This window comes from Streptomyces sp. NPDC005878 (genome assembly GCF_040629815.1).
GTDB lineage: Bacteria > Actinomycetota > Actinomycetes > Streptomycetales > Streptomycetaceae > Streptomyces.
Genome location: NZ_JBEXWK010000030.1, coordinates 1 through 49,294 on the forward strand (window position 1 = coordinate 1; position 49,294 = coordinate 49,294).

The 49,294-nt window shown below is 73.5% G+C and carries 43 protein-coding genes, 1 rRNA gene and 1 pseudogene; 32 read left to right on the forward strand and 13 right to left on the reverse strand.

Annotated elements, in window-relative coordinates:
• Positions 1-105, forward strand: a 5S ribosomal RNA gene (gene rrf, locus ABZ404_RS31525); the annotation flags it as partial.
• Positions 106-133: 28 nt separating this feature from the next.
• Here rrf and ABZ404_RS31530 read toward each other — a convergent pair.
• The gene (locus tag ABZ404_RS31530; RefSeq protein ID WP_358835772.1) at positions 134-1,711 is read right to left on the reverse strand and encodes a hypothetical protein; all 1,578 of its coding nucleotides are present in this window, start codon (positions 1,709-1,711) and stop codon (positions 134-136) included.
• A gap of 15 nt (positions 1,712-1,726) precedes the next feature.
• Between ABZ404_RS31530 and ABZ404_RS31535 the strand changes: the two genes are divergently transcribed.
• The gene (locus ABZ404_RS31535; protein ID WP_358835771.1) at positions 1,727-2,608 is read left to right on the forward strand and encodes a tetratricopeptide repeat protein; all 882 of its coding nucleotides are present in this window, start codon (positions 1,727-1,729) and stop codon (positions 2,606-2,608) included.
• A gap of 130 nt (positions 2,609-2,738) precedes the next feature.
• On the opposite strand, the gene ABZ404_RS31540 is transcribed toward ABZ404_RS31535, so the two are convergent.
• On the reverse strand, positions 2,739-4,037 hold the full coding sequence (locus ABZ404_RS31540) for a DUF1015 domain-containing protein (protein ID WP_358835770.1): 1,299 nt from the start codon (positions 4,035-4,037) through the stop codon (positions 2,739-2,741).
• Positions 4,038-4,109: 72 nt separating this feature from the next.
• Here ABZ404_RS31540 and ABZ404_RS31545 point away from each other — a divergent pair, with 72 nt between their 5' ends.
• The 4 genes from ABZ404_RS31545 (at position 4,110) to ABZ404_RS31560 (ending at position 8,427) form a co-directional block, all read left to right on the forward strand.
• Positions 4,110-5,138: an HAD hydrolase-like protein gene (locus ABZ404_RS31545; protein ID WP_358835769.1), complete on the forward strand. Its 1,029-nt coding sequence runs from the start codon at positions 4,110-4,112 to the stop codon at positions 5,136-5,138.
• Positions 5,139-5,507: 369 nt separating this feature from the next.
• Positions 5,508-6,521, forward strand: a complete 1,014-nt coding sequence (locus ABZ404_RS31550) for an iron chelate uptake ABC transporter family permease subunit (protein WP_358835775.1) — start codon at positions 5,508-5,510, stop codon at positions 6,519-6,521.
• Positions 6,518-7,546: an iron chelate uptake ABC transporter family permease subunit gene (locus tag ABZ404_RS31555; RefSeq protein ID WP_358835768.1), complete on the forward strand. Its 1,029-nt coding sequence runs from the start codon at positions 6,518-6,520 to the stop codon at positions 7,544-7,546. Before ABZ404_RS31550 ends, ABZ404_RS31555 begins: the two co-directional genes overlap by 4 nt.
• Before the next feature lie 53 nt (positions 7,547-7,599).
• A complete protein-coding gene (locus ABZ404_RS31560; protein ID WP_358835767.1) occupies positions 7,600-8,427 on the forward strand; it encodes an ABC transporter ATP-binding protein in 828 nt (275 codons plus the stop codon).
• On the opposite strand, the gene ABZ404_RS31565 is transcribed toward ABZ404_RS31560, so the two are convergent.
• The gene (locus ABZ404_RS31565) at positions 8,424-8,771 is read right to left on the reverse strand and encodes an SCP2 sterol-binding domain-containing protein (RefSeq protein ID WP_358835766.1); all 348 of its coding nucleotides are present in this window, start codon (positions 8,769-8,771) and stop codon (positions 8,424-8,426) included. The two genes, ABZ404_RS31560 and ABZ404_RS31565, sit on opposite strands and share 4 nt — an antisense overlap.
• 42 nt (positions 8,772-8,813) lie before the next feature.
• On the opposite strand from ABZ404_RS31565, the gene ABZ404_RS31570 reads away from it, so the two are divergent.
• The 5 genes from ABZ404_RS31570 to ABZ404_RS31590 all read left to right on the forward strand — a co-directional run bounded on the left by ABZ404_RS31570 (position 8,814) and on the right by ABZ404_RS31590 (position 14,205).
• Entirely contained in the window at positions 8,814-9,092 is a 279-nt protein-coding gene (locus ABZ404_RS31570; protein ID WP_358835765.1) for a hypothetical protein, read from the forward strand.
• A gap of 7 nt (positions 9,093-9,099) precedes the next feature.
• Positions 9,100-9,915 carry a TlyA family RNA methyltransferase gene (locus ABZ404_RS31575; RefSeq protein WP_358835764.1) on the forward strand — a complete coding sequence of 272 codons (816 nt, stop codon included), beginning with the start codon at positions 9,100-9,102 and terminating at the stop codon, positions 9,913-9,915.
• A gap of 5 nt (positions 9,916-9,920) precedes the next feature.
• Positions 9,921-10,874, forward strand: coding sequence for an NAD kinase (locus ABZ404_RS31580; RefSeq protein WP_358835774.1), 954 nt, complete (start codon positions 9,921-9,923; stop codon positions 10,872-10,874).
• Positions 10,875-11,195: 321 nt separating this feature from the next.
• Positions 11,196-12,914 (forward strand): DNA repair protein RecN, encoded by a 1,719-nt coding sequence (gene recN / locus ABZ404_RS31585; RefSeq protein WP_358835773.1) that lies wholly within the window; start codon positions 11,196-11,198, stop codon positions 12,912-12,914.
• Between the two features lie 205 nt (positions 12,915-13,119).
• Positions 13,120-14,205: a glycosyltransferase family 4 protein gene (locus ABZ404_RS31590; protein ID WP_358991138.1), complete on the forward strand. Its 1,086-nt coding sequence runs from the start codon at positions 13,120-13,122 to the stop codon at positions 14,203-14,205.
• A gap of 142 nt (positions 14,206-14,347) precedes the next feature.
• Here ABZ404_RS31590 and ABZ404_RS31595 read toward each other — a convergent pair whose 3' ends face one another.
• The 3 genes from ABZ404_RS31595 to ABZ404_RS31605 form a co-directional block, all read right to left on the reverse strand.
• The gene (locus ABZ404_RS31595; RefSeq protein WP_358835644.1) at positions 14,348-15,982 is read right to left on the reverse strand and encodes a PucR family transcriptional regulator; all 1,635 of its coding nucleotides are present in this window, start codon (positions 15,980-15,982) and stop codon (positions 14,348-14,350) included.
• Positions 15,983-16,052: 70 nt separating this feature from the next.
• Entirely contained in the window at positions 16,053-17,432 is a 1,380-nt protein-coding gene (locus ABZ404_RS31600; RefSeq protein ID WP_358835643.1) for an FAD-binding oxidoreductase, read from the reverse strand.
• A gap of 72 nt (positions 17,433-17,504) precedes the next feature.
• Positions 17,505-19,307, reverse strand: a complete 1,803-nt coding sequence (locus ABZ404_RS31605) for a glycoside hydrolase family 15 protein (protein ID WP_358835642.1) — start codon at positions 19,305-19,307, stop codon at positions 17,505-17,507.
• Positions 19,308-19,735: 428 nt separating this feature from the next.
• Between ABZ404_RS31605 and ABZ404_RS31610 the strand changes: the two genes are divergently transcribed.
• The 12 genes and pseudogenes from ABZ404_RS31610 (at position 19,736) to ABZ404_RS31665 (ending at position 33,440) form a co-directional block, all read left to right on the forward strand.
• Positions 19,736-21,421 (forward strand): CTP synthase, encoded by a 1,686-nt coding sequence (locus ABZ404_RS31610; RefSeq protein ID WP_358835641.1) that lies wholly within the window; start codon positions 19,736-19,738, stop codon positions 21,419-21,421.
• A gap of 76 nt (positions 21,422-21,497) precedes the next feature.
• The gene (locus tag ABZ404_RS31615; protein WP_358835640.1) at positions 21,498-22,124 is read left to right on the forward strand and encodes an NUDIX hydrolase; all 627 of its coding nucleotides are present in this window, start codon (positions 21,498-21,500) and stop codon (positions 22,122-22,124) included.
• 362 nt (positions 22,125-22,486) lie between these two features.
• Positions 22,487-24,559 (forward strand): tetratricopeptide repeat protein, encoded by a 2,073-nt coding sequence (locus ABZ404_RS31620; RefSeq protein WP_358835647.1) that lies wholly within the window; start codon positions 22,487-22,489, stop codon positions 24,557-24,559.
• Between the two features lie 145 nt (positions 24,560-24,704).
• The gene (gene ald / locus ABZ404_RS31625) at positions 24,705-25,820 is read left to right on the forward strand and encodes an alanine dehydrogenase (protein ID WP_358835646.1); all 1,116 of its coding nucleotides are present in this window, start codon (positions 24,705-24,707) and stop codon (positions 25,818-25,820) included.
• 416 nt (positions 25,821-26,236) lie between these two features.
• Positions 26,237-27,358 (forward strand): ParA family protein, encoded by a 1,122-nt coding sequence (locus ABZ404_RS31630; protein WP_358835639.1) that lies wholly within the window; start codon positions 26,237-26,239, stop codon positions 27,356-27,358.
• Positions 27,343-27,903, forward strand: a complete 561-nt coding sequence (locus ABZ404_RS31635; protein WP_358991141.1) for a hypothetical protein — start codon at positions 27,343-27,345, stop codon at positions 27,901-27,903. Before ABZ404_RS31630 ends, ABZ404_RS31635 begins: the two co-directional genes overlap by 16 nt.
• A 72-nt stretch (positions 27,904-27,975) precedes the next feature.
• On the forward strand, positions 27,976-29,337 hold the full coding sequence (locus ABZ404_RS31640; protein ID WP_358991144.1) for a segregation/condensation protein A: 1,362 nt from the start codon (positions 27,976-27,978) through the stop codon (positions 29,335-29,337).
• Positions 29,334-29,978 (forward strand): SMC-Scp complex subunit ScpB, encoded by a 645-nt coding sequence (gene scpB, locus ABZ404_RS31645; protein ID WP_358837565.1) that lies wholly within the window; start codon positions 29,334-29,336, stop codon positions 29,976-29,978. The genes ABZ404_RS31640 and scpB overlap by 4 nt, the downstream gene beginning before the upstream one ends.
• The gene (locus tag ABZ404_RS31650) at positions 29,978-31,171 is read left to right on the forward strand and encodes a pseudouridine synthase (RefSeq protein WP_358991147.1); all 1,194 of its coding nucleotides are present in this window, start codon (positions 29,978-29,980) and stop codon (positions 31,169-31,171) included. Before scpB ends, ABZ404_RS31650 begins: the two co-directional genes overlap by 1 nt.
• A 246-nt stretch (positions 31,172-31,417) precedes the next feature.
• Positions 31,418-31,555 (forward strand): annotated as a pseudogene (locus tag ABZ404_RS31655) (adenylyltransferase/cytidyltransferase family protein); the annotation flags it as partial.
• 116 nt (positions 31,556-31,671) lie between these two features.
• Positions 31,672-32,418: an NUDIX domain-containing protein gene (locus ABZ404_RS31660; protein ID WP_358836640.1), complete on the forward strand. Its 747-nt coding sequence runs from the start codon at positions 31,672-31,674 to the stop codon at positions 32,416-32,418.
• Complete coding sequence (locus tag ABZ404_RS31665; protein WP_358836639.1) at positions 32,415-33,440, forward strand: ADP-ribosylglycohydrolase family protein; 1,026 nt, start codon at positions 32,415-32,417, stop codon at positions 33,438-33,440. Before ABZ404_RS31660 ends, ABZ404_RS31665 begins: the two co-directional genes overlap by 4 nt.
• Positions 33,441-33,460: 20 nt before the next feature.
• Here the strand turns inward: ABZ404_RS31665 and ABZ404_RS31670 are convergent, their stop codons facing one another.
• From ABZ404_RS31670 to ABZ404_RS31680, 3 genes are all read right to left on the reverse strand, one after another.
• Positions 33,461-34,204, reverse strand: a complete 744-nt coding sequence (locus tag ABZ404_RS31670; protein ID WP_358836638.1) for a nucleotidyltransferase domain-containing protein — start codon at positions 34,202-34,204, stop codon at positions 33,461-33,463.
• Between the two features lie 17 nt (positions 34,205-34,221).
• Positions 34,222-34,692 (reverse strand): Rieske (2Fe-2S) protein, encoded by a 471-nt coding sequence (locus ABZ404_RS31675; RefSeq protein WP_358836637.1) that lies wholly within the window; start codon positions 34,690-34,692, stop codon positions 34,222-34,224.
• An 84-nt stretch (positions 34,693-34,776) separates the two neighbouring features.
• Positions 34,777-35,100 carry a DUF952 domain-containing protein gene (locus ABZ404_RS31680; protein WP_358836636.1) on the reverse strand — a complete coding sequence of 108 codons (324 nt, stop codon included), beginning with the start codon at positions 35,098-35,100 and terminating at the stop codon, positions 34,777-34,779.
• Between the two features lie 121 nt (positions 35,101-35,221).
• Here ABZ404_RS31680 and ABZ404_RS31685 point away from each other — a divergent pair, with 121 nt between their 5' ends.
• The 4 genes from ABZ404_RS31685 (at position 35,222) to der (ending at position 39,346) form a co-directional block, all read left to right on the forward strand.
• Complete coding sequence (locus ABZ404_RS31685; protein WP_358836635.1) at positions 35,222-36,307, forward strand: prephenate dehydrogenase; 1,086 nt, start codon at positions 35,222-35,224, stop codon at positions 36,305-36,307.
• Positions 36,308-36,414: 107 nt separating this feature from the next.
• Positions 36,415-37,122, forward strand: a complete 708-nt coding sequence (gene cmk, locus ABZ404_RS31690) for a (d)CMP kinase (RefSeq protein ID WP_358836634.1) — start codon at positions 36,415-36,417, stop codon at positions 37,120-37,122.
• A gap of 53 nt (positions 37,123-37,175) precedes the next feature.
• On the forward strand, positions 37,176-37,817 hold the full coding sequence (locus tag ABZ404_RS31695; protein WP_358836633.1) for a lysophospholipid acyltransferase family protein: 642 nt from the start codon (positions 37,176-37,178) through the stop codon (positions 37,815-37,817).
• A gap of 71 nt (positions 37,818-37,888) precedes the next feature.
• Complete coding sequence (der, locus tag ABZ404_RS31700) at positions 37,889-39,346, forward strand: ribosome biogenesis GTPase Der (RefSeq protein ID WP_358836632.1); 1,458 nt, start codon at positions 37,889-37,891, stop codon at positions 39,344-39,346.
• Positions 39,347-39,400: 54 nt separating this feature from the next.
• On the opposite strand, the gene ABZ404_RS31705 is transcribed toward der, so the two are convergent.
• Both ABZ404_RS31705 and ABZ404_RS31710 read right to left on the reverse strand, forming a co-directional pair.
• Entirely contained in the window at positions 39,401-39,835 is a 435-nt protein-coding gene (locus ABZ404_RS31705; RefSeq protein WP_358836631.1) for a hypothetical protein, read from the reverse strand.
• 281 nt (positions 39,836-40,116) lie between these two features.
• Positions 40,117-40,890: a hypothetical protein gene (locus ABZ404_RS31710; protein WP_358833110.1), complete on the reverse strand. Its 774-nt coding sequence runs from the start codon at positions 40,888-40,890 to the stop codon at positions 40,117-40,119.
• Positions 40,891-41,417: 527 nt separating this feature from the next.
• Between ABZ404_RS31710 and ABZ404_RS31715 the strand changes: the two genes are divergently transcribed.
• Positions 41,418-42,161, forward strand: coding sequence for a transglycosylase family protein (locus ABZ404_RS31715; protein WP_358833111.1), 744 nt, complete (start codon positions 41,418-41,420; stop codon positions 42,159-42,161).
• 609 nt (positions 42,162-42,770) lie between these two features.
• Positions 42,771-42,986, forward strand: coding sequence for an I78 family peptidase inhibitor (locus ABZ404_RS31720; RefSeq protein WP_358833112.1), 216 nt, complete (start codon positions 42,771-42,773; stop codon positions 42,984-42,986).
• A gap of 108 nt (positions 42,987-43,094) precedes the next feature.
• Here ABZ404_RS31720 and ABZ404_RS31725 read toward each other — a convergent pair whose 3' ends face one another.
• Positions 43,095-44,087 carry a phosphatase PAP2 family protein gene (locus tag ABZ404_RS31725; protein ID WP_358833113.1) on the reverse strand — a complete coding sequence of 331 codons (993 nt, stop codon included), beginning with the start codon at positions 44,085-44,087 and terminating at the stop codon, positions 43,095-43,097.
• 522 nt (positions 44,088-44,609) lie between these two features.
• Here ABZ404_RS31725 and ABZ404_RS31730 point away from each other — a divergent pair.
• Both ABZ404_RS31730 and ABZ404_RS31735 read left to right on the forward strand, forming a co-directional pair.
• Positions 44,610-46,259 (forward strand): MFS transporter, encoded by a 1,650-nt coding sequence (locus ABZ404_RS31730; RefSeq protein WP_358833114.1) that lies wholly within the window; start codon positions 44,610-44,612, stop codon positions 46,257-46,259.
• Between the two features lie 134 nt (positions 46,260-46,393).
• Complete coding sequence (locus tag ABZ404_RS31735; protein ID WP_358833115.1) at positions 46,394-47,584, forward strand: acyl-CoA dehydrogenase family protein; 1,191 nt, start codon at positions 46,394-46,396, stop codon at positions 47,582-47,584.
• Between the two features lie 29 nt (positions 47,585-47,613).
• Here the strand turns inward: ABZ404_RS31735 and sepF are convergent, their stop codons facing one another.
• On the reverse strand, positions 47,614-48,048 hold the full coding sequence (gene sepF, locus ABZ404_RS31740; protein WP_358833116.1) for a cell division protein SepF: 435 nt from the start codon (positions 48,046-48,048) through the stop codon (positions 47,614-47,616).
• 312 nt (positions 48,049-48,360) lie between these two features.
• Here sepF and ABZ404_RS31745 point away from each other — a divergent pair.
• Positions 48,361-49,294, forward strand: a 934-nt coding sequence (locus tag ABZ404_RS31745) for a DUF5685 family protein (RefSeq protein WP_358991150.1), incomplete at its 3' end; no start/stop codon positions are given.

Consider the following 49,294-nt stretch of genomic DNA (forward strand, 5'->3'; position numbering starts at 1 on the left):
AGCGTTAGGGAAACGCCCGGTTACATTCCGAACCCGGAAGCTAAGCCTTTCAGCGCCGATGGTACTGCAGGGGGGACCCTGTGGGAGAGTAGGACACCGCCGAACAATCTTTCAGGACCCTTGGTCCCAGCGTTCAACGCTGGGACCAAGGGTCCTTTTTTATTTTCGCTTGAATTTTCCGAAGCGCGTCGGGCAGCCGACTGCGCGAGAATGACTGCAGTACCCGAAGACAGGAGTCGCACCGATGTCCACCAACTCTCCCGAGGACCGTCCGCAGCGCGAGGGGCGCAGCCGTGACGGCGGTGACAGGGGCGGCTACCGGGGCGGTCGTGACGACCGCGGCCCGCGCCGTGACGACGACCGAGGCGGCCGCCCGGCCGGCGGCGGCTACGGCCGTCGCGACGACAGCCGTGGCAGCACCGGTGGCGGCACCGGTGGTGGGTTCCGCCGTGACGACCGCCGCGATGACCGTGGCCCGCGCCGCGACGACGACCGCGGTGGCCGTCCGTCCGGTGGCGGCTACAGCGGCGGCGGCTACGGCCGTCGTGACGACCGTCCGTCCGGCCCGCGTCGTGATGACGACCGTGGTGGCCGTCCCTCCGGCGGCGGTGGTTACGGGCGTCGTGACGACAACCGTGGTGGCTCCGGTGCCAGCACCGGTGGCGGTTACGGGCGCCGCGATGACCGTCCGGCCCCGCGCCGGGATGACGACCGTGGTGGGTTCCGTCGCGATGACCGTCGTGACGAGCGTCCCTCTTTCCGCCGTGACGATGACCGTGGTGGCCGTCCCTCCGGCGGCGGTGGCTACGGCCGTCGCGATGACAACCGTGGTGGCTCCAGCACCGGTGGCAGCTACGGGCGTCGCGACGACCGTCCCGCTCCGCGTCGGGATGACGACCGTGGTGGCTTCCGTCGTGACGACCGTGCTCCCCGCCGTGACGACCGGCCCTCCTTCCGTCGCGATGACGACCGTGGTGGCCGTCCCTCCGGCGGCGGTGGCTACGGCCGTCGCGACGACAACCGCGGTGGCTCCGGTGCCAGCACCGGTGGCGGCTACGGGCGTCGCGATGACCGTCCGGCCCCGCGTCGGGACGATGACCGTGGTGGGTTTCGTCGCGATGACCGTCGTGACGAGCGTCCCTCCTTCCGCCGTGACGATGACCGTGGTGGCCGTCCCTCCGGTGGCGGTGGTTACGGGCGTCGTGACGACAATCGTGGTGGCTCCGGTGCCAGCACCGGTGGCGGTTACGGGCGTCGCGATGACCGTCCGGCCCCGCGTCGGGATGACGACCGTGGTGGCTTCCGTCGCGATGACCGTCGTGACGAGCGTCCCTCCTTCCGCCGTGATGACGACCGTGGTGGCCGTCCCTCCGGCGGCGGTGGCGGTGGCGGTGGCTTCGGGCGTCGTGACGACCGTCCGGCTCCCCGTCGTGATGACGACCGTGGTGGCTTCCGCCGCGACGACCGTCCGGCCCCGCGCCGCGACGACGACCGCGGTGGGTTCCGAGGCCGTGACAGCCGCGACGACCGTGGCGGCTTCCGCCGTGACGACCGCGGCCCGCGCCGCGACGACGACCGCGGCGGCTACCGCGGGCGCGACGACCGCCGTGACGACCGCGGTGGGTTCCGTGGCGGCGACGACCGCCGCGAGCGGGACCGCGACCGTGAGCCGATCAAGCGGCTGCCGATCGACGAGGACGTCACGGGCCACGAGATCGACGAGGACGTGCGTCAGGAGCTGCTGAGCCTGCCCAAGACCCTCGCCGAGGACGTCGCCCAGAACCTGGTCATGGTGGCCCGCCTGATCGACGAGGACCCGGAGCAGGCGTACGCGTACTCGCGTATCGCGCTGCGGCTCGCCTCCCGTGTGGCGGCGGTCCGCGAGGCGGCCGGGTTCGCGGCGTACGCGACGCAGAAGTACTCCGAGGCGCTGGCCGAGTTCCGGGCCGCGCGGCGGATGACCGGGCACGTCGAGCTGTGGCCCGTCATGGCCGACTGCGAGCGTGGCATGGGCCGCCCGGAGCGGGCGCTGGAGATGGCCGGCGCGCCCGAGGTGCAGAAGCTCGACAAGGCGAGCCAGGTCGAGATGCGCCTGGTCGCGGCCGGTGCGCGGCGGGACATGGGGCAGCTGGACGCCGCCATCGTGACCCTCCAGAGCCCGGAGCTGGCGTCGAACTCGGTACAGCCGTGGACCCCGCGTCTGCGGTACGCGTACGCGGACGCGCTGCTCGCCGCCGGGCGTGAGGACGAGGCGCGCGAGTGGTTCGCGAAGGCGCTGGAGTCCGACAAGGACGGCACCACCGACGCCTCCGACCGGCTGGCCGAGATGGACGGCGTGGACTTTGTGGACGCCCTCGGCGATGAGCAGGACGAGCAGGCCGACGCCGACCTCCTCGACAGCACCGACGCGTCGGACAGCGTGCCGGACGAGGACGAGGACGAGGACGAGGACGAGGACGACGACCGCGACGACCAGGACGACGACGAGCTGGACGAGCTCGACGTCGTGGAGGCGGACGCCGTCGCGGATGTCGACGCGGACGCTGACGCGGACTCCGTGGTCGCGGCCGACGCCGACGCCGACAAGGGTCCGGCCGACAAGGCCTGAGTCAGCGTCTCCCTGGGCCTAGGCCTAGGCCCAGGCGCCCCCGTGGGCGGCTGAGAGCAGTTGGGAAAGGGCGGCACCCCCACCGGGGTGCCGCCCTTTCGCGTTTCCGCCTCGCGCGGGCCCGCGCCGCTCAGTTCACCGTCAGGCTCCGCAGCACCAGACCGGTCGCCGGCTTGGGGCCGAAGGACGTCGACTTACGGGGCATCGTGACGCCCTGGCGGGCCAGGTCGCGGACGACGTCCTCGCGCACCGGGTGCATGAGCACCGCCGTGCCGCCGCGCCGCTCGGCCTGCTCGACCGCGGCCGTCGTGTCGTGGATGTACATGATGTGCTCGGGCGCGTCCGGGATGCGCCAGACGTGGTCCAGGAGCGTGGAGTGGAGGACAGCCGCGTCCAGTTCGCGCCAGGCCTGCGGGCGGTCGGCCCGGACGGTACGGGCCAACAGCTCCGGGTCGGGGCGGTCGAGGAGGTGGAAGTGCCCGTCGCCCGCCAGCAGGAAGGCGTTGCCCGCGGTGCTCGCCTCCGCGAGGAGGTCGAGCGCGTCGGGCAGCGGAACCGAGAACGTACGGATGCGGAAGGCGCCGGATTCGGCCACCGCGGCCAGGGCGTCGCTGACCGGAAGCCGGTGCAGCAGCCGGTGGATCGCGCGCACCCGCAGCGGATAGCGGGCCGTGTCCACGAGCAGGACCAGGCCGAAGTCCCAGGGGCCGGGCGCGGACTGCTCCGAGCGCAGCCGCAGATAGGTCGCCCAGCGGTGGTGGCCGTCGGCGATCACCGCCTGGTGGCGGGCGAGGTCGGTCTGGATCTCGGCGAGGTCGGCGGGGTCGGTGATCGCCCACAGCCGGTGGCTGTAGCCGTCCTCGGTCCTCGTCGAGAGCAACGGCTCGCGCCGTACGGTCCGTTCGATGACCGCGTCCGCGCCGGCCGGCCCGTTGCCGTTGGGGCCGGCGTCACCGTGGTACGTCAGGAGCAGCGGCTCGAAGTGGGCGGCCGTCGTGCGCATCAGGTCGGCGCGGTCCTCCACGACGTGCGGCATCACGTCCTCGTGCGGCAGCACCACGCCCTCGGAGGGGTCCGAGAGGGCGAGCGCCCCGATGAGGCCGCGCTGGAGCAGGGCGCCGTCGTGCTGCTCGTACACGTACAGCGCGGGCTCCGCGTCGGGGGCGAGGACGCCCTCCGCCAGCCAGTCGTCGAGGGTGAGCGCGGCCTGCTGGTGCCGGGCCGTGGGCGTGGCGGCCTGCGGCAGGATGAGGCGGACGATGTTGTACGGGTCCGCCGACTCCAGGTGCAGGAGGCCGTCGGGCCGCACCACCACGTCGTACGGCGGCGAGGTCACGGCGGCGAGGCTGCCGACGCGCTCGGGTACGTAGCGCAGCCCGCGGAAGGGGAGCAGGCGCAGCCCGTCGTCCGTACGCCCAGTTGTGGTCATTGGTGCATGGTAAGTGGGGTGCGGGCATGCGCGATGATCGGGGGGAGAGCATCGAGCGAGGAGTGGATGAGGATGAGCCAGCCCAGCAGGACGCGGCCGAGCGGGAGCGCGCGGGCGCTGAGTGAGGCGTACGACACGGCTCTGCTGGATCTCGACGGGGTGGTGTACGCGGGCGGTGAGGCGATCGAGCACGCCGTCGACTCGCTGGGTACGGCCCGGGAGGGCGGGATGCACCTCGCGTACGTCACCAACAACGCGCTGCGGACGCCGGACGCGGTGGCGGCGCACCTCACCGAGCTCGGGGTGCCGGCCGAGGCCGGCGATGTGATCACCTCGGCGCAGGCGGTGGCGCGGCTGATCTCCGAGCAGGTGCCGGAGGGTGCGCGGGTGCTGGTGATCGGCGGTGAGGGGCTGCGGGTGGCGCTGCGCGAGCGCGGCCTGGAGCCGGTCGAGTCGGCCGAGGACGACCCGGCGGCGGTGGTGCAGGGGTACGGCGGGCCCGACCTGGCGTGGGGCAGGTTCGCGGAGGCGTCGTACGCCGTCGCGGCCGGGGTGCCGTGGTTCGCGTCCAACACCGATCTGACGATCCCGAGCGGGCGCGGTATCGCGCCGGGCAACGGGGCGGCCGTGGAGGTGGTGCGGATCGCGACCGGCGCCGAGCCGCAGGTGGCGGGCAAGCCGCTGCCCCCGATGCACCGGGAGACGATCATCCGTACGGGTGCGCGCAAGCCGCTGGTGGTGGGGGACCGGCTGGACACGGACATCGAGGGGGCGTTCAACGGCGAGGTGGACTCGCTGCTCGTCCTCACCGGGGTGACGGACGCCGCCCAGCTGCTGGCCGCGCGCCCCGAGCACCGGCCGACCTTCGTGGACGCGGATCTGCGGGGGATGCTGACCGGCCAGCCGGAAGTGGCCGAAAACGACGGTGACTTCGTGTGCGGCGGGTGGACGGCGGCCGTCCGTGACGAGGCGTTCGTCCTCGACGGCGAGGGCGAGCCGCTGGACGCCCTGCGGGCGCTGTGCGCGGCGGCCTGGACACACGCGGGCGAGGGTGTGTGCGAGCTGGACGCGGGGAAGGTGCTGGAGCGGCTTGGGTGGTGAGCTTTGGGGCGGGTGCGGGTGCGGGGCTGGTCCGGGGTGCGGGGGTCGGTTCCGGGTCCGGGTCCGGAGGCGGGGGGTGCCGGCGGCCACGGGCAGAGGTGCCGGGGTATCGGGTTCCGAGTCCGGGTCCGGGAGGCTGAGGTACCAGGTCCGGGATCGGGTGCCGGGGCCGCGGGGAGGGAGACCGGAGGCCGGGTTTCGGGGCCAGGTGCCGGAAGCAGAAGTGCTGGCTCCGGGGCCCGGGGAAGCGCCCCTGATCGGTGGGTGTGGACCATGATCAAGGGCCCTGTCGAGGGCTTTGCAGGGTAGGCTAACCTAACTTGCGTGTTGGTAGACAGCCCCTCCCCGCCGAACGCGCAGACCGCTGCCGTGCCCCCGGCCCCGACCGCCCGGCGGCACGCCCTGCGGGCCGCCGGACTGCTCGCCGCCCTGGCGGTCCTGGTCCTCGTGGCGCTCGCGAGCATCGCCGTCGGCGCCAAACAGATTCCGCTCGCGGACGTCTGGCACGGGCTGTTCCACTACTCCGGCACCGCCGACGACGTCATCGTCCATGACACCCGGGTGCCCCGCACCCTGCTCGGACTGCTCGTCGGGGCCGCCCTCGGCGTCTCCGGCGCGGTCATGCAGGCCCTCACCCGCAACCCGCTGGCCGAACCCGGCATCCTCGGCGTCAGCGCGGGCGCCTCGGCCGCCGTGGTCTCCGCGATCAGCTTCTTCGGGGTCACCAGCCTGACGGGGTACGTCTGGTTCGCCTTCGCCGGCGCCGCGGTCGTCTCCGCGCTCGTCTACGTCCTGGGCGGCAGCCGGGAAGCCACCCCGGTCCGGCTGGCGCTCGCGGGCACCGCCGCCACGGCCGCGCTCTACGGCTACATCAACGCCGTGCAGCTGATGGACTCGGCCGCGCTCGACCGGCTGCGGTTCTGGTCGGTCGGCTCGCTGGCCTCCGCCAACGCGGACACGGTCACCGAGATCGCGCCGTTCGTGGCGGTCGGCCTCCTTCTCGCCGCGCTCATCGCCCGGCCCCTCAACGCGATGGCCCTGGGCGACGACACCGCCCGCGCGTTGGGCGCCCACCTGACCCGGACCCGCGTCCTGTCGATGGTCACCGTCACCCTGCTGTGCGGGGCCGCGACCGCCGCCTGCGGGCCGATCGTCTTCATCGGCCTGATGGTCCCGCACGTGGTGCGGGCCATCACCGGGCCCGACATGCGCTGGATCCTGCCGTACGCGGCCGTCCTGTCGCCCGTGCTGCTGCTCGGCTCCGACGTGGTCGGCCGGGTGATCACCCGGCCCTCCGAGCTCCAGGTCGGCATCGTCACCGCGCTCATCGGCGGGCCCGTGTTCATCTTTCTCGTCCGCCGCAAGAGGATGGCTCAGCTGTGAAGGCCGTACGCACGCCCGGGGGTTACTCCTTCCGGGCCGACACCCGTTCGCTGGCCGTCGTCGTGGCGCTGCTGGCCGCGGCCCTCACGGCGGGTGTGGTCCTCGTCGGCAGCGGCGACTTCGCCATCGCGCCGCTCGACGTCGTCCGTACGCTCTTCGGCTCCGGCACCGCCCAGCAGGACTTCATCGTCAACGAACTGCGGCTGCCCCGGGTCCTCGTGGGGCTCCTGGTGGGCGCCGCGCTCGGCATCTCGGGCGCGGTCTTCCAGTCCATCTCCCGCAACCCGCTGGGCAGTCCGGACATCATCGGCTTCGGCCAGGGGTCCTCGGTCGGCGCCCTCGTCGTCATCGTCTGGTTCGGCGGCGACGCCACCGACGTCGCCGTCGGCGCCCTGCTCGGCGGCCTCGCGACCGGCGTCGCGGTCTATCTGCTCGCCTGGAAGAAGGGCGTGCACGGCTACCGCCTGGTGCTCGTCGGCATCGGCGCCGCCGCGATGCTCACCGCCTGCATCCAGTACCTGCTCACCAAGGCCCAACTGGTCGACGCGACCCGGGCCATGGTGTGGCTCACCGGCTCGCTCGACGGGCGCGACTGGGAGCAGGTGTGGCCGCTGCTCGTGCTCTTCGGCGCCCTGCTGCCGGTGATCCTCGCGTACGGACGGCCGCTGCGGATGCTGGAGATGGGCGACGACGCGGCGTACGCGCTCGGCGTGCCCGTCCAGCGGACCCGTACCGTACTGATGCTCGCCGCGGTGCTCCTCAACGCCGCCGCGACCGCCGCGGCCGGCCCCATCTCCTTCGTCGCGCTGACCGCGCCGCAGCTCGCCCGCCGCCTCACCCGGGCCACCGGCCCCAACATCCTGGCCTCCGGCTGTATGGGCGCGACCCTGCTCGTCACCGCGGACTGGGCCTCGCAGCGGCTGTTCGGCGAGAGCAAGCTGCCGGTGGGCGTGGTCACCGGGGTGGTCGGCGGCCTCTATCTGCTGTGGCTGCTGGTCACCGAGCGCAAGGCGGGCCGGATATGAGCGGCCCGCACGTCCCCCGTCCCCGTACGGATCCCCGTTCCAGGAGTACGCACATGCAGCGCCTCAGCGCCGAATCGGTGACCCTCGGCTACGACCAGCGGGTGATCGCCGAGGATCTGTCGGTGGAGATCCCGGACCACTCCTTCACCGTCATCGTGGGCCCCAACGCCTGCGGCAAGTCCACGCTGCTGCGCGCCCTGTCGCGGATGCTGAAGCCGAGCGCGGGGCGGGTGCTGCTGGACGGGCAGGCCATCCACGCGATGCCCGCGAAGAAGGTCGCCAGGACCCTGGGGCTGCTGCCCCAGTCGTCGATCGCGCCGGACGGGATCACGGTCGCGGACCTGGTCGCCCGGGGCCGCTACCCGCACCAGGGGCTGCTGCGGCAGTGGTCGCCCGAGGACGAGCGGATCGTGCGGGAGTCGATGGAGGCGACCGGCGTGGGCGAGCTGGGGGAGCGGTACGTCGACGAGCTGTCCGGCGGGCAGCGCCAGCGGGTGTGGATCGCGATGGCGCTGGCCCAGCAGACACCGCTGCTGCTGCTCGACGAGCCGACCACCTTCCTGGACATCCAGCACCAGATCGAGGTCCTGGACCTCTGCGCCGAGCTGCACGAGTCCCAAGGGCGCACCCTCGTGGCGGTGCTGCACGACCTGAACCAGGCCGCCCGGTACGCCACGCATCTGATCGCGATGCGCGGCGGCGAGATCGTGGCCGAGGGCCCGCCCTCGCGGATCGTCACGGCGGAGCTGGTACGGGACGTGTTCGGGGTCCGCTGCCAGGTCATCGACGACCCGGAGACGGGCACACCGCTGGTGGTGCCCGCGGCACGGCAGCGGGACGCGGCGAAGGTCCCCACCGGGGCCCAGGGGGGCGTCGGCTAGAGCAGGGTCCGCAGCCGGAGCAGGTCGCGGAACCCGGCCTCCAGACGGACCCGGCCCGACGTCCACGCCCGGGCGAAGTTCAGCTCGCCCGCCACCATCGCCACCAGGTCGTCGCCCGTCATGGCGAGACGGATCTGGGCGCGTTCGACGGGCGGGCCCTGGAGCGTCCGCTCGACCTCGACGCGGCCGTCGCGCAGGCGCCCGGTGAAGGTGCGGTCCAGGTCCGTGAGGTGGCAGCTCAGGGAGCGGTCCAGGGCGGCGGCGGCGCGTATGTCACCGTTCGCGCCGGCCAGGGTGCCGGAAAGTGCGTCGAGTGCCGCGCGGCACTCCTCGATCGTCGCCATCGTGACCGACCGTACCGCAGGCCCACGCGGTAGCGTCGTGCCATGAGCGACTTGATGCCGGAGCCCGGGGCGGAGGCCGGCGCCCCCGGGGAACCCGCGGGACCGGCGTTCCCCGAAGCGCCCCGCGAACCCACCGGCGACCCCCGGGTGGACGCGCTGGTCGAGCGCCTCGCGGACGTCACCCACCTCGATACGGAGGGACACGTCGAGGTGTACGAGGATGTACACGGGGGGCTGCGCGAGACGCTGAGCGCGCTGGACGCCCGCCCGGGGCCGCCGGTCCCGTCCCCCGCGTCCCATACGTACGACAACAGGAGCTGAACCGAACGTGGCAGGAGTGGCACGCCGCCGCCTCGACGCCGAGCTGGTCCGCCGGAAGCTCGCCCGGTCCCGTGAGCACGCCGCGCAGCTGATCGCCGCCGGGCGGGTGACGGTCGGCAAGGCGGTCGCCACCAAGTCCGCCACCCAGGTCGAGACCGCCGCCGCGATCCTCGTCGCCGAGGACGACAGCGACCCGGACTACGTCTCGCGCGGCGGCCACAAGCTGGCCGGCGCGCTGGCGGCCTTCGTCCCGCGGGGGCTGAAGGTCGAGGGGCGCCGGGCGCTGGACGCGGGCGCCTCCACCGGCGGGTTCACCGATGTGCTGCTGCGCGCGGGCGCCGGGCACGTGGTGGCGGTGGACGTCGGGTACGGACAGCTCGCCTGGTCCCTCCAGAGCGACGACCGGGTCACCGTCAAGGACCGGACGAACGTACGGGAGCTGACGCTCGACGCCATCGACGGCGAGCCCGTCGACCTGGTGGTGGGGGACCTGTCCTTCATCGCGCTGGGTCTTGTGCTGCCCGCGCTGGTGCGGTGCTGCGCGCCCGGCGCCGACCTGGTGCTGATGGTCAAGCCGCAGTTCGAGATCGGCAAGGAGCGCCTGGGCAGCGGCGGTGTGGTGCGCAGCCCCGAACTGCGGGCCGAGACCGTGCGCACGGTGGCCGCGCAGGCCGCCGGGCTGGGGCTCGGTGTGCTCGGGGTCACGGCCAGCCCGCTGCCCGGACCCTCCGGCAATGTCGAATACTTTCTGTGGCTGCGGGCCGGTGCGCCCGCGCTGGATCCGGCTGATGTGGCCCGTGCAGTGGCGGAGGGACCTAGTTGAGCTCGTTGGGGAACGCGGAGGAGACGCGCGGGGGGGACGGTACGGGCGAGCGGGGTGCGACCGAGCGCACGGTGTTCCTGCTCGCGCACACCGGGCGGCCCGCCGCCATCCGCAGCGCGGAACTGGTGGTACGGGGACTGCTGCGCTGCGGCATCGGGGTGCGGATCCTGGAGGCGGAGGCGGTCGACATCCCGCTGCCGGACTCGCCGGCCGTGGGGACGGTCAAGGAGGCGACCCCGCAGTGCCTCGACGGGTGCGAGCTGCTGATCGTGCTCGGTGGGGACGGGACGCTGCTGCGCGGCGCGGAGTTCGCACGGGCGTCGGGGGTGCCGATGCTCGGCGTCAACCTCGGCCGGGTCGGGTTCCTCGCCGAGGCCGAGCGCGACGACCTGGACAAGGTCGTGGACCGGGTGGTCACCCGCTCCTACGAGGTCGAGGAGCGGATGACCCTCGACGTCGTGGTCCACAGCAACGGCGACGTGGTGCACACCGACTGGGCGCTCAACGAGGCGGCCGTGCAGAAGGTGTCGCCCGAGCGGATGCTGGAGGTCGTCCTGGAGATCGACGGGCGGCCGGTGACCGGGTTCGGCTGCGACGGGATCGTGTACGCGACGCCGACCGGCTCGACGGCGTACGCGTTCTCGGCGGGCGGGCCGGTGGTGTGGCCGGAGGTCGAGGCGCTGCTGATGGTCCCGATCAGCGCCCACGCGCTCTTCGCCAAGCCGCTGGTGACGTCGCCCAGTTCGGTGCTGGCGGTCGAGGTGCAGCCGCACACGCCGCACGGCGTGCTGTGGTGTGACGGGCGGCGGACGGTGGAGCTGCCGGCGGGGGCGCGGGTGGAGGTGCGGCGCGGGGCGGTGCCGGTCCGGCTGGCCCGGCTGCACCACGCGTCCTTCACGGACCGGCTGGTGGCGAAGTTCGCGCTGCCGGTGAGCGGGTGGAGGGGTGCGCCGCACTGAGGGGTACGGTCTGCTTCCCGGGGCCGCGGCCCCGGGTGCCCCCTTTTGGGCCGGGTCTTTGGCTGCGGGTGTGCGGGTGGCTGGTCGCGCAGTTCCCCGCGCCCCTGGGGGGTGCGGCTCCTTCGGGGTGCGAGGGCCGGGCCAGTCACGGTCCGCGGACAAAGTGCTCGGCGGGGGCAGGGGACGTAGCCCCGGCGCCTTCATCCCCACGGCCGGGGTGGGGGAAAAACCGGGCACGGGGGTCAGCCCTTGGGGTGAGGGTGTGGGGGGCGTCGCACACAGGGCCCGGGACCTCGTAAGGTCGGGGGCGTGTTGGAGGAGATGCGGATACGGTCGCTCGGGGTCATCGACGACGCTGTCGTCGAGCTGTCGCCCGGGTTCACCGCGGTGACCGGCGAGACCGGCGCGGGCAAGACCATGGTCGTCACCAGCCTCGGGCTGCTGCTCGGCGGACGGGCGGACCCCGCCCTGGTGCGGATCGGCGCCAAGGCGGCGGTCGTCGAGGGGCGGATCGCGCTGCGCGCGGGCGCCACCGCGGCGATCCGTGCGGAGGAGGCCGGGGCCGAGCTCGACGAGGGCGCGCTGCTGGTCAGCCGTACCATCTCGGCGGAGGGCCGCTCACGGGCGTACCTCGGCGGACGCTCGGTACCGAACGGCGTGCTCGCGGAGATCGCCGACGAGCTCGTCGCCGTCCACGGCCAGACCGACCAGCAGGGCCTGCTCAGGCCCGCCCGGCAGCGCGAGGCCCTCGACCGGTACGCCGGGGACGCCGTGGCCGGGCCGCTGACGAAATACGCGGAGGCGTACCGGCGGCTGCGGGCCGTCGCCGGGGAGCTGGAGGAGCTGACCACGCGGGCGCGCGAGCGGGCGCAGGAGGCCGATCTGCTGCGGTTCGGGCTCGACGAGATCGCGGCGGTCGAACCGCTGCCCGGCGAGGACGTCGAACTCGCGGCGGAGGCCGAGCGCCTAGGGCACGCCGAGGCGCTGGCGTCGGCCGCCGCCCTGGCCCACTCCGCGCTCGCGGGCAACCCGGAGGACCCGGAGAGCGTCGACGCGGCCACCCTGGTCGCGGGCGCGCACCGGGCCCTGGAGGCCGTACGGTCGCACGACCCCGCCCTGGCCGCCCTCGCCGAGCGCATCGGCGAGGTCGCCATCCTCCTCGGCGACGTGGCGGGCGAGCTCGCCGGATACGCGGACGACCTCGACGCCGACCCGCTGCGGCTGGCGGCCGTGGAGGAGCGGCGGGCCGCGCTGACGGGGCTGACCCGTAAATACGGTGAGGACATCCAGGCCGTCCTCGGCTGGGCGCAGCAGGGCGCGGCCCGGCTGACCGAGCTGGACGGCGACGACGACCGGATCGGTGAGCTGACCGCCGAGCGCGACGGGCTGCGCCGGGAGCTGTCCGTCCTGGCCCAGGAGCTGACGGATGCCCGCACGGAGGCCGCCGCCCGCTTCGCGGACGCGGTGACCGCCGAGCTGGCGTCGCTGGCGATGCCGCACGCCCGGGTGTCGTTCGCGGTGCGCCAGGTGGAGGACGCCGAGGGCGTCGAGGTGGGCGGGCGGACCGTGGCGTACGGGCCGACCGGCGCCGACGAGGTGGAGCTGCTGCTCGCCCCGCATCCCGGCGCCCCGGCGCGGCCGATCGCCAAGGGTGCGTCGGGCGGTGAGCTCTCCCGGGTGATGCTCGCGGTCGAGGTGGTCTTCGCCGGTACGGACCCCGTGCCCACGTACCTCTTCGACGAGGTCGACGCGGGCGTCGGCGGCCGGGCGGCGGTCGAGATCGGCCGGCGGCTGGCGAAGCTCGCCAAGTCGGCGCAGGTCGTCGTGGTCACCCATCTGCCCCAGGTGGCGGCCTTCGCGGACCGCCAGCTGCTGGTGGAGAAGACCCACGACGGTTCGGTCACCCGGTCCGGGGTCACCGTCCTGGAGGGCGAGGACCGGGTCCGGGAGCTCTCCCGGATGCTGGCGGGCCAGGAGGACTCCGAGACGGCCCGGGCCCACGCGGAGGAGCTGCTGGCGACGGCACGCGCGGAGGGCTGAGCCCACCGCGCCCCGGCCGGGTGAAGCGTCGCGCCCCGGCCGGGTGAAGCGGCGCGTGGCGGTTCACCCGTGTGGGTGGTTCCCGGGCGCGGCCCGCCGCGCGCCGACACGGGGAAACGCCCGGGCGGGGCCGGAACGCCCGTACGGGCTGGCATCCTTGGCCGGGGTCCACACCGGCCCACCGCCGACCCGGGAGCCTGTTCACGTGTCACAGCTGCGTACGGTCCAAGTGCTGGGCGGCGGCAGCGCGGGCAGCAGCGCGCATGTGCGCTCGCTGGCGGCGGGCCTCGCCGCGCGGGGCGTCCGGGTCACCGTCTGCGCTCCGGCCGCGCTGGAGCGGGAGTTCGACTTCCAGGGAGCGGGCGCCCACTTCGTCGCCGTGCCCCGGCGCGCCGACCCGGTGGCGGTCGGCGCCCTGCGGGCGGTCTGCGCGGGCGCGGACGTGGTGCACGCGCACGGACCGCACGCGGCGGTGCGCAGCTCCCTGGCCCTGGGTGGTCGGCGCGTCGCCGTCCCCCTCGTCGTCACCTGGCACACCGGCCCCCGCGCCGACGGCGCCCGGCACCGCGTGCTGGGGATGCTGGAGCGGCGGGCGGCCCGGGCCGCCTCGGTGGTGCTCGGCACCTCCTCCGACCTGGTCGACCGGGCCCGGCGGCACGGCGCCCGGGACGCCCGGCTCGCCGCGGTCGCGGTACCCGGCCCCCGTACGCCGGCCCCGGACGGCAAGGCCCGGGCCGAACTCGGCGCCGTGGACCGGCCGTTGCTGATGGCGGTCGGCAGCCTGGTCGAACACCGGGGCTACGACGTGCTGCTGGACGCGGTCCACCGGTGGAAGGCGCTCGATCCCGTACCACTGCTGGTGATCGCGGGGGAGGGGCGGCTGAGGGCCGCGCTCCGGCGGCGCATCGAGGCCGAGGCGCTGCCCGTGAAGCTGCTGGGGCGGCGCGACGACGTCAGCGAGCTGCTGGCCGCAGCCGACGCGGCCGTTCTCGCCAGCCGCTGGGAAGGGCGCTCCCTGCTCGCCCAGGAGGCGCTGCGGCTCGGCGTGCCGCTGGTGGCCACCGCCGTGGGCGGGGTGCCGGAACTGGTCGGGGACGCGGCCGAGCTGGTGCCGTACGGGGACGCGGTGGCGCTCGGGGACGCCGTGGCGCGGCTGCTCACCGACCCCGGACGACGCCGCGAGCTGGCCGCGGCCGGGCTCGTCCAGGCGGCGGGCTGGCCCACCGAGGACGAGACGGTGGCGCAGGTGCTCAGCGTGTACGACGAGCTGACGCAGCGACGGGGCCACTGAGGGCTGCTCACGGGGGCGCGTGGCTCGCCCAGGCGCGTGGGTCACCGGGGCGCGCGGCTCACCGAGGCACTTGGCGCACCGGGCCCGTACGTCACCGGGGCGCGTACGTCACCGAGGCGCGTGGCTCACCCAAGCATCCAGGTCACTGGGGCACATGGCGGCGGGCCCGTAGGGCCAGGGAGAGGGCCAGGACGGTCTGGGGGTCGTCCAGGTCCGTGCCGAGCAGTTCCGCGATCCGGGCGAGGCGGTTGTAGAGCGTCTGGCGGTTGAGGTGCAGCTCGCGGGCGGTCTCCGCCTTGCGGCCCGCGTGCGCCAGATACGTCTCCAGGGTCGGCAGCAGCGGCGGGCGCGAGGCCGCGTCGTGGGTGCGCAGCGGGCCGATGGCGCGCTCCACGAACGCCGCCAGGTCCGGATGCTCGCGCAGCCGCCACAGCAGCAGGTCGATGTCGAGGCGGCGGGCGTCGTACCAGGGGCGCTCGGACAGGCCCTGGGCCGCGGCCGCCGTCTCGGCCGCGTGGCGCAGCCCCGCCGAGGCCGCCGCCCAGCCGCCCGCCGCCGCGACCACCACCACCGGCTGCGCCCCGGCCCGGCTGAGCCCGGCGCGCTCCACACCCGCCCGCAGCGCCGCCGCCACCCGGTCGGCCACCGCGTGGCGCTCCGACTCCGAGCGCAGCCCGAGCAGCAGCGGCACCCGGCCCTCCACCGGCCGTACGCCCAGCAGCACCGGCACGCCCACCGAGGACAGCTCCTCCAGGACGGCCCGGGCCAGGACCGCCCAGGTGCCGGTGGGGGAGGAGCCCGACAGGTCGGCGGCCAGCCGCATCACCACCGGCAGCAGCGGGCCCTCGCCCGGCCGGAAGCCCAGCACCTTCGCCTGCGCGGGCGCGTCCTCAGCGGTGATACGCCCCTCGGCGAGGTCGGTCAGGAAGTCGCCGCGCCCGCGCGCGGCCAGCTCCTCCTCCTGGCGCGCCTGCATCAGCACCACCGCGAGGATGCCCGCGGCCCGCTCCGCCGCCATCCGGTGGACCGGCAGCAGCGGCGCGGAGACGGCGAGCAGGACGAGCCGGGCCCGGACCGCGCCGGCGCCGTGGCCGCCGCCCGGCACGTCCACCAGGGCCGCGCCCGCCGGCGGCCCCGACTCGCGCGACTCGCGCTGGCCGCGCAGCCCCTCCCACACCTGGAGCGGGTCGGCGCCCACCTCGCCGGGGCCCGCCGCGGCGTACAGCAGCTGGCCGTCCGGGGTCTCCAGGAACACCGGGTTGGCCGTGAAGTCCGCCAGGATCGACAGGACCTGGGGCACGCCGCCGCCCGAGAGCAGCGCGCCCGTACACCGCCGGTGCACCTCCTCGGCGCGCTGGAGCAGGGCGTAGTGGCCGTTGACGATCTCGGTGTGGATCTCCTCGGTCACCGTCACGAACGCCACCTCGCGGTGGAGCGCGACCAGGGGGAGTCCGGCCGCCCGCGCGGTCTCCACCAGGGTGGCGGGCAGCCTGCTGAAGCGCGGGCCGAGTTCGACGACGAGGGCGGCGATGCCCCGCTCGGCCAGCCGCCGGACGAAGGCGCGCTGCTCGGCCGGGCGGGTGCCCAGGCCCAGGCCCGTGGTCAGCAGCAGCTCGCCGCCCTTGAGCAGGGACGCCATGTTCGGGACCTCGCCCGCGTGCACCCAGCGCACGGTCCGGCCCAGCCGCTCCGCGCCCGCCACGACCTCGGGGAGCCCGCCGCGCAGCCCGGGCAGTTCGAGAGCGCGCCGCACGGTGATCCCACCCTGGCTGTCCACTGGGTTCACCTCGTGTTTTGTCGTACCGGACGTGATGCGGGTCACGGTACGACACGGTTCTCCTCTTCCGTCAGGCCGGGGCGATGTTGTGGTTGTAGCGGAAGACGTTGTCGGGGTCGTAGGCGCGCTTCACCTCGGCGAGGCGGCGCATGTTCTCCGCGCCCAGGCCCGCGACCACCCGGTCGGCGCCCTCGTCGCCGGTGAAGTTGAGGTAGACCGCGCCGGTCGACCAGGGCCGGACGTCGGCGCGGACGTCCTTGACCCACTGCCGGCAGCGCTCGTCGTCCGCCGGGTCCTCCCAGATCGCGAACGGGTGCACGGCCCACGGCGCGTCGCGGTAGGGGACCGGGTACTCGGTGGGGCCGGAGGCGATCGCGCCGCCCTGCGGGAACAGCACGTGCTGGACCATGGGCGCCGGGAGGCTGTCGGCCCGGCCGCAGAACACGTCGATCAGCTCGTCCGGCAGACCGGTCAGATACTCGGCCGACCAGTAGTTCCGCATGCCCGGCGGGTCGTCGAGCATGCACTGCATCTGCGGATACGGGATGTCGGTGAGCATCTCGACCTCGTGCTCCAGCGCGAGCAGCGGCTGGGCGAGCTTGGTGAGCTGCTCGGCGGGCCCGGCGTACGTCACGAGCGCGCCGGCCAGCACCTCGCCGACCAGGTGCTCGGGGATGAACTCCTCGGGCGGCGCGGTCAGATAGATGACCCCGCCTCCCGCCTCGGGCGGGGCGGTCTCGATCAGCTCCCGGTACACCCGGGCCACCTGCGGGCCGAGGTGCGGCCGGTAGAGCAGCAGCGCCATCGAGAAGGCCGGCAGCTCGTGCAGGCGCAGGGTGAGCGAGGTGGCGATGCCGAAGTTGCCGCCGCCGCCGTGCAGCGCCCAGAACAGCTCCGGGTTCTCCTCGGCGCTCGCCGTCACCGTACTGCCGTCGGCGGTGACCAGCTCGACGCCCAGGAGGTTGTCGACGGCCAGCCCGAACGCGCGGTCCAGCCACCCGGTGCCGCCGCCGAGGACGAAGCCGCCGACGCCGGTGGTGGAGGCCCGGCCGCCGGTGGTGGCGAGGCCATGGGGCTGGGTGGCGAGGTCGAGGTGGCTCATGGTGGCGCCGCCCTGGATCCGTACCGCGCGGGCGGCGGGGTGGACGGTCACCTCGTGCATCCGGCGCAGGTCCACGACGAGGTTGTTGTCGTTGAGGGACTGCCCCGCGACGCTGTGGCCGCCGCCCCGGACGGCGATCTTCAGATCGAGGTCGCGGCCGAAGCGGACGGCGGTCGCCACGTCCGCGTCCGAGGCGCACTGCGCGATCACGGCGGGGCGGCGGTCGATCATGGCGTTGAAGACCTGCCGGGCCTCGTCGTAGCCCGGGTCGCCGGGGACGAACACCTCGCCGGAGAGGTCTTCGCGGAGCTCGGCGAGGGCCGTGCCCGCTTTGGAGGGGGTGGTCATCAGGGCCCCCCTTTCGGAGGGAAGCAGGACAACTCCACTCTAAGCGGGCACGGCTCTCCCGGGCGCGGCGAACTATCCCCCGTACGCCCCCGACGCCGTGAGCCGCAGGGCCGTGTCGATCAGCGGAACGTGGCTGAAGGCCTGCGGGAAGTTCCCCACCTGCCGCTGCTCCCGCGGGTCCCACTCCTCGGCCAGCAGCCCGACGTCGTTGCGCAGCGACAGCAGCCGCTCGAAGAGCTTGCGGGCCTCGTCGACCCGGCCGATCATCGCCAGGTCGTCCGCCATCCAGAACGAGCAGGCGAGGAACGCGCCCTCGTCGCCCTCCAGGCCGTCGCAGCCCGCCTCCTCGCCCGCTGTCGGATAGCGCAGGATGAACCCGTCGGGCGTGGACAGCTCGCGCTGGATCGCCTCGATGGTGCCGATGACCCGCTTGTCGTCCGGCGGCAGGAAGCCCATCTGCGGGATGAGCAGCAGGGAGGCGTCCAGCTCCTTGGAGCCGTACGACTGGGTGAAGGTGTTGCGCTCCTTGTCGTACCCCTTCTCGCACACATCGCGGTGGATGTCGTCGCGCAGGTCGCGCCACTTCTCCAGCGGCCCGTCCGCGTCCCCCGACTCGATCAGCTTGATCGTGCGGTCGACCGCGACCCAGGCCATCACCTTGGAGTGCACGAAGTGGCGGCGCGGGCCGCGCACCTCCCAGATGCCCTCGTCCGGCTCGTCCCAGTGGTTCTCCAGGTAGCTGATGAGCTTGAGCTGGAGCAGCGAGGCGTAGTCGTTGCGGGCCAGGCCCGTCATGTGCGCCAGGTGCAGGGCCTCGGTGACCTCGCCGTACACGTCCAGCTGGAGCTGGTGGGCGGCGCCGTTGCCGACCCGGACCGGCGCCGAGCCCTCGTATCCGGGCAGCCAGTCCAGCTCGGCCTCGCCCAGCTCGCGCTCGCCCGCGATTCCGTACATGATCTGCAGGTTCTCGGGGTCGCCCGCGACCGCCCGCAGCAGCCACTCCCGCCAGGCGCGGGCCTCGTCGCGGTAGCCGGTGCGCAGTAGCGAGGACAGGGTGATCGCCGCGTCCCGGAGCCAGGTGTAGCGGTAGTCCCAGTTGCGCGAGCCGCCGATGTCCTCGGGCAGCGAGGTGGTGGGCGCGGCGACGATGCCGCCGGTGGGGGCGTAGGTCAGGGCCTTGAGCGTGATCAGCGAGCGGACCACGGCCTCGCGGTAGGGCCCGTGGTACGTGCAGTGCTCGACCCACTCCCGCCAGAAGTCCTCGGTCGCCTCCAGGGCGGCCTCCGGCTCGGGGAGGGCGGGCTGCTCCTTGTGGGAGGGCTGCCAGCTGATGGTGAAGGCGATCCGCTCACCGGGCGAGACGGTGAAGTCGGAGTACGTGGTCAGGTTCTTGCCGTAGGTGTCCACCGGCGTGTCCAGCCACACCGAGTCCGGTCCCGCCACGGCGACCGTACGGTTGTCGACCTTGTGCACCCAGGGCACGACACGCCCGTAACTGAAACGCATGCGCAGGGCGCTGCGCATCGGCACCCGGCCGCTGACGCCCTCCACGATCCGGATCAGCTGCGGCGCGCCGTCACGCGGCGGCATGAAATCCGTCACCCGGACCGTGCCGCGCGGGGTGTCCCACTCCGACTCCAGGATCAGCGAGTCGCCCCGGTAGCGGCGCCGGTCCGCCCGGGGTGGCGGCGCGTCGGCCGCGTGGGCCGGGCCGATCCGCCAGAAGCCGTGTTCATCGGTGCCGAGCAGTCCGGCGAAGACGGCGTGCGAGTCGAAGCGTGGCAGGCACAGCCAGTCCGTCGTGCCGTCCCGGCAGACCAGTGCGGCGGTCTGCATGTCTCCGATGAGTGCGTAATCCTCGATGCGCCCGGCCACGTGCAATCTCCAGTCGAACGGCCACGTCCGCCCCGCGGGGCGCTTACTGCTAATGCGATGCGGTCAAGGGAACGCCAACGAGCGCATGTTGTGGGTGACGGCCGGGGTGGTGCCGTGCTACCAGCGGCTCGGCGGCGAGTGTCCGAGCAGGATACGACGCACGTGGGTGATCCGCCGATGCCTTCCTGCAACGCCATTGCGCCATATGGGTGAGTGGAGCACGCAGGGTCGTCCGGCCGTGCGCGGAGCGTGGCCGGAAGCGGCGCGCCGCACTCGCTGATACCCTGGTAGCCCGTGGCCGGGTGGTGAGAAAACCCCCGAACCGCAGCGACGGCGCCCCCCGGAAACTCGTACCGCAGACGGACGGGATCCACAGAGGGTGACCGGCACGCACTCCAGACAGCGACCACGGGAGCCCCCTCTTGGCCATGCAGCCCACGGCTATGCGCACCAGCGCAGCCACGACGACCAAGCACATCTTCGTCACCGGGGGTGTCGCCTCCTCCCTCGGCAAGGGTCTGACTGCCTCCAGCCTGGGTGCGCTCCTCAAGGCGCGCGGGCTGCGCGTCACCATGCAGAAGCTCGACCCGTACCTCAACGTCGACCCGGGCACGATGAACCCGTTCCAGCACGGTGAGGTGTTCGTCACCAACGACGGCGCCGAGACGGACCTGGACATCGGCCACTACGAGCGCTTCCTCGACGTGGACCTCGACGGCTCGGCCAACGTCACCACCGGCCAGGTCTACTCGCAGGTGATCGCCAAGGAGCGGCGCGGCGAGTACCTGGGCGACACCGTGCAGGTCATCCCGCACATCACCAACGAGATCAAGCACCGCATCCGCCGGATGGCGACCGACGACGTCGACGTCGTCATCACCGAGGTCGGCGGCACGGTCGGGGACATCGAGTCGCTGCCGTTCCTGGAGACCGTCCGCCAGGTCCGCCACGAGGTCGGCCGCGACAACGTCTTCGTGGTGCACATCTCGCTGCTGCCCTACATCGGTCCCTCGGGCGAGCTGAAGACCAAGCCCACCCAGCACTCGGTCGCCGCCCTGCGCAACATCGGCATCCAGCCCGACGCGATCGTGCTGCGCGCCGACCGCGAGGTGCCGCTGTCCATCAAGCGCAAGATCTCGCTCATGTGCGACGTGGACGAGGCCGCCGTGGTCGCCGCCATCGACGCCAAGTCGATCTACGACATCCCCAAGGTGCTGCACACCGAGGGCCTGGACGCCTACGTCGTGCGCAAGCTCGACCTGCCCTTCCGCGACGTGGACTGGACGACCTGGGACGACCTGCTCGACCGCGTCCACAACCCCGACCACGAGGTCACCGTCGCGCTGGTCGGCAAGTACATCGACCTGCCCGACGCCTACCTCTCCATCACCGAGGCCATGCGCGCCGGCGGCTTCGCCAACAAGGCCCGCGTCAAGGTCAAGTGGGTCACCTCCGACGACTGCAAGACGCAGGCCGGCGCCCACAAGCACCTCGGCGACGTGGACGCGATCCTGGTCCCCGGCGGCTTCGGCGACCGCGGGGTCAACGGCAAGATCGGCGCGATCCAGTACGCCCGGGAGAACAAGGTGCCGCTCCTCGGCATCTGCCTGGGCCTGCAGTGCATCGTGATCGAGGCCGCCCGCAACCTGGCCGGCATCCCCGACGCCAACTCCACCGAGTTCGACGCCGCCACCGCGCACCCCGTCATCTCCACGATGGAGGAGCAGCTGGCGTACGTGGAGGGCGCGGGCGACCTCGGCGGCACCATGCGGCTCGGCATGTACCCGGCGAAGCTCGCCGAGGGCTCCATCGTGCGCGAGGTCTACGGCGACCAGCCGTACGTGGAGGAGCGCCACCGCCACCGCTACGAGGTCAACAACGCCTACCGCGCCGAGCTGGAGAAGAAGGCCGGCATCCTCTTCTCGGGCACGTCCCCCGACAACAAGCTCGTCGAGTACGTCGAGTACCCGCGCGAGGTGCACCCCTACCTGGTCGCCACCCAGGCGCACCCGGAGCTGCGCTCCCGCCCGACCCGCCCGCACCCGCTCTTCGCGGGCCTGGTCAAGGCGGCCGTCGAGCGCCAGCAGGAAGCGCGTGAGTCCGCCGGGAAGTAGTGGGGCGTTACGGTTGCCGGGGTAGGCGTCCCACTCGGACGCGTACCCCGGTTTCTGCTTTTGCGGGAGGACATCGATGCAGCTCAAGGACACCCCCGAGGAATGGCGGGTCGTCGCCAGCACCACTCCGTTCGAGGGCGGCAAGACCAGCGTCCGCACCGACGACGTGGTCATGCCCGACGGCACGGTCGCCCGCCGCGACTACCAGGTCCACCCGGGCTCGGTGGCCGTGCTCGCCCTCGACGAGGCGGGCCGCGTCCTGGTGCTGCGCCAGTACCGCCACCCCGTACGCCACAAGCTGTGGGAGATCCCGGCCGGACTGCTCGACGTGCCCGGCGAGAACCCGCTGCACGCCGCCCAGCGCGAGCTGTACGAGGAGGCGCACGTCAAGGCCGAGGACTGGCGGGTCCTCGCCGACGTCTACCCCACGCCCGGTGGCTGCGACGAGGCCGTCCGTATTTTCCTCGCCCGCGATCTGTCCGAGGCGCAGGGCGAGCGCTTCGAGGTCTCCGAGGAGGAGGCCGACATGGAGCTGGCCCGGGTGCCGGTGGACGAGCTCGTGCGCGGCGCGCTCGCCGGGGAGCTGCACAACAACTGCCTGGTGGTGGGCGCGCTGGCGGTCATGGCCGCGCAGGCGGGCCCGGGCCTGGAGTCGCTGCGCCCGGCCGAGGCGCCCTGGCCCGCCCGCCCCTTCGAGAAGTAGCCGCCGCAGGGGCGGCCGCCCGTCGGGATGTGGCCGTCTCGTCGTCGGGGCGGCCGCTTTCCCGGGGGAGCAGCCGCCCCGGACCGAGGTAGCCATTCCTCCGACGAAGTAGTCGTCCCCCTCGGGAGGCGCCCGCCTCCGCACGCACCCCCTCCGGGTCTCCGTGCGGGCGGTGCGCCGACCCGGACGGCCCAGTCGCGGTATGTCCGTCCGACGATCCGCTGATCCGATCGGGGGACCTGCCCGCCGCGCTCCACCGGGCCGCCCACCACGGGTGAACTACGCTCGGAACGCCCGTGCGGAGACCCGCCGGGCTCGGCTCGTGCGCAGCGGACGGAGCGTGGCCCGTGACGGATCAGGCGGTGGACGTGGGCGGCTCTGCCGCGCAGGGCGGGCCGGACGCGCCGGAGACGACCGGCCGTCAGTTCTTCGGCCGGCAGCGGGAGTTGAAGGAGCTGCGCGAGGACGTGGAGCGGGCGGGGCTCGACACCCTGTCCGGCCGCAAGTCGCCGCGCGCCCGGGTACTGCTGATCGCCGGACGCCCCGGCTCCGGGCGGACGGCACTGGCCGAGGAGCTGGCGCGGCAGCTCGCCTCCCGGTACCCCGACGGGGTACTGCGTGCCGCCCTGCGCGAACCGGACGGCACGCCCGTCCCGGCCGAGCGGGTGGCCCGCGACCTGCTCGACGCGCTCGACGTCCCGGTGCCGCCCGGGGGCGGCGCGGAGGAGCTGACCCAGCTGGTGCGCGAGGCGCTCGTCGATCGCCGGGCGCTGCTGCTGCTCGACGACGCGATCGACGCCGAACAGGTCGACCCGCTGCTGCCGCAGAACGCCGGCTGCCTGGTGGTGGCGACCGCCCGCGGCCCGCTCACCGGCATCCCGGACGTCCGGCCCTGCACCCTCGGCGGCCTCGACCCCAGGACCGCCGTCGCCCTTCTGCAGAGCTACACCGGGGCGGTGCGGATCACCGTGGACCCGCGCACCGCGGAGAACCTGGTCGAGGAGTGCGCGGGGGTGCCCGCGGCCGTCGCCCTGGTCGGCGGCTGGCTCGCGGTGCGGCCCCAGGCGGCCGTCTCCGACGTGGCCAAACGGCTCCACGCGCTGCCCGACGACGCCACCCTGACCGGGCAGCTGCCCGTCGCCGAGCGGCCGCTGGCGCGCGCCTTCCGGCTGGTCTACGAGTCGCTGCCCGGGCCCAACGCCCGGCTGCTGCGGCTGCTCTCGCTCGCCCCCGCCGGGATCGCGGACGCCCAGACCGCCTCCGCGCTCGCCGGGTGCTCGGTCTCGGCGGCCCAGAACACCCTGGAGGACTTCGTCGCGTACGGGCTGCTGACGGTCTACGGCGACCCGCGGGACCGGCCCGCGCAGTACGCGGTGCCCGGCTGGCTGGCTCCGCTGCTGCACCGGCTCGCCGAGGCCGCCGACCGGCCGGGCGAGCTCCAGCTGGCCCGGGCCCGGATGCTGGAGCGGACCGTACGGCTGCTCCAGTCCTGCCGGGCGGTCACCGAGCCCGACGGTTCCGCGGCCCGCAGGAAGCTCGCCGGGCTGCCCCGCGCCCTGCGCTTCCCCAGCGAGCGGCTGGCCGGCGCCTGGCTGGAGACCCGCCGGCCCGCGCTGCTCGCGGCGGCCCGGCTCGCGGTGGAGGACGGCGGGCTCGACACGCTCGCCCGGCGGCTGGTCGCGGCCCTGGTGCGGGCGCTGGCCGCGCACCGGGGGACCGAGGCCGCCGCCCCCGATCTCTATGGTCTGCACCAGCTGGTTCTCGACGTCGCCGAGCGGCACGGGCTGCACCGCGAGAAAGCCGCGGCTCTGCTCAATCTGGGCGATCTGGACGCGGAGGCCGGACGCACCGCCGACGCCCTCGTCCGCTACCGGGCGGCCCTGGACGAGGGCCGCGCGGCGAACGATCCGTACGCCACCGGCCGCGCGATGGAATCCGTGGGCGGCGCCCACCAGGAGCTCGGCGACTGGACGCGGGCCGCCGACTGGTACGGGCGGGCCCTCGCCCAGCGCCTCGCGCGGGGCGAGCGGGAGGACGAGGCGCGGCTGTACGGGCGCATCGGCGCGGTGCTCACCTACGCGGGCCGCTACGGCGAGGCACTCCGCAGTTGGCGCGCCGCGGTGGCCGGATACCGACGGCTGGGGGATCTGCCGAGCCAGGCGCGGGCGCTGAGCGAGGCGGCCCGGGTGCAGGAGTACGCCGGGCGGCCCGAGGAATCGCTGCGCACCTGCCGCGAGGCGGTGGAGTGGGCGCGCCGGGCCGGTGATCTGCGTCTCCAGGCCGCGCTCCAGCTGCGGCTCGCGGACACGCTCGACCGGCTGGGAGACCCCGCGGCGGCCAGGCTGCACCGGGGCGCGGCCGAGCGGCTGCTTGAGCCTGACAGGGAGGGAGCGGCTCCGGCCTACGAAATCCGCAGTGCTTCGGCCAAAGATTAGTTGTTTGTAAGGGTAGACAGCGCGAAGACCTTCATTAGACTGGCTCCGCCGCACCTTCTTGCGGTGTCTCCCGGTGCGCCTTGGTGCATCCGGGTATGTATGTATTGCACCCCCTTCGTCCCCTGAGCCAAGGACCGTGATCGACGTGAAGGTCGGTATCCCCCGCGAGGTCAAGAACAACGAGTTCCGGGTGGCCATCACCCCCGCCGGCGTGCACGAGCTGGTGCGCCACGGCCACCAGGTCGTCATCGAGCGCAACGCCGGTGTCGGCTCGTCGATCACGGACGCCGAGTACGTGGCCGCCGGCGCCGAGATCCTCGGCACCGCCGACGAGGTGTGGGCCGCCGCCGACCTGCTGCTGAAGGTCAAGGAGCCCATCGCGGAGGAGTACCACCGCCTCCGCAAGGACCAGACGCTCTTCACCTACCTGCACCTCGCCGCCTCCCGCGAGTGCACGGACGCCCTGCTGGAGTCCGGCACCACCGCCATCGCGTACGAGACGGTGGAGACCGCGAACCGCGCGCTGCCGCTGCTCGCCCCGATGTCCGAGGTCGCGGGCCGGCTGGCCCCGCAGGTCGGCGCCTACCACCTGATGGCCTCGGTCGGCGGACGCGGTGTGCTCCCCGGCGGTGTCCCCGGCACCCACGCCGGCCGTGCCGTCGTCATCGGCGGCGGTGTCTCCGGCTGGAACGCCACGCAGATCGCCGTCGGCATGGGCTTCCACGTGACCCTGCTCGACAAGGACATCAACAAGCTCCGCGAGGCCGACAAGGTCTTCGGCACCAAGGTGCAGACGATCGTCTCCAACGCCTACGAGCTGGAGAAGGCCGTCATCGAGGCCGACCTCGTCATCGGCGCCGTCCTCATCCCGGGCGCCAAGGCCCCGAAGCTGGTCACCAACGAGCTCGTCGCCAAGATGAAGCCCGGAAGTGTCCTTGTCGACATCGCGATCGACCAGGGCGGCTGCTTCGAGGACTCGCGTCCGACCACCCACGCCGAGCCGACGTTCATGGTCCACGACTCGGTCTTCTACTGCGTCGCCAACATGCCGGGCGCGGTGCCCAACACCTCCACCTACGCCCTCACCAACGCCACGCTGCCCTACATCGTGTCGCTGGCGAACAACGGCTGGGCCGAGGCGCTGCGCCGCGACCCGGCGCTCGCCCTGGGCCTCAACACCCATGACGGCCAGGTCGTTTACGGCCCGGTCGCCGAGGCCCACGGCCTGGAGACCGTCGAGCTGAGCACGCTCCTCGGCTGATCCGACACGCCGTGACGACGCCCTGACGAAACGGTTCGTCAATGCACGTCGTCAACCTGACGCACCCGGCCGGACCTTGTCGACCCAAGGTCCGGCCGGATGTGTATCGCGACACTTTCCCCGGAGTGCGGCAGGCTCGCTCAACTCGCCTCGAACGTAACTCTTTAACCTTTTCGCGCACCCCTGAAACCCGCGCTCTGATGCCCGTACGCCCTTGACAGAGCGGTGTTCGGTTGCCGACACATCCGGCCGGGTCCGGCGGATTGTGTTGCTGCGGACCGGTGACACGCCATAGAGTCGCCAACCGTCGGCATGGTGCCACGCTGACCTATCGATAAAGTTTCCTGGTCACTTCCAAGGAGGTAAGACGACTTGTGAATGAGTCGACATTTACTCCCGGAGGTGGTCAACCAGGGATGCCCGCACGGGGCCATGGCCCTTCGGGGCCTGCTGAGGCTGTCGGCTCCGTCGCGGTCCGCGCCTTCGCAACCACCCCGCACATGACGACAGCCCCACGGATGATGGACGGCCTACACGTGAACGCCATGGCCGGCAACGAGAGTGGCCGGGACACCGCTGCTCTCGCCGACTTTGAGGACGTGCCCCAGGGGCACTTCTACGACCCCGACGCCGAGTACGAGCCCGACCCCGAGTACGCGGCCACCCTCGCACCCGACGCCGCACGCCAGCGCCGCGAGCGGATCGGCCCGACCGGACGGCCGCTGCCGTACTTCCCGATCCCGGGTCCGCTGACCGACCACGGTCCCGCGAAGATCATCGCGATGTGCAACCAGAAGGGCGGCGTCGGCAAGACCACGTCGACCATCAACCTGGGTGCCGCGCTCGCGGAGTACGGGCGCCGCGTGCTGCTCGTCGACTTCGACCCGCAGGGCGCCCTCTCGGTGGGCCTCGGGGTGAACCCGATGGAGCTCGACCTCACGGTCTACAACCTGCTCATGGAGCGGGGCATGTCGGCCGACGAGGTGCTGCTCAAGACCGCGGTTCCCAACATGGACCTGCTGCCGAGCAACATCGACCTCTCCGCCGCCGAGGTGCAGCTGGTCAGCGAGGTCGCCCGGGAGTCCACGCTCCAGCGCGCCCTGAAGCCCCTGATGGCCGACTACGACTACATCGTGATCGACTGTCAGCCCTCGCTCGGTCTGCTCACCGTCAACGCCCTGACGGCCGCTCACAAGGTGATCGTGCCGCTGGAGTGCGAGTTCTTCGCGCTGCGCGGTGTCGCCCTGCTGACCGAGACGATCGAGAAGGTCCAGGAGCGGCTCAACCCCGACCTGGAGCTCGACGGCATCCTGGCGACCATGTACGACTCGCGCACGGTGCACAGCCGCGAGGTCCTGGCCCGCGTGGTCGAGGCCTTCGACGACCACGTCTACCACACGGTGATCGGCCGGACCGTGCGCTTCCCGGAGACCACGGTCGCCGGTGAGCCGATCACGACGTACGCGTCCAACTCCGTCGGCGCCGCCGCCTACCGCCAGCTCGCCAGGGAGGTGCTCGCCCGGTGTCACGCCGAGTGAGTCTGCCCGGGGCCGACGAACTGTTCCGTACGACCGGAGGAATGGCACTCCAGTCCTCCACCCCGAGGCGGACCAACGGCGAGGCGAAGGTGCCCGGACCCGCGGGCGAGAGCGACCCCGCCGCGGAGGAGTCCGCGGGGCGGGCCGAGCACTCGGCCGCGGAGGAGGAGCCGGCGTCCGGCGAGCCGCGCAGCCGGGGCGCCGCGGCGTCCGAGGCGGCGAAGGCCGTCGGCGGCCGCCCGGGTGCTCCGGCGGCGGGCGGGGCCGGTTCCGGTACCGGCTCGGGAACCGCCCAGCAGCGGCGGCGGGCCCGGGCGGCCAACCGGCGGCCCAGCGGGCGCGAGCGGCACGACGAGAAGATCACGGTGTACGTGTCCGCCGAGGAGCTGATGGACCTGGAGCACGCGCGTCTGGTCCTGCGCGGGGAGCACGGGCTCGCCGTGGACCGGGGCCGTATCGTGCGCGAGGCCGTCGCCGTCGTCCTCGCGGATCTGGAGTCCCGGGGCGACGCGAGCATTCTCGTACGGCGTCTGCGGGGGCGGTAGCGGCTAGCCTGCGGCGTGCGGCCTTCACCGCGCGCCCTGTACCGCCCGCTCCGCACTCCCCTGGAACGACTCTTGCCCACCGCCGACCGTGAACCGGACGCTCCCGCCGCGCGGGGGGGTCGGCGTGCGCTCGGGCGGGGGCCGGGGGTTTTCTCCCCCACCCCGCCCCTTCCCGAAAGCCCTGGGCGGGCGGCCGGGGGAGTGGAGGAGGAGATTCTCCCGGGGGCTCCGCCCCCGGACCCCGTGGCGGGGCTGCGCCCCTGCACCCCCTCGGAGGCTGCGCCCCCGGACCCCGTGGCGGGGCTGCGTCGGCGCACCTCTTCGGAGGCTGCGCCCCCGGACCCCCCGGCGGGGCTGCACCCCCGCACCTCTTCGGAGGCTGCGCCCCCGGACCCCCCGGCGGGGCTGCACCCCCGCACCCCCTCGGAGGCTGCGCCCCCGGACCCCGCCCCTGCCTCCGTCGAGGCGCCGGACCTCTCGTCGGCGGCTGCGGGCCGCCCCGGGCCGGTCGCGCAGTTCCCCGCGCCCCTGGGGGTGCGGGCGGAGGCTGGTGGTCCCGCGCCCCTGGGGGTGCGGGCGGAGGTCGATGGTTCCGCGCCCCCAGGGGTGCGGGCGGAGGCTGGTCGTCCTGGGGGCGGTGACGGGCGGTTCACCGTTCGGCTCGTCAACTTCGAGGGGCCCTTCGATCTGCTCCTCCAGCTCATCTCCAAGCACAAGATGGACGTGACCGAGGTCGCGCTCTCCCAGGTGACCGATGAGTTCATGGCCCACATCCGGGCCATGGGCGCGGACTGGGACCTCGACCAGACCACCGAGTTCCTCGTCGTCGCCGCCACCCTGCTCGACCTCAAGGCGGCCCGGCTGCTGCCCGCCGCCGAGGTCGAGGACGAGGCGGACCTCGCGCTCCTGGAAGCGCGTGACCTGCTCTTCGCGCGGCTGCTCCAGTACCGCGCGTACAAGCGGATCGCGGACATCTTCAGCGAGCGGCTCGACAGCGAGGCGCGCCGGTACCCCCGTACCGTGGGCCTTGAGGCGCACCACGCCGAGCTGCTGCCCGAGGTCGTCATCAGCATCGGCCCCGACGGGTTCGCCAAGCTGGCGGTCAAGGCCATGCAGCCGAAGGCCAGGCCCCAGGTGTACGTGGACCACATCCACGCGCCGCTCGTCTCCGTGCAGGAGCAGGCGGCCGTCGTGGTGGCGATGCTGCGGGAGGCCGGGGACGCCAGTTTCCAGCAGCTGACCCAGGACGCGCCGGACACCCTCACCGTCGTCGCCCGCTTCCTCGCCCTGCTGGAGCTCTACCGGGAGAAGGCCGTCGTCCTGGACCAGGACGAGGCGCTGGGCGAGCTGATGGTGCGCTGGAGCGGCGGGGACGGGGCGGGGGCCGCCGTCACGGACGAGTTCGACCGAGTGGTGGAGGTGGAGACGGCGTGATCCGGGAAGCCCCCGAAGGCGCGGCGGTGGAGCTCGCGCTCAAGCCCGCCCTGGAGGCCGTCCTCATGGTCGTGGACGAGCCGGCGACCGAGGAGCACCTGGCCAAGGTGCTGGAACGGCCCCGGCGGGCCGTGGCGGACGCCCTGCGCGAGCTGGCGGACGAGTACACCGTCCAGGGCCGCGGTTTCGAGCTGCGGCTGGTGGCGGGCGGCTGGCGGTTCTACAGCCGGGCCGAGTACGCCCCGGCCGTCGAGGGCTTCGTCCTGGACGGGCAGCAGGCGCGGCTCACCCAGGCGGCCCTGGAGACCCTGGCCGTCGTCGCGTACCGCCAGCCGGTGAGCCGGTCGCGGGTCTCGGCGGTGCGCGGAGTGAACTGCGACGGGGTCATGCGGACCCTGCTCCAGCGCGGTCTGGTCGACGAGGCGGGCACGGAACCCGAAACAGGTGCGATCCTGTACAGGACGACGAACTACTTTCTGGAGCGGATGGGCCTGCGCGGTCTGGACGAACTCCCGGAGCTCGCGCCCTTCCTTCCGGAGGCGGACGCGATCGAGGCCGAGACCCTGGAGGGTGTGCCGTCGTTCGATCCGGACGCGCCCGACGCCCCGGAAACCCACGCAGACGACAAGACGGAAATTTGATGCGAAGCAGCGGCAGTAACAGCAGCGGAAACAACGGCGGGAGCCGTGGTGGCAACAGCGGCGGCCGCGGAAGCAGCGGCGGTGGCGCCCGGAGCGGCGGCGGCCGCGGCGGCGCGGGCGGCGGCCGGGACGGCCAGCGCCAGGGCGGCGGAGGCCAGCGCCAGGGTGGCGGCCCGCGCCAGAGCGGCAGCGGCAAGCCGCGTCCGCTGCGCCCCGAGGAGCGCACCTACGAGGTGGGCGGCTCCGACAAGGGTGGCGCCCCCCGCGGCCGGGGCGCGGCGGCGCGCGGCGGCGCCAAGGGCGGCCCCAAGGCACCCCAGGGCGGCACCCCGGTGCGCCGCGGCCCGCACGGGCAGCGGATGGGCCAGTCCCGCCCGCGCGAGCTCGACGCGAAGATCGAGCAGCGCAACCGCGACCGGTACGCGGACAAGCCCGAGATCAAGACCCCGAAGACCTTCCCGGGCGCCGAGCAGGAGGGTGAGCGGCTGCAGAAGGTGCTCGCCCGCGCCGGCATGGGCTCGCGCCGCGCCTGCGAGGAGCTGATCGAGCAGGCCCGCGTCGAGGTCAACGGCGAGATCGTCCTGGAGCAGGGCAAGCGCGTCGACCCCGAGCACGACGAGATCAAGGTGGACGGCCTCACCGTCGCCACCCAGTCGTACCTGTTCTTCGCGCTGAACAAGCCCGCCGGCGTCGTCTCCACCATGGAGGACCCGGACGGCCGCCAGTGCCTGGGCGACTACGTGACCAACCGCGAGACCCGCCTCTTCCACGTCGGCCGGCTCGACACCGAGACCGAGGGCATCATCCTGCTCACCAACCACGGCGAGCTGGCCCACCGTCTCACCCACCCCAAGTACGGCGTGAAGAAGACCTATCTGGCCGCCATCACGGGCCCGCTGCCGCGCGAGATCGGCAAGCGGCTCAAGGAGGGCATCCAGCTGGAGGACGGCTACGCGCGCGCGGACGCCTTCCGGGTCGTCCAGCAGACCGGCAAGAACTACCTGGTGGAGATCGAGCTCCACGAGGGCCGCAAGCACATCGTGCGCCGCATGATGGCCGAGGCCGGCTTCCCGGTCGAGAAGCTGGTCCGGGTCTCCTTCGGCCCGATCGCGCTCGGCGACCAGAAGTCCGGCTGGCTGCGCCGCCTCACCAACACCGAGGTGGGCATGCTGATGCGCGAGGTCGGCCTGTAGCCGCCCTCCGCACCCCGGTACCGAGCCCGGCCCCTGACCGACGGGGGCCGGGCTCGCCGCTGTCCGCAGGCTCGTCCGTCCGCCGTGCGGGGCTCGCCGGCTGCGGGCGGCTGGGTACGCGCGCCCGCGTGGGCGCCGTGCGCCCCCACGGTTGCCTGCGCACGCCTGTTGTGCGCGCCCCCCGCGCGCCTTTATAGTCATCCTGACTATTAAAGAGCGACGGTGCGACGGGAGGGGGTGGCGGTGGTGGAGCGGTACGGGCACGGTCCGGTGATCGGCACGTTCCGCCCGCCGCACGCGGGCCACCACCACCTCGTACGGACCGCCGAGGACCGCTGCGAGGCGCTGACCGTGATGGTGTGCACGGCGGCCGGGGAACTCGTGGCGGCCCGGACGCGGGCGCGCCGGATGGCCGAGACCCATCCGCGCGCCCGTGTCGTCCGGCCGGTCCGCCCCGCGCGCGCCCGGGGCCGCGTGGACGCGCCGCCCGGGGGCCGGTGGTGAGCGCGGCGGGCCCGGCCAGAGCGCCGGAGGGCTACGACCCGTACGCCTTCGAGCCGTTCGCGGTCACCGTCGACCTCGCCGTCTACACGGTCCGCGACGGCGGTCTGCACCTCCTGCTGATCCGGCGCGGCGAGGAGCCCTACAAGGGTGAGTGGGCGCTGCCGGGCGGTTTCGTGCTGCCCCGCGAGAGCGCCGGGCAGGCGGCGCGGCGCGAGCTGGCCGAGGAGACCGGGCTGCCGGACGAGGTGGTCGCGGGCCTGCACCTGGAGCAGTTGCGCACCTACAGCGAACCCGACCGCGACCCCCGGATGCGGGTGGTCTCCGTCGCCTACACCGCGCTCGTACCGGACCTGCCGGAGCCGCACGGCGGCGGCGACGCGGCGCACGCGCAGTGGGTGTCGTTCGGGGCATACGAGGGCCTCGCCTTCGACCACGAGCGGATCGTCGCCGACGCGCGCGAGCGGATCGGCGCCAAGCTGGAGTACACCTGCCTGGCCACCGCCTTCTGTCCGCCGGAGTTCACCCTCGGCGAGCTCCGGAAGGTCTACGAGACGGTCTGGGGCACCGCCCTGGACCGCCCCAACTTCCGACGCAAGGTCCTCGCCACACCGGGCTTCGTCGAACCGGTGGCGGGAGCCGCGCGTCTGACCGGCGGCCGGGGCAAGCCGGCCGCGCTGTACCGGGCGGGCGCGGCGACCGCGCTGCACCCCCCGCTCCTGCGGCCGGAAGGACGACCCTCATGACCACTCGCGTGAACAGCCGGGCGAAGCAGGCGGCGACGGGCTCGCTGATCGGGCTCGCCCTCGGGGACGCGCTGGGCTTCCCGACCGAGTTCATCGGCGTGCCCGCGATCCTCGCCAAGTGCGGCCCCTGGCGGGAGATGAGGCTGCCGACTCCGGCAATCGTCACCGACGACACCCAGATGACGCTCGCGGTCGGCCAGGGCATCCAGGCCGCCATGGACCGCGGCCTGCTCGGCCCGCGCCGCCTGGAGCGGCCGGTGCGCGAGGGGTTCGTCCGCTGGTACCACTCCCCGGAGAACAACCGGGCCCCCGGCCGCACCTGCATGGTCGCCTGCGGACTGCTCGACAGCGAACTGCCCTGGCAGCAGGCGAGCCAGCTCGGCTCCAAGGGGTGCGGCGCGAACATGCGGGTGGCCCCGGTCGGCCTGGCGCCCGGTCTGAGCGAGGAGCAGCGGGCGGGCGCGGCCCAGCTCCAGTCGGCCCTCACCCACGGCCACCCCACGGCCCTGGCGGCCAGCGACCTCACCGCCCGCGCGGTCTTCCTGCTGGCCCAGGGCGCCGACCCGGTGGGCCTGGTCGGCCAGCTGCGCTCGTACGCGTACGAGAACCGCACCCGCTACCACGACCGCTGGCTGGGTGACCTGTGGACCCGCGCCCACGACGAGTCGCCCGCGGCCTTCATCGCCCGCGGCTGGGACGAGTGCCTGGACGCCCTGGACCGGGTCCTGAAGGCCCTGCGCAACCCGTCGCCGGAGACGGACCCGTGCCTGGAGACGGGCGACGGCTGGGTGGCCGAGGAGGCCCTGGCCACGGCGCTGGTCTGCTTCCTGCTCTTCCCCGACGCCCCGCTCACCGCCCTGCGCCGGGCGGCCTGCACCAAGGGCGACTCGGACTCCATAGCCTGCCTGACCGGCGCTTTCGCGGGCGCCCACCGAGGAGCCGAGGCCTGGCCGAAGGAGTGGGCGGAGCGCATCGAGTACCGGAGCGAACTGCTGACGCTGGGAGCGCTCTGGGACTCCTGACCCGGGACCGGGAGCGTGCGCTACCGCCCCGGGACACCGCCGGGCGCGACGCGACGCGCGGTTTCGTCGTGCGGGTGCGGCCGGAGGGCTGAGGCGCGGCGTACCCGGAACAGGAAGTCCGCCACGCGGGCCTCGTCCGGGGTTTCCGGGAGGGGGGTGCGGGACGTGGCCCGGGTCGTCTCCTCGTCGAGGCGGGTCATCCAGGACTCGATCTCGGCCCAGGGGACCTCGCCGCGTCTGACGGCCAGGAGGCGGTCGCGCTCGGGGCCCACCTCGATCGTGAGGACGCCGGTGCGCAGCAGGTCGCGGCAGCTCGTCAGGAGGCGCACCAGGTGCATCGCGTGCTTCCAGCGCGGGGCGCCGTGGCGGCGGACGTCCGCCGCCAGCTTCTTGCGCTGGGCCAGCGCGTAGGCGGTGAAGGTGGTGTGGGTGCGACGGGAGAGGAACGCCTCGCGCAGTGACAGGAGCTCGCGGCCGGTGGCGTCGATCCGTTCGACCAGCGGTGAGTGCAGGCACTCCAGGATGCCGGGATTGGCGCGCAGGGCCAGTGCGCAGAAGCGTTCCAGCTCCCAGCTGAACTGCTCCTCGGCCGGGCCCTCCACATGCGTCGGCGGCTTCTCGAAGCGCCAGAAGAGCGGGGTCGGGGCCACGAAGACGCCCCGGCGGTCCGTGTCGCTCGCCGACGTGGCCAGGCCGAAGGCGCGCGACCCCATCACACAGGAGTACACGGTGTGGTCGCGGACCAACTGCTCGGGCGGTGTCATCCGCCGATTGTGGCCGGTCAGGCCAGGTGGATCGAACCCTTTTCGACCGTGATCCGCTCCGCCGCCAGCGGCCGGGGCGCCGGTCCCGCCGCCACCGAGGCGTCGGCCACGCGGTACTTGCTGCCGTGGCAGGGGCAGTTGATCGTCCCGCCGGAGACGTCCTTGACCGTGCACCCCTGGTGGGTGCAGATCGCCGAGAACGCCTTGAAGGTGCCCGCCTCGGGCTGGGTGACCACGACCTTGCGGTCCGCGAAGACCTTGCCGCCGCCCACCGGGATGTCCGACGTCTTCGCCAGGACCGCGCCGCCGGGCGACGCGGAGGACGGGCGGGGCGTGTCCGGGGCGAACGCGACCGGGGGAGAGGTCGCCGTGCCGGTGGGCGTCGCGTCCGTCCCGCTGTCCTTGTCGTCGCTGCTGCCGCAGCCGGCCAGCGCGGCCGTGCCCGCGGCCACCGCGAGCACCGCGCGGCGGGAGGTTGGCGTCGTCATGGGCAGCATCCTGGTGCAACGCGGCGGAGAATTCCGTGACGCGCGCGTGCCGTACGCCCTATGGCGCAACCCACCGGTCCCGGTCTAGGGCGCAACCCACCGGCCCCCGTCCCGGCGCAGCTCCGCCGCCTCCACCACGGCCTCCCGCCCGACCGGCCCGTACACATGGGGGAACGCCCCCTCCCAGCGGACCTCGGCGTCCAGCCGCGCCTCGTCGATCCCCAGCAGCAGGAGCGGACCCGGCGCGTCGGCGCACCGGGGGTAGTGGGCGTAGTGGGCGTTCGCCACCTCCAGCGCGGACGCGCGGTCGGCCGAGCAGTGGACGAAGCCCTCGGACGCCAGGGACGCGGGGGCGTACGGGCCCGGCCCGGCGCCCCACTCCGGCGCGGGCACCACATGGAAGATCATGGGCCCGTTCTACCGCACGGCCCTTCCGGCGGCGGCCACCGCCCGGCGGCTTGACTAGGCTGAACGGGCAAGCCCGCCCGTCCGCCCCGGCGCAGCCGCCGCACTTCGCAAGGAACTCTCCGTGAGGACCGCACTCGTCATCGGTACCGGCCTGATCGGTACGTCCGCCGCGCTGGCCCTCGCCGCACGCGGCGTCACCGTCCACCTCGCCGACCACGACCCGGCCCAGGCCCGGACCGCGGCCGCGCTCGGCGCCGGGACCGACGAGGCGCCCGCGGACCGGGTGGACCTGGTGATCGTGGCCGTGCCGCCCGCCCACGTCGCCCCCACCCTGGAGCAGGCGATCCGCTCGGACGCGGCCCGCGCGTACATCGACGTCGCCAGCGTCAAGGGCGGCCCGCGCCGCGAGCTGGAGGCGCTCGGCTGCGACCTCACCGCCTACCTCGGCACGCACCCGATGTCCGGCAAGGAGCGCTCCGGCCCGCTCGCCGCCACCGCCGACCTCTTCGAGGGCCGCCCCTGGGTGCTCACCCCGACCCGGGACACCGACACCGAGGTGCTCAACCTCGCCCTCGAGCTGGTCGCGCTCTGCCGCGCGGTGCCCGTGGTGATGGACGCCGACGCCCACGACCGCGCGGTGGCGCTCGTCTCGCACACCCCCCAGCTGGTGTCGTCCATGGTCGCCGCCCGGCTGCGGGAGGCCGACGAGACGGCGGTACGGCTGTGCGGGCAGGGCATCCGTGACGTCACCCGGATCGCCGCCTCCGACCCCCGGATGTGGGTGGAGATCCTCTCCGCCAACCCGGGCCCGGTCGCGGACGTCCTGGCCGGCATCGCCACCGACCTGGACGAGACCGTACGGGCGCTGCGCTCCCTGGAGTCCTCCGACGAGCAGAAGCGGCGCGGCGGCGCGGCCGACGTCGAGGACGTGCTGCGGCGCGGCAACGCCGGCCGCGAGCGCGTCCCCGGCAAGCACGGCACCGCCCCCACCGCCTACGAGGTCGTCGCGGTGTTCATCAGCGACCGGCCCGGCGAGCTGGCCCGGATCTTCGCCGACGCGGGCCGCGCCGGCGTCAACGTCGAGGACGTGCGCATCGAACACGCCACCGGCCAGCAGGCGGGACTGGTCCAGCTGATGGTCGAGCCGGCCGCGGCCCCGGGCCTGACGGCGTCGCTGCGGGAGCGGGGCTGGGCGATCCGCCAGTGACCCCGGCCCGGGGCGCCGGGCGGGCGGGGATCTGGGCGCACGTATGAGCCAGTAACCTTGTGTGGGGGCGGATGCCTGCCCGCCCACCCCGTCCCCGTACCAGGAAGGTGTCCGTCACCGTGGAAAGCGCCGCCCGGACCGCCCCGGCAGCTGTGATCGTCGCCATCGACGGCCCGTCCGGCACCGGCAAGTCCAGCACCTCCCGGGCGGTCGCCGCCAAGCTGGGGCTGAGCTATCTGGACACCGGCGCCCAGTACCGGGCGATCACCTGGTGGATGCTCACCAACGACATCGACACCGACGACCCGGCGGCGATCGCGACCGCGGCCGCCAAGCCGGTCATCGTCTCGGGCACCGACCCGAACGCGCCGACCATCACCGTCGACGGCCTCGACGCCTCCGGCCCGATCCGTACGCAGGAGGTCACCGCCAAGGTCAGCGCGGTCAGCGCCGTCCCCGAGGTGCGGGCGCTCGTCACCCAGCTCCAGCGGGACACGGCGGCCGCCGCCGCGGCCGGGATCGTGGTCGAGGGCCGGGACATCGGCACGACCGTGCTGCCCGACGCCGACCTGAAGGTGTTCCTCACCGCTTCCCCGGAGGCGCGCGCCGCCCGCCGCAGCGGCGAGCTGAAGGGGGTGGACGTCGCCTCCACCCGCGAGGCCCTGCTGAAGCGGGACGCGGCCGACTCCGGCCGCAAGACGTCCCCGCTGGCCAAGGCGGCCGACGCCGTCGAGGTGGACACCACCGAGCTCACCCTCGACCAGGTCATCGAGTGCGTGGTCACGCTCGTCGAGGAGAAGCGAGCCGCCAAGTGACCGTCCTCCCGTCGCCCGGCCACCGCCCCTCACCGAGACGCTCCGCGCCCCCCGTGCCCGTCACGGAGCGCGGCGCCGAGGTCGGGCGCCGGATCGGTGTCGGCCTGATGTACGGGCTGTTCAGGCCCCGGGTGCTCGGGGCCTGGCGGGTGCCCGCGAGCGGCCCGGTCATCCTGGCCGTCAACCACGCGCACAACATCGACGGACCGATGCTGATGGGGACCGCCCCCAGGCCGGTGCACTTCCTCATCAAGAAGGAAGCCTTCATCGGCCCGCTGGACCCGTTCCTGCGCGGCATCGGGCAGGTGAAGGTGGACCGGTCGACCGTCGACCGGACCGCGATCGACCAGGCCGTCGGGGTGCTGGAGAGCGGCGGTGTGCTCGGGATCTTCCCCGAGGGCACCCGCGGCGAGGGGAACTTCGCCTCGCTGCGCGCCGGGCTCGCCTACTTCGCCCTGCGGTCGGCGGCGCCGATCGTCCCGGTGGCGGTCCTGGGAAGCACCGAGCGCGAGGGACGGTTGATAAAGGCGCTGCCGCCGCTGCGCAGCCGGGTGGACGTCGTCTTCGGCGACGCCTTCGAAGCGGGCGACGGCAGCGGCCGGCGCACGCGTACGGCGCTGGACGAGGCGACCGTACGCATCCAGGAGCGGCTCACCCGCCACCTGGAGAACGCCAGGCGCCTCACCGGGCGCTGAGCGAGACTTGGGACTTGAGTAGTGGACCGGACGCCCGGTCCATCGATGACGCAGAACGAGGAACGGACTTCATGAACGACCAGCACGACCACGGAGCGCTCGGCGACACCGAGTACGCGGAGTTCATGGAGCTCGCCGCGGAAGAGGGCTTCGACATCGAGGACGTCGAGGGCGCGATCGAGGAGGCGGGCCACGGCCCGCTGCCCGTCCTCGCCGTCGTCGGCCGACCGAACGTCGGCAAGTCGACCCTGGTGAACCGCATCATCGGCCGCCGCGAGGCGGTCGTCGAGGACAAGCCGGGCGTCACCCGCGACCGCGTGACCTACGAGGCGGAGTGGGCCGGCCGCCGCTTCAAGGTCGTCGACACCGGCGGCTGGGAGCAGGACGTCCTCGGCATCGACGCCTCCGTGGCCGCCCAGGCGGAGTACGCGATCGAGGCCGCCGACGCGTGCGTCTTCGTCGTGGACGCCAAGGTCGGCGCCACCGACACCGACGAGGCCGTCGTCAGGCTGCTGCGCCGGGCCGGCAAGCCCGTCGTGCTGTGCGCCAACAAGGTGGACGGCCAGTCGGGCGAGGCGGACGCCGCCGCCCTGTGGTCGCTGGGCCTGGGGATGCCGCACCCCGTCTCCTCGCTGCACGGCCGCGGCACCGGCGACATGCTGGACGCCGTCCTGGAGGCCCTGCCGGAGGCGCCCGCGCAGTCCTTCGGCACCGCCGCCCCCGGCGGCCCGCGCCGTATCGCGCTCATCGGCCGCCCGAACGTCGGCAAGTCCTCGCTCCTGAACAAGGTGGCGAAGGAGGACCGCGTCGTCGTCAACGAGCTGGCCGGCACCACCCGCGATCCGGTCGACGAGCTGATCGAGCTCGGCGGGGTGACCTGGAAGTTCATCGACACCGCGGGCATCCGCAAGCGGGTCCACCTCCAGCAGGGCGCCGACTACTACGCCTCGCTGCGCACGGCCGCCGCCGTCGAGAAGGCCGAGGTGGCGGTCATCCTGATCGACGCGACGGAGAACATCAGCGTCCAGGACCAGCGCATCATCACCATGGCCGTGGAGTCGGGCCGCGCCATCGTCATCGCGTACAACAAGTGGGACGACCTCGACGAGGAGCGCCGCTACTACCTGGAGCGCGAGATCGAGACCGAGATGCAGCAGGTGGCCTGGGCACCGCGCGTCAACGTCTCCGCGCTGACCGGCCGCCACATGGAGAAGCTGGTCCCGGCGATCGAGACGGCCCTGGCGGGCTGGGAGACGCGGGTCCCGACCGGACGGCTCAACGCCTTCCTCGGCGAGATCGTCGCCGCCCACCCGCACCCGATCCGCGGCGGCAAGCAGCCGCGCATCCTCTTCGGCACCCAGGCCGGGACCAAGCCGCCGCGCTTCGTCCTCTTCGCCTCCGGCTTCCTGGAGCACGGCTACCGCCGCTTCGTCGAGCGCCGGCTGCGCGAGGAGTTCGGCTTCGAGGGCACCCCGATCCACATCTCGGTGCGGGTGCGCGAGAAGCGCGGCAGCAACAGGAAGAAGTAGCCCCGGCGCGGGGGCCGCTCGGGGGCCACGGCCTCGCGGCCCCCGCCCTGGGTCTCACAGCCCCCGGCGGGGGGCGGGCGGCAGTGCCGCCGGGAGCGGTTGGAGCCCGGTGTGCTGCCGCCCTTGCGTGTGCCCGGTGCCGCTGTTCGCCGCCCCGCTCAGCTGCCAGGGGGCGCCGCTGTGCGCGGGATACGGGTGGAAGCCCGGGACGGTCTGGGGGTGCGGCGCCTGGGCGTGGGCCGGCTGGTGGTGCTGGTGGGCGCCCCGGAAGCCGAGGGACCCCGAGTGCCCCACGGCCGCGAAGCCCCGGAAGCCGAGGTCGTCCTCGCCGCTGCGGTCGCCCGGCAGGGCCCGGAAGGACCGGCGGTACTCCGAGTACAGCGCGTCGTAGATCGGGGTGGCCGAGTGGCCGCTGATGAGGTCCTGGGCGGGGCGCATGGAGGGGATCTGCGACTGGTACGGCTGGCGGGAGGGCTCGTATGCGTGCACGTATGTGCCAACGACCCCGGCGGCCGTCGGATGCGGGCTGACGGAAGATATCGCGCATCCCCGGATGCAGGGGGTGAACCGGGCGCGCGGGGGCTCGGGCGCGCGGGGGCTCGGGCGGGGCCGGCGTCCGGTCGGGGGGCGTTCGCGCAACGCGGCCGGGGCCCGGACCGGTTGAGCGGTCCGGGCCCCGAGGGGCTGGGTGGTAGTGCGGTCCGGCCCTGGGCGGGCAGGGGCGGTTGAGGGGCCGGGCCCCGGGGGGCTGGGTGGTGGTGCGGGGTGGCTCAGGTGCCTGCCAGGGGCATCGCCGCCGACACCAGCGTGCCGTCCGAGGCCGCCTTCTCCAGGGCGTCGCGCAGCAGGTCCTCGCGGGGCTGCTGGCCGATGGAGCCGACCGGGGCCGCGAAGACCAGGACGCGCTGGGTGCGGTTGGCGGCCGCGCGCCAGCCGTCGGTGACCTGGAGCGGCTGGTGGGCCTGCCACCACGACACCGGGCTGCCGCCGCCTCCCGTACCGGGCTGGAGGATCGCGTGGAGCTGGCCCATGGCGAGCAGCACCGACCAGCCGGAGAGCACCGAGGGCATCCGGCCGACGTCGGTGACCGGCACGAAGCCCTGCTCGATCAGGAGCGGAAGGAACTCATCCGTGGTGCCGCCCGAGCCCGGCCTGGCGATCGGGGCGGTGGGCTCCACGACGAGCGCCGGGTGCAGCGCGCCCTCGATCAGGATCAGGCCACTGGTGATGCCGAGGACGGCCTGCTGGGGCGCCCTTCCCCCGAACTCGTCGCCGGTGATGGACCGGACGGCGCCCTGCAACTGCTCCTCGGAGACCTGGACGACCTGGGAGGGGATGCAGGAGGCGTGGGCGAAGGCGAGGACCGCGGTCTCCTCACCGACGAAGAGCACGGTGCTGGTGGCCTCGTGCTCGGAGTCGCCCGGGGTGCGGCAGGAGGTGCAGTCGTAGCTGCCCGGGGCGTTCTCGCCGGCGAGCAGCCGGTCGGCTTCTTCGTCGCCGATCTCGGCGCGGACGTCCTCGCTGACGTCGAGCATGCGCGGCACGGGTGGCTCCTACTGGATGCGTGCGCCGGGTGGTTCCCGGCTCCTGAAAGGACAACGGCGGATCTGTGGCAGGGGTCACGCCCCAGGGCGAACGGAATCGAACCACCGCACGCGGAGGGTGAACCTGCCCCCGGAACTCCTCACTCCATGTCAACCTCTGGGCGATGCAAGGGAGTTGGCAGGGTGAACTGAGTCACAGGTCGACGGGGGGACTGGTCGACAAATCCTGAAATCCCTGCATCAAGTGGCTGTCCGGAAATCGCTGTTACCCATGGTAATAGGCAACTGGCCTGGAGGGACAGGGCATTGGTTGATACCAGCCCGATCCGGTCCCTACATTCCAACGCCGTGTGCACCGAGCACCGCCCGGGCAGCCCGCCCCGTACGGCCGCACGACGCTACGACGCGTACGACCGCACCACAGGCACCAGCACGACCCCGGCGGGCGGGGCGGCACGGAACGGGACGCCGGACGCGTCACGGACCCTGCCGCCCGGGAGTCCCGGGTCCTTCGGAAGAGGGACTTCATGTCTGTTGGTACCAGTCGTTCCGGCTCCAGGCGCGGGCGCGGCACGGTGGCGGCGATCGGCGCCGTCGTGATGGCGGCGCCGCTGGCGCTGCTCACCGTCTCGGCCGGCCCGGCCGGCGCGGCGGACGGTGCGGTGTGGAACCGCATCGCGCAGTGCGAGAGCGGAGGAAACTGGCACATCAACACCGGCAACGGCTACTACGGTGGACTCCAGTTCTCCGCCGGCTCCTGGCGGGCCTACGGCGGCGGGGCGTACGCCTCCACCGCCGACCGGGCGTCCCGGGCGCAGCAGATCGCCGTCGCCACCCGGCTCCAGCGGGCCCAGGGCTGGGGCGCGTGGCCCGTGTGCTCCAGGAAGGCGGGGGCTTACGGGGAGGCGCCCGCGGCGCCCGAGCCGTCGGGCCACAAGTCGTCGGGCCACAAGGCCAAGACCAAGCCCAAGGCCGAGCCCAGGACGGCGCAGGCGGCGCAGCCCCGGCGCGAGGCCGCCGCGGCCGGCACGCGTCAGGCCGCCTCCGGCCGGACCGAGGCGAAGGCCGCCCCGGCGAAGACGCCCGAGCGCCCGCCCGTCCGGACGGGCCGCGGCTCGCGCGGCGGCGACTACACCGTCCGCGAGGGGGACACCCTGTCCGCCATCGCCGAGGCGCACGGCACGACGTGGGAAAGGGTGTACGCGGCCAACAGGACCGTCATCGGCGGCGACCCGGACCTGATCCTGCCCGGCGAGCGGCTCGCCCTGTAGGCCGGAGCACCACCGCACGAGAAGCACCACCGCACGAGAAGCACCACCGCCCCGCCCGGCCGCGCGACCGGGCGGGGTTCGCGCGTGTTCGGGCCCGGGGCCCTCCACTCCCGTGGCCGTGCGGCGGGGCCGGGAGCCGGTCGCCACGGGAGGACATGCCCCGGGCGCCGGGCATCCGGCCAGCAGGCGTGAGGCGCGTGCGGCAGCCCGTGCGACAGGGCGTGTGTGCGGCCGGATAGGCGCATACGAGCCACCGCGCCGGGCGGGCCGAGGGGCGAACGACATCCTCCCGTCGGTGCGGATCGTGTAAGGATGCCGTGAATTCCCTATGGCCCGTCAATTTCCCGCGGTCGGGGCCGCGAGGGAAATTCCGCGCGGTGTTCCGGGACCGTCGGCGGGGAAATTGCGTAAGGGGCTCGAACGGCCTGCCGGGGGCTTGGAGATTTCCCGGCCGCCTGACCGAAACTCCCCGTACGAGTGACCCAGTTCGAGGTAAACCCGGCCAAGATCCTGTGACACAAGTGTGACCGGCGGGGGACGTGGTGCGGACAGCGGCAGGGCAGGGGGCCCCGCTTCCGCCTCCGCCGCGGGGCGCCTACGGTGGCTGGCATGGCACCAGTACCGACTCCCTCCGGACACCCCGACGACGCTCCCGAGGCCTATGTGGGCCTGACCGGCGAGGCCGCCGCGCGGCTGGCACGCGCGCGTGGCTGGACCACCGTCAGATCGCTTCCCCCCGGCTCGGTCATCACCATGGAGTACCTGGAAGGGCGGCTGAACTTCGAGGTGGCCGACGGCACGGTGATCCGCTGCTGGCGCGGCTGAGCCGCTCCTCCTACGGACGGCGAAGGCCCCGGCGCTCCGAGTGGAGTGCCGGGGCCTTCGCCTGCGCGGGGGTGGTGGTGCGTACCGCTCCCCGCTTCGCCGGGGCCGTCAGCCGCCCAGCGGCCGGGCCGGGGCCGGGCGCGGGGCGCGCTCGGTGTGCTGCGGGCGCCGGCCGGCCGCCGGGGGCGCCGCCGGGCGCTCGGGGCGGGGGCCGTTGTGCGGCGGCCGGGCGGGGCCGCGGGCCGGGCGGGCGCCGCTGGCCGCGCCCACCGGCTCGCGTACGGGCGTGTCGTCCTCGCTCGCGGTGCGCTGGGCGAACACCCCGGGCAGTGTGGCGGCCGGAACGGGCCTTACGGGCGCGGTCGTTCCCCGTGCGCGCCACTTGGCCCGCAGGGCGAAGACCAGCGCCTCGGCGCGCGCGATCACCGGCTCGCACCAGGGCAGGGCCAGCAGGATGAGCAGCCCGGCGGCCCAGCCGAGGAGCACGTCGCTGACCCAGTGCGTACCGAGGTAGACGGTGGTGGCGCCGACGCCGAGGGCGACCACGGCCGAGAGGACCGACAGCCAGCGCCGGGCCCTCGGGGTGGTGGCCAGATAGGCGAGGATGCCCCAGGTCACGACCGCGTTGGCGGTGTGGCCGGAGGGGAATATATCGCCGCCCGCGAACAGTTCGGCCGAGCCGATCCGCGTCGCGTAGTGCGGTCCCAGGCGGCCCAGGCCGAGCTTGACCGCGCCGACCGTGATGTTCAGCAGGAGCAGCGAGGCGCCGAGTGCGAGGAGCGGGCGCAGGGTGTGCTGCCGCCAGGACCTCCAGCCCAGCCACGCCGCGACCATCACCGCCGTGGGGCCGCGCTGGCCCAGGACCACGAAGTAGTCCAGGAAGGCGTGCATCTGCGGCCACTGCTCGTACGGCCGGAACAGCATGACCTTCCAGTCCAGCTCGACGAGCCAGGACGAGGCGAGCACGGCGACGACGATGGCGAGGTAGAACGCCATCGTCGCGCTGAAGAGGATCACGCGGTGACGGCTCATCCGCGGGATCGCTATCTTCGGCGGCTCGGGCTCCCGGTCCAGACGGGCGAAGATTCGGTCGGTACGCACTCAATCGACGTTACAGCGAGTGAGTGAGGGCCCAGGCCGATCCGGCGGCTTTGTGATGACGATGTGATGTGGAGTATGTCTCACGTCACGGTTTATTCCCGGGCCCGCGAAAAGGGCGGACGGCCGGGAATGAATTTCGCCGGGGACCGCTCCGGAAACGCTCCGGGATTGAGGCGGACGATTTTCCGGGAAGCGGGACGGAATTCATCGTCCGTCCATCACGCCTGACACCGGGTGCCAGGATCCGCCGACACGGCGTGCCAAGATCATTAATGGTGTCCGGCCCCGGCGGGCCCCCTCCCTCCTCTGTGGCGCACACCACAGGGTGTGCCGAAAGGGGTGAGAGGTGTACCACGTGCCGATGGCTGGAACTCGCGTACGCTGACGAATCACTCGCTCGTCGATGCCGGACCCGCCCGAGACCGCACCGGTCCAGGGTCCGCCGAGAGCGGGGACGACGGGCCACCGCGAGGACGGCGCGTCCCGGGACCCCCGCGGGGCCGCCGTACAGGAGGTACACACATGGCAGGAACGACGACGGACGCCGCACGCGCGCGTGCGAACGCCGGCGCCGCCAACCGCTGGGTCGTCCTCGTCGTCCTGTGTGTGAGCCTGCTGCTCGTCGCGCTGGACGCGACCGTGCTGCACGTCGCCGTCCCCTCGGTCACCGAGGACCTGCGCCCCAGCGCCACCGCGCTGCTGTGGATCGTCGACGCCTACCCGCTGGTCTGCGCCGCCCTCCTCATCCTCTTCGGCACCCTGGGCGACCGCGTCGGCCGCCGCCGGGTGCTGCTGCTCGGTTACGGCATCTTCGGCCTGGCGTCCGCCGTGGCGGCCCTGGCCGGGTCCGCCGAGCTCCTGATCGCGGCCCGCGCGCTGCTCGGCGTCGGCGGCGCGATGATCATGCCCGCCACGCTCTCCATCCTCCGCGCGGTCTTCCCCGACCGCCGCGAACGCGCCACCGCCATCGGTGTGTGGACCGCCACCGCCGCGATAGGCGCCGCCGCCGGACCGGTGCTCGGCGGCTTCCTCGTCCAGCACTTCTGGTGGGGCTCGGTCTTCCTGATCAACATCCCGCTGATGGCGCTGATCCTCCCGTTGGGCCGCAGGCTGCTGCCCGAGTCCAAGGGCTCCGCCGACGGGCCGTGGGACGTGCTCGGCGCGCTGACGGCCGCCGCCGGTGTGATCACCCTGGTGCTCGGCGTCAAGCGGATGGGCGCGGGCCACGGGCTGCTCGACCCGCTCACCCTGGCGCCGCTGTGCGCCGGCACCGCCCTGATCATCCTGTTCGTACGGCGCCAGCGGCGGCGCGCGCACCCGCTGGTCGACATGCGCATGTTCGCCCGGCGCACCTTCTCCACCTCGGTGGGGTGCATCGTCCTCGCCATGCTGGCGCTGGTCGGCCTCGAACTCATAGCCGTCCAGTACCTCCAGCTGGTCCTCGGGCTCAGCCCGCTGGAGACGGGGCTGCGGCTGCTGCCGCTCACCTTCGCCGCGATGACGGCCGGGGCCACCGGCTCGTACACCCTGCGCCGGCTCGGTCCGCGCAGGATGGTCGCGTGCGGCTTCGCGCTGACCGCCGCCGCCGTGCTGCTGCTCGTCCTGATGGGCGAGCACGACCGGCCGCTGCTGCTCACCGGGGCCTTCGTCGTCCTCGGCTTCGGCCTCCAGACGACGCTCTTCGGGGCGTACGAGTCGATGCTCAGCGAGGCGCCCGCCGACTGCGCGGGCGGGGCCGCCGCCATCGGCGAGACCTCCTACCAGCTCGGCGCGGGCATGGGCATCGCCCTGCTCGGCAGCGTGATGAACGCGGCCTACGCCCCCGGTCTCGCCTCCGTCCCCGGCGTCCCGCGCGAGGCGTCGGCCGGGGCCGCCAACTCGCTGGGCGAGGCCTACGACATAGCGGAGCGCCTCGGCGGCCCCGCGGGCGCCGCCCTGCGGGGCGCGGCCCAGCACTCCTTCGTCCACGGCCTGCATGTGACGCTGCTGGTCAGCACCGGTCTGCTGGTCCTGGGCGCGCTGGCCGCGCTGCGGCTGCCCCGGGTGATGGAGTGCGGGGCGCAGCACACCGGCTCCGCGCCCGGGCTGCCCGAGCCGCGTGCCGAGCTCCACCTGCGGATCCCCGCGACCGCCGGCGCCGAAGGGGCGCACCCGGGGCCCGGCGGCCCCTGAACCGGGGCGCCCCGCGCGGACGGGCGGGTCTGGACGCGCGGCACACTGAGCCGTAACGTCAGCGGTCAGCAATAACTACCACCGCTAGTTTTAGCTGGGCCGTACAGGTTCCCAGGGACGCCGGAGGCATCCTCATGTCCGCATCCGCCAAGCTGCCCCCCTTCGACCCGGCCGACCCCCTCGGGATCGACGACCTGCTGAGCGACGAGGACCTCGCGATCCGCGACACTGTCCGCTCCTGGGCCGCCGACCGGGTCCTGCCGCACATCGCCGAGTGGTACGAGAGCGGCGAGCTGCCCGGCATCCGCGACCTCGCCCGGGAGCTCGGCTCGATCGGCGCGCTGGGCATGTCCCTGACCGGCTACGGCTGCGCGGGCGCCACCGCCGTCCAGTACGGCCTGGCCTGTATGGAGCTGGAGGCCGCCGACTCCGGCATCCGCTCGCTCGTCTCCGTCCAGGGCTCGCTGGCGATGTACGCGATCTGGAAGTACGGCTCCGAGGAGCAGAAGGAGCGCTGGCTGCCCTCGATGGCGGCGGGCGAGACCATCGGCTGCTTCGGCCTCACCGAACCCGACCACGGCTCCGACCCGGCCGGGATGCGCACCTACGCCAAGCGGGACGGCACCGACTGGGTGCTCAGCGGCCGCAAGATGTGGATCACCAACGGCTCGGTCGCCGGGGTCGCGGTGGTCTGGGCGCGGACCGACGACGGCATCAGGGGGTTCGCCGTCCCCACCGACGCCCCCGGATTCTCCGCGCCGGAGATCAAGCACAAGTGGTCGCTGCGCGCGTCGGTCACCAGCGAGCTGGTCATGGACGAGGTGCGGCTGCCCGCCGACGCGGTGCTGCCCGGGGTCACCGGGCTCAAGGGCCCGCTGAGCTGCCTCTCGCACGCGCGGTACGGGATCGTCTGGGGCGCGATGGGCGCGGCCCGCGCCTCCTTCGAGGCGGCGGTCGCGTACGCGAGGACCCGCGAGCAGTTCGGCCGGCCCATCGGCGGCTTCCAGCTCACCCAGGCCAAACTCGCCGACATGGCGGTCGAGCTCCACAAGGGTGTGCTGCTCGCCCATCATCTGGGTCGGCGCATGGACGCGGGCAGGCTCCGTCCGGAGCAGGTCAGTTTCGGAAAGCTCAACAACGTCCGGGAGGCGATCGAGATCTGCCGCACCTCGCGCACGATCCTCGGGGCCAACGGGATCTCGCTGGAGTACCCCGTGATGCGGCACGCCACCAATCTGGAGTCGGTGCTCACCTACGAGGGCACCGTGGAGATGCACCAGCTGGTGCTGGGCAAGGCGCTCACCGGGCTCGACGCGTTCCGTTAGGCGCGGTGGCGGTCCGGTGAGCGCCCTGCTCAGCTCTGGTTGAAGAAGCCGCCGGGGGCGCGGCCCGCGGCCTCGCCGCTGACGATCTGGGTGTCGGCGGGGGTCAGCAGGAAGACCCGCGTCGCCACGCGCTCGATGGAGCCGCGCAGCCCGAAGGTGAGGCCGGCGGCGAAGTCCACGACGCGCTTGGCGTCGCCGGGCTCCATGGCGGTGAGGTTGACGATGACCGGGACGCCCTCGCGGAAGAGTTCACCGATGCCGCGGGCGTCGCGGAAGCCGTCGGGCGTGACCGTGGCGATCCGCCGGCCCTGCTCCTGGGCCGCCTCGGAGGCCACCCGCACCCGGGGGTCCGTCACCCAGGCTTCGCGGGACCCGGCTTCCTCGGTGTACTCGTCGTCGTAGTAGCGGTCGTCGTTGTCCTCGACAAGTCCCAGCCATGCACTCGCCTTGCGCACCGATCCCATGGACGCCTCCTCTCACAGCGGACTTCTTCTTGCTTCTTCTCGCGTTCCGCATCCCTATGCTCGTCCATGATGCGGATACCGCGCCAAGTGGATAGTCGCCGCGCAGGGGATTCGTGACGGTACTGGTGCAGAAGATGTGGCGAATCGTCAGCTTTCTTCCGGTGCATGCCGGGTAACGGATACAAAATATGACCTTCCGTCCAGACGGGTGAGTCGGCAGACGTACGGGTGAACGGATCGGCCGGTACGATGCCTGCCGCACTGTTGAACGAACCGTGGGGCGAGGGCTCCCGCGGCACCCGGGGGAGCGTCGTGTTCGGAATCGTCAGGCCCTGCTCGCATCGGCTCACCGAGGGGCTGCGAACCGAGTGGATGGCCCATCTCTGCGGCCTCTGCCTGGCACTTCGCTCCGACCACGGCCAGCTCGCCCGGATCGTGACCAACTACGACGGGCTGATCGTCTCGGTTCTGACGGAGGCTCAGGTCGAGAGCCGCACCGGTCGCAGGCGCACCGCGGGACCCTGCCCACTGCGGGCGATGCGGACCGCACCGGTGGCCCGGGGCGAGGGGGCCCGGCTCGCCGCGGCCGTCTCCCTGGTCCTCGCCTCGGCGAAGGTCCGCGACCACGTCGCCGACCGGGACGGCCTGTTGAAGCGCAGGCCCGTGGCGCTCGCCGCCCGCCGGATCGCCGCGAGCTGGGACCGGGCGGGCGCCCGCACCGGCGCCTCCCTCGGCTTCGACACGGCGGTGCTGGTCGACGCGGTCGACCGGCAGGGGGCGATCGAGGCGCTCGCGGGGCCGGGCACCTCCCTGCTCACCGTCACCGAGCCGACCGAGACGGCGACCGCCGCCGCCTTCGCGCACACCGCCGTCCTCGCCGGCCGGCCGCACAACACCGAGCCGCTGGCCGAGGCGGGCCGCCTCTTCGGACGGCTCGCGCACCTCCTGGACGCCGTGGAGGACCAGGCGGCCGACGCCGCGGCGGGCGCGTGGAACCCGCTCACGGCGACCGGCACCGACCTGATCGAGGCCCGGCGGCTGGCCGACGACGCGGTGCACGGCATCCGGCTCGCCCTGCGCGAGGTGGACTTCGTCGACGGCAGACTGGCGCACGTCCTGCTCGCCCACGAGCTGACGCAGTCGGTCAACCGGTCCTTCGGCACGGCCGGCTGCGCCCACGGCGCGGCCCCCGGGCACCCGCGGACCCACGGCTCCCACCAGCCCGGCCCCTACGGACCGCCCCCGC

Excerpts from the sequence above, each read along its gene's own strand:
- ABZ404_RS31540 (WP_358835770.1), bottom strand. The coding sequence starts at position 4,037 with ATGACCACAACTGGGCGTACGGACGACGGGCTGCGCCTGCTCCCCTTC.
- ABZ404_RS31545 (WP_358835769.1), top strand. The coding sequence starts at position 4,110 with ATGAGCCAGCCCAGCAGGACGCGGCCGAGCGGGAGCGCGCGGGCGCTG.
- ABZ404_RS31560 (WP_358835767.1), top strand. The coding sequence starts at position 7,600 with ATGCAGCGCCTCAGCGCCGAATCGGTGACCCTCGGCTACGACCAGCGG.
- ABZ404_RS31565 (WP_358835766.1), bottom strand. The coding sequence starts at position 8,771 with ATGGCGACGATCGAGGAGTGCCGCGCGGCACTCGACGCACTTTCCGGC.
- ABZ404_RS31570 (WP_358835765.1), top strand. The coding sequence starts at position 8,814 with ATGAGCGACTTGATGCCGGAGCCCGGGGCGGAGGCCGGCGCCCCCGGG.
- recN (WP_358835773.1), top strand. The coding sequence starts at position 11,196 with ATGCGGATACGGTCGCTCGGGGTCATCGACGACGCTGTCGTCGAGCTG.
- ABZ404_RS31600 (WP_358835643.1), bottom strand. The coding sequence starts at position 17,432 with ATGACCACCCCCTCCAAAGCGGGCACGGCCCTCGCCGAGCTCCGCGAA.
- ABZ404_RS31610 (WP_358835641.1), top strand. The coding sequence starts at position 19,736 with ATGCAGCCCACGGCTATGCGCACCAGCGCAGCCACGACGACCAAGCAC.
- ABZ404_RS31615 (WP_358835640.1), top strand. The coding sequence starts at position 21,498 with ATGCAGCTCAAGGACACCCCCGAGGAATGGCGGGTCGTCGCCAGCACC.
- ABZ404_RS31630 (WP_358835639.1), top strand. The coding sequence starts at position 26,237 with ATGCCCGCACGGGGCCATGGCCCTTCGGGGCCTGCTGAGGCTGTCGGC.
- ABZ404_RS31650 (WP_358991147.1), top strand. The coding sequence starts at position 29,978 with ATGCGAAGCAGCGGCAGTAACAGCAGCGGAAACAACGGCGGGAGCCGT.
- ABZ404_RS31665 (WP_358836639.1), top strand. The coding sequence starts at position 32,415 with ATGACCACTCGCGTGAACAGCCGGGCGAAGCAGGCGGCGACGGGCTCG.
- ABZ404_RS31670 (WP_358836638.1), bottom strand. The coding sequence starts at position 34,204 with ATGACACCGCCCGAGCAGTTGGTCCGCGACCACACCGTGTACTCCTGT.
- ABZ404_RS31675 (WP_358836637.1), bottom strand. The coding sequence starts at position 34,692 with ATGACGACGCCAACCTCCCGCCGCGCGGTGCTCGCGGTGGCCGCGGGC.
- ABZ404_RS31680 (WP_358836636.1), bottom strand. The coding sequence starts at position 35,100 with ATGATCTTCCATGTGGTGCCCGCGCCGGAGTGGGGCGCCGGGCCGGGC.
- der (WP_358836632.1), top strand. The coding sequence starts at position 37,889 with ATGAACGACCAGCACGACCACGGAGCGCTCGGCGACACCGAGTACGCG.
- ABZ404_RS31715 (WP_358833111.1), top strand. The coding sequence starts at position 41,418 with ATGTCTGTTGGTACCAGTCGTTCCGGCTCCAGGCGCGGGCGCGGCACG.
- ABZ404_RS31720 (WP_358833112.1), top strand. The coding sequence starts at position 42,771 with ATGGCACCAGTACCGACTCCCTCCGGACACCCCGACGACGCTCCCGAG.
- ABZ404_RS31730 (WP_358833114.1), top strand. The coding sequence starts at position 44,610 with ATGGCAGGAACGACGACGGACGCCGCACGCGCGCGTGCGAACGCCGGC.
- ABZ404_RS31735 (WP_358833115.1), top strand. The coding sequence starts at position 46,394 with ATGTCCGCATCCGCCAAGCTGCCCCCCTTCGACCCGGCCGACCCCCTC.
- sepF (WP_358833116.1), bottom strand. The coding sequence starts at position 48,048 with ATGGGATCGGTGCGCAAGGCGAGTGCATGGCTGGGACTTGTCGAGGAC.